The sequence below is a fragment of the Massilia sp. GER05 genome (assembly GCF_052056005.1).
Classification (GTDB): Bacteria; Pseudomonadota; Gammaproteobacteria; order Burkholderiales; family Burkholderiaceae_D; genus Telluria; species Telluria orientalis.
Genome location: NZ_CP178858.1, coordinates 3,093,956 through 3,151,138 on the forward strand (window position 1 = coordinate 3,093,956; position 57,183 = coordinate 3,151,138).

The 57,183-nt window shown below is 65.8% G+C and carries 50 protein-coding genes, 1 tRNA gene and 2 pseudogenes (1 of these 53 running past the window's edge); 46 read left to right on the forward strand and 7 right to left on the reverse strand.

Features of this window, described 5'->3' with window-relative positions:
* Both ACL58G_RS13905 and ACL58G_RS13910 read right to left on the reverse strand, forming a co-directional pair.
* On the reverse strand, window positions 1–932 hold the 5' portion of the coding sequence (locus tag ACL58G_RS13905; RefSeq protein WP_440967371.1) for a diguanylate cyclase. The gene continues 370 nt to the left of window position 1, outside the view; only the first 932 of its 1,302 coding nucleotides appear in the window; the start codon lies at window positions 930–932; its stop codon lies off the left edge, out of view.
* A 28-nt stretch (window positions 933–960) separates the two neighbouring features.
* Window positions 961–2,757: a hypothetical protein gene (locus ACL58G_RS13910; RefSeq protein ID WP_440967373.1), complete on the reverse strand. Its 1,797-nt coding sequence runs from the start codon at window positions 2,755–2,757 to the stop codon at window positions 961–963.
* Between the two features lie 255 nt (window positions 2,758–3,012).
* On the opposite strand from ACL58G_RS13910, the gene ACL58G_RS13915 reads away from it, so the two are divergent.
* From ACL58G_RS13915 to ACL58G_RS13930, 4 genes are all read left to right on the forward strand, one after another.
* A complete protein-coding gene (locus ACL58G_RS13915; RefSeq protein ID WP_440967374.1) occupies window positions 3,013–6,180 on the forward strand; it encodes a hypothetical protein in 3,168 nt (1,055 codons plus the stop codon).
* A 31-nt stretch (window positions 6,181–6,211) separates the two neighbouring features.
* Window positions 6,212–10,363, forward strand: coding sequence for a hypothetical protein (locus ACL58G_RS13920; RefSeq protein WP_440967376.1), 4,152 nt, complete (start codon window positions 6,212–6,214; stop codon window positions 10,361–10,363).
* A gap of 87 nt (window positions 10,364–10,450) precedes the next feature.
* Complete coding sequence (locus ACL58G_RS13925; RefSeq protein WP_440967378.1) at window positions 10,451–10,915, forward strand: toxin co-regulated pilus biosynthesis Q family protein; 465 nt, start codon at window positions 10,451–10,453, stop codon at window positions 10,913–10,915.
* 107 nt (window positions 10,916–11,022) lie between these two features.
* On the forward strand, window positions 11,023–11,556 hold the full coding sequence (locus tag ACL58G_RS13930; RefSeq protein WP_413344480.1) for an RNA polymerase sigma factor: 534 nt from the start codon (window positions 11,023–11,025) through the stop codon (window positions 11,554–11,556).
* On the opposite strand, the gene ACL58G_RS13935 is transcribed toward ACL58G_RS13930, so the two are convergent.
* A complete protein-coding gene (locus ACL58G_RS13935; protein WP_413384369.1) occupies window positions 11,557–12,228 on the reverse strand; it encodes a response regulator transcription factor in 672 nt (223 codons plus the stop codon).
* 337 nt (window positions 12,229–12,565) lie between these two features.
* Between ACL58G_RS13935 and ACL58G_RS13940 the strand changes: the two genes are divergently transcribed.
* The 7 genes from ACL58G_RS13940 to ACL58G_RS13970 all read left to right on the forward strand — a co-directional run bounded on the left by ACL58G_RS13940 (window position 12,566) and on the right by ACL58G_RS13970 (window position 18,881).
* Window positions 12,566–13,435 carry an STAS domain-containing protein gene (locus ACL58G_RS13940; RefSeq protein WP_413384371.1) on the forward strand — a complete coding sequence of 290 codons (870 nt, stop codon included), beginning with the start codon at window positions 12,566–12,568 and terminating at the stop codon, window positions 13,433–13,435.
* A 9-nt stretch (window positions 13,436–13,444) separates the two neighbouring features.
* On the forward strand, window positions 13,445–13,801 hold the full coding sequence (locus tag ACL58G_RS13945) for an STAS domain-containing protein (protein WP_036230674.1): 357 nt from the start codon (window positions 13,445–13,447) through the stop codon (window positions 13,799–13,801).
* Window positions 13,801–14,268 (forward strand): anti-sigma regulatory factor, encoded by a 468-nt coding sequence (locus ACL58G_RS13950; RefSeq protein ID WP_413384373.1) that lies wholly within the window; start codon window positions 13,801–13,803, stop codon window positions 14,266–14,268. The genes ACL58G_RS13945 and ACL58G_RS13950 overlap by 1 nt, the downstream gene beginning before the upstream one ends.
* Complete coding sequence (locus tag ACL58G_RS13955) at window positions 14,256–15,284, forward strand: SpoIIE family protein phosphatase (RefSeq protein WP_440967381.1); 1,029 nt, start codon at window positions 14,256–14,258, stop codon at window positions 15,282–15,284. Before ACL58G_RS13950 ends, ACL58G_RS13955 begins: the two co-directional genes overlap by 13 nt.
* On the forward strand, window positions 15,281–16,618 hold the full coding sequence (locus ACL58G_RS13960) for an ATP-binding protein (RefSeq protein WP_440967383.1): 1,338 nt from the start codon (window positions 15,281–15,283) through the stop codon (window positions 16,616–16,618). Before ACL58G_RS13955 ends, ACL58G_RS13960 begins: the two co-directional genes overlap by 4 nt.
* Window positions 16,619–16,628: 10 nt before the next feature.
* Entirely contained in the window at window positions 16,629–18,521 is a 1,893-nt protein-coding gene (locus ACL58G_RS13965; RefSeq protein WP_440967385.1) for a hybrid sensor histidine kinase/response regulator, read from the forward strand.
* Window positions 18,522–18,692: 171 nt separating this feature from the next.
* On the forward strand, window positions 18,693–18,881 hold the full coding sequence (locus tag ACL58G_RS13970) for a hypothetical protein (protein ID WP_440967387.1): 189 nt from the start codon (window positions 18,693–18,695) through the stop codon (window positions 18,879–18,881).
* 33 nt (window positions 18,882–18,914) lie between these two features.
* Here ACL58G_RS13970 and ACL58G_RS13975 read toward each other — a convergent pair whose 3' ends face one another.
* Window positions 18,915–20,333, reverse strand: a complete 1,419-nt coding sequence (locus tag ACL58G_RS13975) for a M16 family metallopeptidase (protein ID WP_440967389.1) — start codon at window positions 20,331–20,333, stop codon at window positions 18,915–18,917.
* A gap of 11 nt (window positions 20,334–20,344) precedes the next feature.
* Window positions 20,345–21,697 (reverse strand): M16 family metallopeptidase, encoded by a 1,353-nt coding sequence (locus ACL58G_RS13980; protein ID WP_440967391.1) that lies wholly within the window; start codon window positions 21,695–21,697, stop codon window positions 20,345–20,347.
* 304 nt (window positions 21,698–22,001) lie between these two features.
* Between ACL58G_RS13980 and ACL58G_RS13985 the strand changes: the two genes are divergently transcribed.
* The 33 genes and pseudogenes from ACL58G_RS13985 (at window position 22,002) to ACL58G_RS14145 (ending at window position 51,326) form a co-directional block, all read left to right on the forward strand.
* On the forward strand, window positions 22,002–22,775 hold the full coding sequence (locus ACL58G_RS13985; RefSeq protein ID WP_413384388.1) for a GIN domain-containing protein: 774 nt from the start codon (window positions 22,002–22,004) through the stop codon (window positions 22,773–22,775).
* Between the two features lie 62 nt (window positions 22,776–22,837).
* Window positions 22,838–23,452 carry a tetratricopeptide repeat protein gene (locus tag ACL58G_RS13990; protein WP_413337363.1) on the forward strand — a complete coding sequence of 205 codons (615 nt, stop codon included), beginning with the start codon at window positions 22,838–22,840 and terminating at the stop codon, window positions 23,450–23,452.
* Window positions 23,453–23,620: 168 nt separating this feature from the next.
* Window positions 23,621–23,950 (forward strand): KGG domain-containing protein, encoded by a 330-nt coding sequence (locus tag ACL58G_RS13995; protein ID WP_413384390.1) that lies wholly within the window; start codon window positions 23,621–23,623, stop codon window positions 23,948–23,950.
* 309 nt (window positions 23,951–24,259) lie between these two features.
* Window positions 24,260–25,246 carry an NAD(P)H-quinone oxidoreductase gene (locus ACL58G_RS14000; RefSeq protein ID WP_440967393.1) on the forward strand — a complete coding sequence of 329 codons (987 nt, stop codon included), beginning with the start codon at window positions 24,260–24,262 and terminating at the stop codon, window positions 25,244–25,246.
* Between the two features lie 112 nt (window positions 25,247–25,358).
* Complete coding sequence (gene tpiA / locus ACL58G_RS14005; RefSeq protein ID WP_440967395.1) at window positions 25,359–26,117, forward strand: triose-phosphate isomerase; 759 nt, start codon at window positions 25,359–25,361, stop codon at window positions 26,115–26,117.
* Window positions 26,118–26,294: 177 nt separating this feature from the next.
* On the forward strand, window positions 26,295–26,735 hold the full coding sequence (gene secG, locus ACL58G_RS14010) for a preprotein translocase subunit SecG (protein WP_440967397.1): 441 nt from the start codon (window positions 26,295–26,297) through the stop codon (window positions 26,733–26,735).
* A gap of 209 nt (window positions 26,736–26,944) precedes the next feature.
* Window positions 26,945–27,029, forward strand: a tRNA-Leu gene (locus ACL58G_RS14015).
* Between the two features lie 297 nt (window positions 27,030–27,326).
* Entirely contained in the window at window positions 27,327–27,686 is a 360-nt protein-coding gene (locus tag ACL58G_RS14020) for an NADH-quinone oxidoreductase subunit A (RefSeq protein ID WP_056137041.1), read from the forward strand.
* Between the two features lie 3 nt (window positions 27,687–27,689).
* Window positions 27,690–28,166: a NuoB/complex I 20 kDa subunit family protein gene (locus ACL58G_RS14025; protein WP_036230641.1), complete on the forward strand. Its 477-nt coding sequence runs from the start codon at window positions 27,690–27,692 to the stop codon at window positions 28,164–28,166.
* 18 nt (window positions 28,167–28,184) lie between these two features.
* Window positions 28,185–28,779 (forward strand): annotated as a pseudogene (locus ACL58G_RS14030) (NADH-quinone oxidoreductase subunit C).
* On the forward strand, window positions 28,779–30,032 hold the full coding sequence (locus tag ACL58G_RS14035; protein ID WP_413384400.1) for an NADH-quinone oxidoreductase subunit D: 1,254 nt from the start codon (window positions 28,779–28,781) through the stop codon (window positions 30,030–30,032). The pseudogene ACL58G_RS14030 and the gene ACL58G_RS14035 overlap by 1 nt, the downstream one beginning before the upstream one ends.
* 17 nt (window positions 30,033–30,049) lie before the next feature.
* A complete protein-coding gene (nuoE, locus tag ACL58G_RS14040) occupies window positions 30,050–30,526 on the forward strand; it encodes an NADH-quinone oxidoreductase subunit NuoE (RefSeq protein ID WP_036230634.1) in 477 nt (158 codons plus the stop codon).
* Window positions 30,523–31,818 (forward strand): NADH-quinone oxidoreductase subunit NuoF, encoded by a 1,296-nt coding sequence (gene nuoF, locus ACL58G_RS14045; protein WP_440967400.1) that lies wholly within the window; start codon window positions 30,523–30,525, stop codon window positions 31,816–31,818. Before nuoE ends, nuoF begins: the two co-directional genes overlap by 4 nt.
* Before the next feature lie 21 nt (window positions 31,819–31,839).
* On the forward strand, window positions 31,840–34,179 hold the full coding sequence (nuoG, locus tag ACL58G_RS14050) for an NADH-quinone oxidoreductase subunit NuoG (protein WP_413384405.1): 2,340 nt from the start codon (window positions 31,840–31,842) through the stop codon (window positions 34,177–34,179).
* A 21-nt stretch (window positions 34,180–34,200) separates the two neighbouring features.
* Window positions 34,201–35,283, forward strand: a complete 1,083-nt coding sequence (gene nuoH, locus ACL58G_RS14055) for an NADH-quinone oxidoreductase subunit NuoH (protein WP_440967402.1) — start codon at window positions 34,201–34,203, stop codon at window positions 35,281–35,283.
* A 13-nt stretch (window positions 35,284–35,296) separates the two neighbouring features.
* Window positions 35,297–35,785 (forward strand): NADH-quinone oxidoreductase subunit NuoI, encoded by a 489-nt coding sequence (nuoI, locus tag ACL58G_RS14060; RefSeq protein ID WP_029757430.1) that lies wholly within the window; start codon window positions 35,297–35,299, stop codon window positions 35,783–35,785.
* 26 nt (window positions 35,786–35,811) lie between these two features.
* Window positions 35,812–36,486, forward strand: coding sequence for an NADH-quinone oxidoreductase subunit J (locus tag ACL58G_RS14065; protein WP_413384407.1), 675 nt, complete (start codon window positions 35,812–35,814; stop codon window positions 36,484–36,486).
* A complete protein-coding gene (gene nuoK / locus ACL58G_RS14070; protein WP_029757428.1) occupies window positions 36,483–36,791 on the forward strand; it encodes an NADH-quinone oxidoreductase subunit NuoK in 309 nt (102 codons plus the stop codon). Before ACL58G_RS14065 ends, nuoK begins: the two co-directional genes overlap by 4 nt.
* Window positions 36,792–36,836: 45 nt before the next feature.
* Window positions 36,837–38,955 (forward strand): annotated as a pseudogene (gene nuoL, locus ACL58G_RS14075) (NADH-quinone oxidoreductase subunit L).
* A 16-nt stretch (window positions 38,956–38,971) separates the two neighbouring features.
* Entirely contained in the window at window positions 38,972–40,495 is a 1,524-nt protein-coding gene (locus ACL58G_RS14080; protein ID WP_440967405.1) for an NADH-quinone oxidoreductase subunit M, read from the forward strand.
* A 20-nt stretch (window positions 40,496–40,515) separates the two neighbouring features.
* Complete coding sequence (gene nuoN, locus ACL58G_RS14085) at window positions 40,516–42,042, forward strand: NADH-quinone oxidoreductase subunit NuoN (RefSeq protein ID WP_413384413.1); 1,527 nt, start codon at window positions 40,516–40,518, stop codon at window positions 42,040–42,042.
* A gap of 7 nt (window positions 42,043–42,049) precedes the next feature.
* Window positions 42,050–42,370: a DUF2818 family protein gene (locus ACL58G_RS14090; RefSeq protein WP_413337351.1), complete on the forward strand. Its 321-nt coding sequence runs from the start codon at window positions 42,050–42,052 to the stop codon at window positions 42,368–42,370.
* 52 nt (window positions 42,371–42,422) lie between these two features.
* The gene (locus tag ACL58G_RS14095) at window positions 42,423–42,980 is read left to right on the forward strand and encodes an NUDIX domain-containing protein (protein ID WP_440967408.1); all 558 of its coding nucleotides are present in this window, start codon (window positions 42,423–42,425) and stop codon (window positions 42,978–42,980) included.
* A gap of 10 nt (window positions 42,981–42,990) precedes the next feature.
* A complete protein-coding gene (locus tag ACL58G_RS14100; RefSeq protein WP_440968035.1) occupies window positions 42,991–43,683 on the forward strand; it encodes a hypothetical protein in 693 nt (230 codons plus the stop codon).
* A gap of 10 nt (window positions 43,684–43,693) precedes the next feature.
* Window positions 43,694–44,398, forward strand: coding sequence for a 2-C-methyl-D-erythritol 4-phosphate cytidylyltransferase (ispD, locus tag ACL58G_RS14105; RefSeq protein ID WP_413384417.1), 705 nt, complete (start codon window positions 43,694–43,696; stop codon window positions 44,396–44,398).
* Between the two features lie 15 nt (window positions 44,399–44,413).
* Window positions 44,414–44,926, forward strand: a complete 513-nt coding sequence (gene ispF / locus ACL58G_RS14110; RefSeq protein ID WP_413384419.1) for a 2-C-methyl-D-erythritol 2,4-cyclodiphosphate synthase — start codon at window positions 44,414–44,416, stop codon at window positions 44,924–44,926.
* 178 nt (window positions 44,927–45,104) lie between these two features.
* On the forward strand, window positions 45,105–46,316 hold the full coding sequence (locus ACL58G_RS14115) for an MFS transporter (protein ID WP_440967411.1): 1,212 nt from the start codon (window positions 45,105–45,107) through the stop codon (window positions 46,314–46,316).
* A gap of 3 nt (window positions 46,317–46,319) precedes the next feature.
* Complete coding sequence (locus ACL58G_RS14120) at window positions 46,320–46,628, forward strand: hypothetical protein (RefSeq protein WP_440967413.1); 309 nt, start codon at window positions 46,320–46,322, stop codon at window positions 46,626–46,628.
* A 69-nt stretch (window positions 46,629–46,697) separates the two neighbouring features.
* Window positions 46,698–47,252 carry an NADPH-dependent FMN reductase gene (locus ACL58G_RS14125; RefSeq protein WP_413384423.1) on the forward strand — a complete coding sequence of 185 codons (555 nt, stop codon included), beginning with the start codon at window positions 46,698–46,700 and terminating at the stop codon, window positions 47,250–47,252.
* The gene (locus ACL58G_RS14130) at window positions 47,242–47,676 is read left to right on the forward strand and encodes a VOC family protein (protein ID WP_440967414.1); all 435 of its coding nucleotides are present in this window, start codon (window positions 47,242–47,244) and stop codon (window positions 47,674–47,676) included. The genes ACL58G_RS14125 and ACL58G_RS14130 overlap by 11 nt, the downstream gene beginning before the upstream one ends.
* Window positions 47,673–48,578, forward strand: a complete 906-nt coding sequence (locus tag ACL58G_RS14135; RefSeq protein ID WP_413384427.1) for an ion transporter — start codon at window positions 47,673–47,675, stop codon at window positions 48,576–48,578. The genes ACL58G_RS14130 and ACL58G_RS14135 overlap by 4 nt, the downstream gene beginning before the upstream one ends.
* An 84-nt stretch (window positions 48,579–48,662) precedes the next feature.
* Complete coding sequence (locus ACL58G_RS14140; RefSeq protein ID WP_413384429.1) at window positions 48,663–50,576, forward strand: two-component system response regulator; 1,914 nt, start codon at window positions 48,663–48,665, stop codon at window positions 50,574–50,576.
* 186 nt (window positions 50,577–50,762) lie between these two features.
* Window positions 50,763–51,326 (forward strand): phasin family protein, encoded by a 564-nt coding sequence (locus tag ACL58G_RS14145; RefSeq protein WP_440967417.1) that lies wholly within the window; start codon window positions 50,763–50,765, stop codon window positions 51,324–51,326.
* 20 nt (window positions 51,327–51,346) lie between these two features.
* Here the strand turns inward: ACL58G_RS14145 and ACL58G_RS14150 are convergent, their stop codons facing one another.
* Window positions 51,347–52,570, reverse strand: a complete 1,224-nt coding sequence (locus ACL58G_RS14150; protein ID WP_440967419.1) for an acyltransferase family protein — start codon at window positions 52,568–52,570, stop codon at window positions 51,347–51,349.
* A 342-nt stretch (window positions 52,571–52,912) separates the two neighbouring features.
* Between ACL58G_RS14150 and ACL58G_RS14155 the strand changes: the two genes are divergently transcribed.
* Together ACL58G_RS14155 and ACL58G_RS14160 are read left to right on the forward strand one after the other, a co-directional pair.
* On the forward strand, window positions 52,913–55,042 hold the full coding sequence (locus ACL58G_RS14155) for a hypothetical protein (RefSeq protein WP_440967421.1): 2,130 nt from the start codon (window positions 52,913–52,915) through the stop codon (window positions 55,040–55,042).
* A 44-nt stretch (window positions 55,043–55,086) separates the two neighbouring features.
* The gene (locus ACL58G_RS14160; protein ID WP_440967423.1) at window positions 55,087–56,022 is read left to right on the forward strand and encodes an SMP-30/gluconolactonase/LRE family protein; all 936 of its coding nucleotides are present in this window, start codon (window positions 55,087–55,089) and stop codon (window positions 56,020–56,022) included.
* 41 nt (window positions 56,023–56,063) lie between these two features.
* Here the strand turns inward: ACL58G_RS14160 and ACL58G_RS14165 are convergent, their stop codons facing one another.
* Complete coding sequence (locus ACL58G_RS14165) at window positions 56,064–57,176, reverse strand: Gfo/Idh/MocA family protein (RefSeq protein WP_413337337.1); 1,113 nt, start codon at window positions 57,174–57,176, stop codon at window positions 56,064–56,066.
* Window positions 57,177–57,183: the final 7 nt, after the last annotated feature.

Sequence of the window (57,183 nt, forward strand, 5' to 3'; positions counted from 1 at the left end):
CCGTAGGTGTCGTTGATTTTCTTGAAGAAATCCAGGTCGACCATCGCGAGCGCCAGCGGGCTGCCGTCGCGCCTGCTGCGCGCCATTTCGCGCAGCAGTTGTTCCTTGATCGAGACGTGGTTGTACAGCCCGGTCATGCCGTCGCGCATGATCAGGCTGCGCAGCGCGCGTGAGCGCTCGACGCGCATCATGACCGCGAGCGCGAGGTCCGCGCGCGTGTCCGGCGGCGCCAGCAAGTCGTCGACGCCGGCCGCCACGGCGCGCCGGCGCGCCGCGGGATCGCGCTCGTCCGACAGCACGAGTACGGGCAGGTCGAGGAAGGCCGGGTCCTGGCGGATCAGCATGGCCAGGTCGACCCCGTTGCAGGCCGGCGTGTCGACGTCGATCACGATGGCGTCCGGGTGGTGCCGGCTGAGGGTGGCGATCAGCTCGAGCGGCTTGTGCAGCCGCAGGGCTTCCATCCCGGCCTGCGCCAGGGCCCCTTCGATCCCGTCGAGGCGGGCGGCATCGCTGGCGACCACCAGCACCCGGCAGGGCGGCTGCTCCAGGCGCTGGGCCAGCGTCTCGATGCGCGCCTTGAGATCGTCGACGTCGAACGGCCTGGCCAGGAATCCGTCCACGCCGGCGCGGGCGGCCGCGAGGCGCGCGTCGAACTTGTCCAGGGGGGCCAGCCACAGGATCGGCACCGGCGCCGCGCACTGCGCGCGGATGGCCCCGGCGCGGGCCGGGTCGCCGAAGCGGCTGCCGCGGCTGGCCGGATCCACGACGATGCAGCACAAGCCTCCCAGCGTGGCGAGCTGTTCGAGCTGTGTCGCGACCGTCACGTCGTAGCCCGACGCGCGCAGTTGCAGCGCGGTGTCGCGGGCGAGGAGGGCGTTGTCGCCGAGCAGGCAGATGCGCCTGGCCGGCTTCGGTGCTTCCAAAAACTGCATCGTGTCGATCCTCATGTCGATGGCGTTCTTACCTGGCGCCGAACATCCGGCGCAGACGGCCCGGGCCCGACTTCTTCGCGGGAGCCGTCAGCGCCGCCACCCGCGCATCCTGCTGGGCCTTGATCTTTTCCAGATGCGCCTTGACCTGGGCCGGCGTCTCCTTCGCGCGCGGCTCGGGGGCAAGCCGTTTCCCGTGCACGTCCACGCCCGCGCCGGCGTAGGCGGCATCGCGTGCGGCGCGCAGGGCATTCGGATCGATATGGGGCCCGGCATTGACGCGGGTGTCGCCCGACGCGCGCAGGCGCTGCTCGACGAATTCCGGCGTGAGCACGTGCTGCTCGAACGCGCGCACCTTCGGCCGCGCGTCGACCAGCAGGCGCTCGTAGTTGCCGGTCTTGACGGCGATCCGCGCTTCCGGCGTCAGCTTGTCCAGCAGAGGCTTGTACAACACCCCGGTCTCTTCCCAGGTCCCCTTTTCCTGCGGATTGAGCGCGTCCGAGCCGAACAGGAAGCGGTCGGGATGATCGTTGATCAGCTGCGCCCAGGCCTGGATCGATTCATGATCCGGCACTTCCTTGCCTTCGGCGTCGGTCTTCAGCACGATCTGGCGCGCCACGCGCGACCACGAAATGTCGATGTTGATGTGCTTCATTTCGGGGTTGGACAGGATCGAGCGCAGGTTGTTGGCGTGGTCGACCGGCTTCTGGACGAAGCGTCCGACGCCGCCGCAGTGCGCCCAGATAATGGTCGTGTCGCGCGTTTCGGGCGAGGCGAACAGCTGTTTCAGGTTGTCCAGGTGCTCGGGCTGGCCAAAGCCGTTGGCGCGCTGGTTGGCGGTCGAGTCGACGTCGCAGTGCAGGACCACCGGCATGCCGACCACGCCGGCGGTGGCCACCAGATTCTTGAACGATTGCACGTTGTCGGTCAGGTTGGCCTGGCGCGCGCCTTCGTACTGGCTCTGCACCAGTTCCTTGTGAATCGTCACCTCGCCCACGCCGGTGAACATGCCCGGGTGCGTGGCGAGCTTGAACAGCAGCGCCTGGGGGCTCAACGGCGAACCCAGGTGCAGGCCGGTGACCATCGGATCGAGGCGGTCGCGCTCGGCCTCGCTCAGCTTGGAAATGTTCATGAACAGCGCGGTGTCCGCGTCGACCTGCTGGTTCAGCATCAGGTGGGCGCTGCCCTTGATGGTCTGCTCGACCTCGGCCGTCAATTCATGCGGCTTGATGTTGGCAAACTGCGCCGGCACGTAGTACGACTCGGCCGGGATGTGGTTGTGATCGCCGTGATCGCCGCACGGCATGACGTCGGTCGGAATCGGCGACATCACCGAGCGGTGGATACCGACCTGGTCCATCATCTTGAGCATCTCGCGCGGCGTCATGCCCTGCTGGGTGTAGTTGGTGGGGTGGAAGTGCGAGTCCGACATCCAGTGGCCGGTCGTCAGCTTGCCGGCCAGCGCGGCGGGCAGGCGGGTCGGCACGTCGCCCTGCTTCATCTTCTCGAGCGTGGTGGTCATGGCGCCGACCAGTTCGCCGGTCTTGCGCGGCGAGCCGGCGTGCGCGCCTTCGGCCTGCTGCGGCAGGTCGGCCACCGTCACCGATGCGCTCAGGTCGTCGAAAATGCGGGTCGTCGCGACCCTGATCCGGTTGCCCGCACTGGCGGAGGATTTCGGCGCCGACGTGGCCGGGCCGCCCAGCGAACCCAGCGGCGAGCCGCTCTTGCTGCGCGACGCGCGCGGCGTTTGCGAGGTGGACGCGTGGCTCCCTGCCGGGTCCGATGTCGGTAGCGTCGAATGCGAGTGTGCTTCGTTAATGCGTGTCATATGGGTTCCTTGAATAAATGCCGCACAACGGCTGTGAGGCGCGGGGACAGCTTAATAAGGCGCTATCGCGCGCACGGCGCCGCCAGCGAAGCGGAGCCCCCCGCAGCGAAGCGCCGGCTGGGTTCGGGTGGCGCTTCGCTGGCGGACACGGCAGTTCGCCGCGAGCCTGCCGCCGGTGCGCGGCGCCAACCCATACTTGGCCAACCTCGGCAAGCCTGTCCGGGGCACGCGCTACCCACTTTCGTAGAGACGCTCATGCCATCCCCGACCCGACTTTCCGGCGCCAGCTCATCCGACATCCATGAGATCGCCGACCCGAACGCAACGCCGGCGCAGCCCGCGCGGCAGGAGCCGACCCGGCCCTCGCGCACCCGCCAGAACGACGGCTGGATCGCGGCCATCAAGCGCACGCTTGCCCCGCGCCCGATGACCACGTCGAGCTCGGTGCTCGGCAGTGTCACCAAGGCGCGCCCCATGACCGCGCGTGCCAAGCTCGGCCTCGCACCCGAGGAGGCGCACAAGCCGGACCCGCGGGCCACCACCCAGGCGGCCGCCCTGCGGCACGGGCGCAACGTCGCCCGGACCGTCGGCGGCGCGTCCCGGACCGGCCCGGCCCGGGTCGCGCCGGACGCGCCCATCGTCGAACCGGGCGGCACCGAGGCGCTGGCCGCGCGCCTGTTCAATCGCGCCGGCCTGGGCGACAGCCATGTGCTGCCGGCCCAGATCGCGGCCGACCTGCGCCTCTACCTGGCCGCGCCGGCGGATGCCGGTGCCGACGTGGCGGCCGAAGCGGTCGGGCGCCAGGAACTGGTGCTGCGGCGCCTGTCCCAGGCCTTCGGCAACGACGCGGCCGCCGCGCGCGGCGCGCTGGACGGCCTGGTCGCCGCCGCCAACCCGCTGGCCGTCGAGCATGGCGCGTTCGAGCTGGCGCGCCGGCTGTCCGTCACGGCGCTCGGCCATTCGACGCTGAACGCCCTGTGTTCGCTGGACCGCCCGCGCCCCGACGACGGTGCGCTCAACACGGCCATGCGCAACGACGCCCAGCGCCTGGCCTTCACGGCCGCCAACGCCCTGATCGATGCCTTGCCCGAGGGCGCGCCGCGTCCGGCCAGCCTGGCCGAGGTCAGCGAGCTCGCCGTCGCGGCGCTGGCACCGCACGACCGGCCGCACGGCACGCCGTCGCAGGCGCCGCCGGCGCCGATGAAGGGCAACGTCAGCCTTGCGGCCAAGGCCTTCCTGGCCGCGCAGCAGCTGGCGGCGAGCCCGCAAGCCGAGCCCGAACGCCATCTCAAGAACGCCTATTTCTCGTGGCGCTGCGGCTTCACCGAAGAGGGCCCGGGCACCCCGCTGGCGCGGGCCCAGGCGCGCATGTTCAAGCTGTCGCGCTATGCCCGGCGCGCCAGCAATCCCGGCATGCTGGCGGCCCTGCGGCGCACGTTCGGCTTCAACAAGTCGCCCATGTCGGCACTCTCGATGGGCACCGGCGGGGCCAGCCTGCGCCAGCCGGACGAGGACTTCCTCAAGGCCGACGTCATCCAGGACCTGGGCGAGGTGCTGAGGGAACGGGCGCAGGCGCGCGGCACGGCCCCGCTGGACGGACGTATCAGCGCTGCGCTCAAGGGCGCCGCGCTCGAGCAGTGGCACACGCGCATCGCGCAGAAGGGCTGGCGCGACAAGACCACCGTCACGCCCGCCATGCGCAAGCGCATCGCCGCGCGCGCCGCCGAGCTGGCCGGCGTCAGCGTGAGCGAGGTCAAATTGAGTCCCACTTATCGGGAGCTCAAGGGCACCCGTTCCGTGCTGCGTCCGCGCGGCGGCGCGCAGCTCGACGTGGCCACCCTGCGCCAGTGGATCGGGCAGTGCGAGCCGGGCGACACGGAAGAGGCCGCCTTGCGCGCCGGTGCCGATCGACTCGCCACGCTGGAACACGATGGGGAAGTGCCGCTCGACACCTCCACCCCGCAAACCGTGCTCCAGAACTTCAGGCGTGTGATCACCGAGCCGCGCATGACGTACGACGTGCGGCTGACCAACGGCGGCCAGTACGGCATCAACTTCAATGTGCAGGAAGTGCTCAACCTCCCGGGGATCAGGCACCTCCCGGTCCTGCCCTTCGTGCTGGCCGGTCCGGACGCCAGGCTGATGCGCGGCCGCATGGCGATGATCAACGGCGGCTCGTCGGCCAACCACGGGCAGCTGTTCATCGGCAGCGACCGGCGGCTCTCCGGTCACCTGGGCGCTTCCGCCACCGCCGGCGTCAACCTGCTGGGCAAGCGCCTGAGCGTCAGCGGCACGCTGCAGGCGCTGCCGTTCATGGTCGACACGTCCAGCCCGAAAGGGGTGATGGTGCGCTGCCGCTTCCAGCCGATCGGCCCGGCGCCGGCAGGCCATCCCGATCCGTGGCGCGCCAAGCTGCTGTCCGTGGTCGATGCCGCCACCGCGAGCGGCCCGAGCGGTGGCTTGCCGACCGACGTCAACGCCATGTGGGACGCGCTGTCGCATACCTTCTACAAGGACCCCGACGTGTCGCTCAACTGGCTCGACTCGAGCGGCACCTCGGTATCGAGTTCGGTCGGCGCGTCGGCGGGCGCGCGCTACCAGCACAACGACTACAAGGTGGGGCCGAATGCCCAGGTCAGCGCCAGCAAGACGTGGTCGACCCGCCTGCGCAGACAGGAAACACCGGGACCGTTGCGCGCCGAATATGCCGCCAGCTCGAGCTCGCGCCAGGTCGGCGTCGGTGCCACCCTGGTCGCCGGCGCCCCGCCGCTGGGCGATTTTTCCGGGGAGACCGGGCACGTCAAGTCGGTTGTGCTGCCGAGCGCGTCGATCATCGGCTTCAGCACCACCATCCTGCATTCGGAAATCGGCTCGGTATGGCGCATCGCCGAGGAGGACGGGCACATCGACCCGGCGCTGAGCTACCGCGACACGACCTTCACCAGCATGAAGGAGATGAAGCGCTACGTCGACAGCCGCCGGGCCGCCTGGGACCAGGTCTATCCCAACCAGCCGCCCGATGCGCCCGATCCGGCCGAGCCGATCGACAATTACCTGGCCCGCGTGGAGCACGACGCGACGGCGGGCAACCAGCTGTTTGCCGAGCGGGTGTGGCTGCGTCCGGATGCGGCGCGCCAGATCAACGTGCTGCGCGAACTGCGCGACGCGGTCGTGGCGCCGCACGCGCGGCCGGACCCGGACCAGGCGGCGCAGATCGCCGCGCGCAACGCGCAGATCAGCGCCCTGCTCGAATCGGACCAGAGCTGGGACAAACGCTTCTTCTATTCGCTGGAAATCACCGGCCAGTCGCGCGCCGTCGGACCGAACTTCATGGTCGCCGGCCAGCAAGTGTCGGAGGTCTCGCATCCGCACCAGTTGAGCGTGCTGCGTGCCGAACGTCCGGTGCCGCCGGCCGGACAGTAAGAACCGATCGCAAGAATATCAGGAGACCAGGATGACCAGGATTAAGTCACCAACCACGGCGAGCCTTGCCGCCCAGCCGGGCGGCCTGCCGTCGGCACAGACGATCGCGCCGCGCAACAAGATCAAGATCAGCAAGCTGGGCGGCACCATCGGCCTGAACGTGTTCGGGACGAAGGGCACGGAGAATACGTGGAAGTTCAACGGCGACAAGAAGAAAATCACTGCGAACTGGCGCAAGTACGACCTGCCGCCAGAACAGCTCGGCAAGACCGGCGCGAAGAGCCTGGACACGATGCTGGCGCGCGCCGAGCAGCGCAACCAGACGCGCCTGCCGGACGTGGCGCGCGAGGTCATGGCGCGCACGGATCCCGTTGCCGGCCAGATCGCCGCGCTGGAAGCGCGCCTGGGCGCGGCCAATGCGATCGCCGATACGGCGCCGTCCGATTCGCCCATCCACGCCACCGTCGCCCGGCTCAAGGGCGACCTGGCGGAGCTGCGCCAGCAGGCGAAAACGCCGCTGGCCCAGCGCAGCGCCGCGCAGCGCGACATCGCCGCCGACTCCCTCGACAACGTGCGCGCGGCGGCCGACCAGGCACTGGAAGCGTTCACGGCCGAGCCCGGTGAAGCGACGAAGACGGCCTACGAGACCGCGCGCACCGACCTGATCGGCGCGTCCGTGCAAAAGTTCTTTCACGGCTACCGGACCCTCAACGACCACGTGAGCGACCAGGGCCGCGCCAAGGGCATGGCCCTGATGATGCCCGTCCTGGCCCGCCAGCTGGAACTGCCCGCCAAGTACCTGGAAGGCGAGGCGGCGCTGGAGATCGCCCAGGCCAAGCTGGAGAGCCGCAGCCCGCCGGGGGCCGAGCTGGGCGAGGACCGCGCGGCCCTGCGCGACGCGCTGGTGGGGCGCCGCGTGCGCGACCTGACCGCGGGCCGCGCCTACGAGCTTCCCGGGACGAAGCCGCTGCCGGCGGAAGCGCGGCACTGGCAGGCCGAAGCCGGCAAGCTGGAAGACCTCGGCGCCAAGTTCGCGCTCGCCGGCCAGCTGCTCGCCGACACCACGCCGGCCCTGAAGGAGCGGGTCGGCACCATGCAGCAGACCTGCATGGACGACCTGGTCGCGCACCTGCCGGCGCTGGTCGGGATGACGCCGGCGCAGCGTACGGAAACGCGGGAGGTGCTCGGCGCGCTCGCCGGCAAGCTGCGCCAGACGGCGGGCGACACGCTGCACAAGGACGCGGAACTGGCGCCGATGCAGCTGATGCACATCGTCGACATGGCGGAAAAGGCGACCGGCGGTGATCCGGCCCGCTGCATCGACGTGTACCGGTCGCTGGCCAACGAGAGCGTGCACCAGGTCATCGGCGCCGCCGTCGCGCACCTGAGCGAAGGCACGCCGGCCACCCAGAAGGAGCAGGATCTCGTGGCGATCTGGCAAATGGGCGCGCACCAGCTGCCCGATGCCGTCAATTCGCTGCTGGCCGCCAACCCGGAGCACCGCGCCGCCAGGGTCGACTGGCGCGACGTGCAGACGTTCTTCCGCTGCACGCAAGAGCACCAGCGCCTGTCGGCCGAACCCAACGGCGACCCGGCGCACAAGGCGCGCATGCTGTCGGCGATGAAGAGCATGCGCACCGAACTGGCCACCGGCGAGAAGCCGGCCGTGGGCACGCCCGAGCGGCGCGACTGGGCCATGGTCAAGAGTGCCGTGTGGCACCACGACAACCTGCGGCACGTGGTGCAGACGTTCGAAGGCTTCAAGACGCAGATGGCGTTGCCGAGCACCGTGGTCAACCAGGTCCACCAGCAGTTCGACGCCAAGGGGCGCGGCGAGGTGACGCAAGAAGTCCGGACGCAGTTCAAGCAGGTGCTGCACGACTTCAAGGGGATCGCCGAGGCGGCGCTGGCCAGGCCCGACGCGACCCTCGCCCAGCAGGGCAATGCCAAGCTGCTGGTGGCGCTGTGCGACTACATGGAAAAGCACCGTGGTTCGGAAAAGCTCCTGACCGCGGCCAAGCGCAAGCTGACGGGGAAGGAAGGCACGTTCAATGCCGGCAGCGAGATCTGGTCCAATTCCCTGAAGGGCAAGGACAAGAAAGCCATCCTGGAGGCCGCCGGATCGCACATCTCGGTGGCGCGCGCCGATGCGCCGCTGCTGCGCAACCTGCAGCAGGGGCACAGCGCGCTGGAATTGCTGCAGGACGCGGTCAAGGCCGTCCTGCCCGAAGCGGAGCGGGGCGAACCCATGCACCGGCTGGCGTCGCTGGGCAACCTGGTCCGTCTGGCCAAGGGCGAGCCGCTGGCGGGGCCGGAGCAGATCCGCACGTTCCTGCACGACGCGATCGACCGCACGTCGCTGGGCGACCGCACCGACACCATCAACGGGAAGCAGTTCAAGCTGGCCATCCCGCTCATCCTGCCGATACCGTTCGCCAGCCTGAGCGCCACGTTCGGGACGTCGAAGAGCTCCGGCACCATCGTCAACGTGCAGGCCAATAACGACTGCGTGCAGTTGACCTTGGGGCGCATGAAGGAAAAAGCGGTCAGCACCAGCCTGGGCGCGTCGATGGCGCCGGAGATCCTGAGTGCGCACGCGGAAAAAGCGCTCAAGAAGACTTGCCTCGACGTACGCTTCCCCGGCTTGAGCTGGAAGAAGGAGGAGAAGCTGCGTACCGACCCCGCGGTGGTGCTGAAGTTCTCGATCGAGCCGGTCAAGGGCCTGCGCGACCTCGACGAAGCGCGTACGCAGCTCAAGAAGGCCGTCGACATCCTCGTCGACTGGGACCCGCAAAAGCCGGAGTACCAGCAATACGGCTCGGCGTACGAAGCGTTGTGCGACAAGCTCGATTCCCCCTTCACGATCGACGACGAGGTGCGCCAATACACGACCGTCAGCAATGAAACCGCGCTCACGCCGGGCCGCGTGGCGCTCAAGTACAACAAGGAGAAATTCGGCGCCACGCCGAAAAAGTCGAACGATCCGGTCCGCACCGGCGCCGGCGCGACCGTGAAGTTCGCGGTCAGCGAGGACAAGATGGCGTCGGTCAACCAGCAAAAGGCGCGCGAATTCTACGATACCGTCAAGAAGACGCTGACCACGGACGTCTTCTTCGGCATCAACACCCGCCATACCACCGCCGAGACGAAGAAGAAGACCGGCATCACCGACGGCAAGAAGCTGCTCTCCGTGCCGGTGCAGGCCGGGGCGACGGGCTCGCTCACGGCGAACGTCGGCGGCAGGGAATACAAGGACAAGAAGCCGGTCGGCACCGACAAGCTGAAGGCGTACAAGTCGGAATACGGCGATTACAGCCGCGACATGAACAAGGCGATGGATGTGCTGCTCGAAGCCTTGCCGTCGGTCAGCAACCGCGTCCAGGAAGTCGTCGACAAGGGGTTTCGCGACCAGCTCATGGCGAAGCTGGCCGGGCCCGCCGCCGCGAAACTGGCGGAACGCCGGCAGGACGTCGACCAGTTGCAGGCCGAGATCGCGGTGCTGCAGCGCCGCCTGGCCGGCAGCGATCCGCACGCCGAGATCCAGGAGGAGCCGTTGTCGGAAGCCGAGGCGGCGGCCCTGGCCGCCGAGCTGGCGGTCAAGCAGGACCTGCACGCGTCGCTGGTGGAAAAGCTGGCCGGCACCACGGTCGACGGGGTCAGGAAGGAGATGGTCGACAAGGAAGTCGCGAAGATGTGCGGGGAAGTGCTGATGAACTTCGTCCGCGCCCTCATGGAAAACAAGACCGACCGTTTCTCGGTGAAGCTGGAATCGAAGCAGCAGTGGGCCCACCGCGGCATCGAAGCGGCCATCGCCAATGCCGAGGCGGCGGGGCACCACGGGATGGCGGCGGTGATGCGCGCCGTCGATGCCGAGATGTTCGAGGGGGAGCGCGACCAGTCGGTCAAGTACCTGGTCGCGGCCGGGGACATGAACAACAAGGTCACGCAGTTCGACTGGAAGAATCCCCTCGTGTTCCGGCGCCGGGAAACCAAGGGCATGACCGAGGATCCGATCCCCGATACCCGCACCGCGACCTTGCAGCCCACCGCCGACCGCCTGGTCGAGGTGCGCGAAGTCGGCACCCCGTTGACGGACTTCCAGGCGGCCATCGTCAGGGAGAGCCTGGCGGAAGTGCGCGCGCAGGCCAGGGAGCGGGGCGCGAACGCCGGCGGTGCCGCGTGAAATAAGCGGCGCACGGGCGAACCGGATGCGGCGTGGCGCAACTCATCATGAGTCCGTCACCCCGTCACCACGACCAAGGAAACCATCATGCATCCGGTAATTCACTCATCGTACGCCCGCGGCACGCTGGCCGCTCTCGTCATCGGCGCCGTGCTGTGTCTGGCCGCCGGCGGCGCCCGCGCCGCGGGTCCCGCGCCGGCCGCCGGCGCGTTCTTTTCGACCACCCCGATCAGGCCGCAGACGTTGGACGACGACGACTGCGACGACACCGACGCCGACGCCGTGCCCGCGCGTCCCGCGGCCGTGCCCGTCTGGGACGTCACGCCGGCCGACAAGACGCTGAAGGCCGCGCTGACGCGCTGGGCCGAGGCGGCGGGCTGGCAGCTGGTGTGGGAGCTGCCGATCGATTACGCGGTGTCGGCGCGCACCGGGATCAAGGGCAAGTTCACCGACGCGGTGGAGGCGGTCGCCAGGAGCATGGCGACCGCCGACACGCCCATGAAGGCGATTTTCTACGACGGCAACCGCGTGCTGCGCATCGTCGCCAGGTAACGCGAAAGCTCAACAATTCTCAATGTCTCAGCAATGCTCAAGGATTGGCTTTTTGCGCGAATTCCACTGATATGTTTGATCCATCGCAACGTTACTGGAGATCAAACATGACGATGGAGTCGAATGGCGCCGCCGGCGTACCGCAGGCACTGGACATGGACCAACTGTTCCGCACGCATCACCGTCATCTGCTGCGCTTCGTCCAGCGCTACATGCGCAATCCCGAGGACGCGGAAGATGTCGTCCAGCAGACCTTCATCGAGGCGCTGCGCTGCGCGGACCGTTTTGCCGGGCTCTCCAAGCCGTCGACCTGGCTGTTCGGCATCGCCCTGAACCTGGCGCGGCACCAGGTGCGCCGCAACTGCGCCCAGGCCCACGACGCGCTCGACGAAGCGGCACTGGAACAGGTGGCCGATGCCCATGGCGACCCGGCCGTGCTGCTGGAATGGCGCCAGACGGCGGCGATGGTCGACGCGATGCTGAATGCGCTGCCCGCCCGGATCCGCACGACGTTCGAAGCGGTGCTCGACGGGGGCTCGACGTACGAAGAGGCGGCCTGTGAAATGGACATCCCGGTGGGCACCGTCCGCTCGCGCGTGTCGCGCGTCCGGGCCGCCGTGCGCGCCGGATGCGGCCGCTGATCATTCCGGCAGGTCGGGGGCGGAATCGTCCGGGACGGCGGCGGCGTGTTGCCCCGACAGTTCCAGCCGATACCCCTGGCCGTACGCGGTGCGGATGCTGACGCCGCGTTCGGCACCCAGCTGCAGCTTCTTGCGCAATTTGTACACGTGCTGCTCGATCGTGCGGCCGGCGACCTCGCTGTCGGAACTCCAGATCGACGTGCCGATGGTCTCGCGCGAGATGTACACGCCGGGCGACGAAAAAAACATCCACGCCAGGCCGAACTCGCGCGACGTCAACATGATCGGCGTGCCGAGGTAGGCGAATTTGCTGCTCTCGCGGTCGAGCGAAAAACCGGCCAGTTCGATGCGGCGGCGCGCGCCGCGCGGATTACTGCGGCGCACCAGCGCATGGGCCCGCGCCAGCAATTCGACCGGTTCGAACGGCCTGACCAGCAGGTCGTCGGCGCCCGCATTGAGCACCAGTGCGGTCATGTGGGCGTCGCGTACGGGCGACATGGCGAGAACCGGCGTATCGTTGCCGGAACGGCAGTTAAGCCAGGACACGATGGCGTCGTCCGGCGTGGGCGCGGCGTCCAGGTCGATGAAGATCAGGTCGAATTTTTGCCGCAGCAGGGCACGAAACAGGACGACTTCGGACGTGAAGTGCGTGCATTCGGCACCGGCTTGCATGAATGCGGCACGGACGACTTTCAGGACGGATGTGTTAGTTATCAAACATGCAATATTCATTCGCATCTTTAACTGAGCCCGATTGTTCGGTAGGGGCGACGCCGCTTGATGCGTGCCGGATGGCGAGGTCGACGTGAATGATGGGTATCATAATTGCAAACGGTTATTTTGTCCTGTTGAATAATCTCTGCCGGAGCCGGGCGATAGGGGAAATCCACGTTGTCAATCGTACCGTGTCATCCTGGAAATGGATGGTATAGTCGGTCATTTGACAGAATTGCCGGGGCCGCAAACTGGTCCAAACGGCACAACCTTTCACTCCAAAAAAGGAATACAGATGACGACCCAGGACTACGCGAACCGCATCAGCCAGCTCATCCAGGATCATCAGGCCGACATCGGCTCGGAGTGGATCGAGCAGCTGGAAGCGCTGACGGTGCGGTCGAGCGTCGTCTCGAAAGACCAGCTGCGCAAGCATTGCCAGCAATTCCTGGCCGCGTTCGCCCAGGCCACGCGCGGCGGCGAACTGCAGAACATGGACCACCGTTCGTGGGACGACGTGCGCGACATCCTGAGCGAGATCTCGTCGATCCGCGCCAGGAACGGCTCGACCCCGAGCGAGACGGCGACCTTCGTGTTCTCGCTGAAGCAGCCGCTGTTCACGCGCCTGAACCAGGGCTTCGCGGGCGACCCGGCCGCGCTCGCATCGGCCTCGTGGACCATCAGCTCGCTGCTCGACAAGATGGGCCTGTACACCATCGAAGTGTTCCAGCGCGCGCGCGACCAGATCATCGTGCGCCAGCAGCAGGAATTGCTGGAATTGTCGACACCGGTCGTCAAACTGTGGGAAGGCATCCTCGCGCTGCCGCTGATCGGCACGCTCGATTCGGCGCGCACCCAGGTGGTGATGGAGAACATCCTGCAGAAGATCGTCGATACGGGCGCCTCGATCGCCATCATCGACATCACCGGCGTGCCGACCGTCGACACGCTCGTCGCGCAGCACCTCATGAAAACGATCGCTGCCGCGCGCCTGATGGGCGCCGACTGCATCATCAGCGGCATCCGTCCGCAGATCGCGCAGACCATCGTGCACCTGGGCGTGAATCTGGAAGACGTCGTGACCAAGGCCACGCTGGCGGACGCGTTCCTCGTCGCGCTCGAGCGCACCGGCACGTCCGTCATCAAGCGTACCGCCCACGCCTGAGGACCGCGCATGGAACGCATTCCGATTCTCCGCATGGGCGACCTGTTGCTGGTGACGATCCAGGTCGACATGCACGACCGCCTGGCGATGACTCTGCAGGACGACCTCACCGAACGCATCGTGCGCGACCGCGCCAAGGGCGTCCTGATCGACATCTCGGCGCTCGACCTGGTGGACTCGTTCATCGGCCGCATGATCAGCAACACCGCCGCGATGGCGCGCGTGCTCGATGCGCAGACCGTGGTGGTCGGCATGCAGCCGGCCGTCGCGATCACGCTGGTCGAACTGGGCCTCACGCTGCACGGCGTGAAGACGGCACTCAACGTCGAAAAGGGCATGGCCCTGTTGGGAAAGACTAATTTTTGATGAGCGCAGCTCTCAATAACGCGGTGGTCTTCGAGTCCGAACTGCTCGAGCGGCACCGTCAGGACCGCACCGAACGCACCGCGTTGCCGCTGCGTTCGGACGAGGACGTCGTCGCGCTGCGCAAGCACGTGCGCGAGCGGGCCGTCGCGATCGGGCTGTCGCTCGTCGACCAGACCAAGCTCGTGACGGCGGCCAGCGAGCTGGCGCGCAACACGATCAAGTATGGCGGCGGCGGCATGGTCTACCTCGATGCGCTGACGGACGGTTTCCGCAAGGGCGTCGGCCTGATCTTCATCGATAACGGACCGGGCATTCCCGACCTCGAGATGGCGCTGCGCGACGGCTACACGACGGGCGGCGGCCTGGGGCTTGGCCTCGGCGGTTCGAAACGCCTCGTCGACGAATTCGGCATCGATTCCCGCGCGGGAGAGGGCACTGCGGTGTCGGTCGTCAAATGGAAACGCTGATCAGTTCGCTGTCCCCGCAGCTCAACTTCGCCATCGCCCACGCCAGCGACGTCTCGGCCGCGCGCCGCGCCGGGCAGAAGCTGGCGGATACGCTCGGCTTCGACGACGTCAAGGCCGGCCGCCTCGCGATCATCATCACGGAAGCGGCCACCAACATCCTCAAGCACGCGGGCGAAGGGACGATCAGCATCATGCGCACGCAGTCCGGCGCCGCGATGCCGGGCGTGGACGTCGTCGCCGTCGACAACGGGCCAGGCATCGCCGACATCGACTTCGCGCTGCGCGACGGCGTCTCGACGGCCGGCACGGCGGGCACGGGCCTCGGTGCGCTGCGCCGCCAGGCCGACGAATTCGACGCGTGGACCCAGCTTGGCCGCGGCAGCGCCTTCTTCATGCGCATCTGGCAGGGCGCCGCGCCACCCGAACCATGCGGCATCGAAGTGGGCGCGCTGTGCATGCCGCTCGCCGGCGAGGACGAGAGCGGCGACGGCTGGGGCGTCACCTGCGATCTCGATGGCGCGACCCTGGTCGGCGTGGACGGACTCGGTCACGGGCCGGAAGCGGCAAAGGCCGCCGCCGGCGCCATCCAGGCGCTGCAAAAGCGTCCGGCCGCTCTGCCTTCCGAAGTGCTGCACACGGCGCACGAACTGCTGCGCATCACGCGCGGTGCCGCGATGTCCGTGGCAAGGATCGACTACAGCGGCGGCGACATCCGTTGCGCCGGCATCGGCAACGTGGCCGCCGTCGTGTTCGACGGCGCGGCGCGCCGCGCGCTCGTCTCGCACAACGGCATCGTGGGGCACAACATGCGCAAGGTGCAGGAATTCACCGCGCCGTTCCCGCCCGGCGCGCTGTGCGTGCTGGCCTCGGACGGCATCCAGACCCAGTGGGACCTCGGCGCCTATCCGGGCCTCCACATGCACGCACCCGCGCTCGTGGCGGCCGTGCTGATGCGCGACTTCATCCGCCGCCGCGACGACGCGATGGTGCTGGTCGCGCGCCGGAGAACGTCGTGAACGTGCAGCGCATCCTGGCCGTGGGCCTCGACGCCGAGCAGGACGTCGTGCTCGTGCGCCAGCGCGCGCGCCAGGTCTCGCACCTGCTCGGGTTTTCGCAGCAGGACCAGGTACGCATCGCCACCGCCGTCTCGGAAGTGGCGCGCGGCGCCTGCCAGGCCGGATTTGGCGGCCGCGCCGCGTTCCTGATCCGCGAGGCGGGCCGGCGCCAGTCGCTCGAGGTGACGATCAGCGGCGGCAAGGGCGCGCAAGGCAGCTTGCCGGACGATGCCGTCGTCACCGCGCACCGCCTGATGGACGAGTGCCACGTCGCGCGGGACGAGCAGGGCGCCGGCGTGATCACGATGCGCAAGGCGCTGCCGCCGCAGCTGTGGATCGACAATGCGCGCCTGGCCGAGGTCGCGGCGCAGCTGGCCAAGGACAGCCCCGTCGCGAACACGTACAACGAACTGGAGCTGCAGAACCGCGAACTGGTCGCCACGCTGGCGGAACTGCGCGAGCGCCAGGAAGACCTGCTGTCGCTGACGCGCGAACTGGAAGACACGAACCGCGGCATCGTCGCGCTGTACGCCGAGATCGAGGACAAGGCCGAGCGTTTGCGCCGCGCCGACGAGATGAAGTCGCGCTTCCTGTCGAACACGAGCCACGAACTGCGTACGCCGCTGTCGTCGATCCGCGCGCTGGCCAAGCTTCTGCTGGACCGCATGGACGGCGACCTGACGCCGGAACAGGAGCGCCAGGTGCGCTTCATCGAGGCCGCCGCGGCCGACCTGTCGGAACTCGTCAACGACCTGCTCGACCTGGCCAAGATCGAGGCGGGCCGCGTCGAGGTGGCGGTGGCGCCCATCGTCGTGGACAACCTGTTCCGCGCGCTCAAGGGCATGCTCCGTCCGCTCGTCGACGAGGCGCGGGTCGACCTGATCTTCGAACCGTGCGACTATGTCGAGGCATTCGATTCGGACGAGGGCAAGATCTCGCAGGTCCTGCGCAACTTCATTTCGAACGCCCTGAAATTCACCGAGCAGGGCGCGGTGCGCGTGTCGGCCTTCCATGACCCCGGGGCCGACACGATCACGTTCGCGGTAGCCGATACCGGGATCGGCATCAGCCCGGACAACCTGCAGCTGATCTTCGAAGAGTTCAGCCAGATCGAACACCCGCTGCAGCGGCGCAGCAAGGGCACGGGGCTCGGCCTGCCCCTGTGCCGCAAGCTGGCGGACCTACTCGGCGGCCGCGTGGACGTGGTCAGCCAGCCCGGCGTCGGCTCCACCTTCAGCCTCGTGCTGCCGCGCCTCTTCCCGGCCCAAACTGTGCAGCGCAACGCTGGAACCTGAGGAACGCAACATGACTACCCCGACCTTGATCCTCAACGTCGACGACAACGACGGCGCCCGCTACGCCAAGACGCGCATCCTGCAGAGCGCCGGCTTCGACGTCGTCGAGGCGAGCAACGGCACCGATGCGCTCAATGTCGTAAAGCGCGGCGGCGTCGCGCTCGTGCTGCTCGACGTGAAGCTCCCGGACATCAACGGCATCGAGGTGTGCCGCCGCATCAAGGCCGACCCGGACAGCGCGATGGTCCTCGTGCTGCAGACGTCGGCCGCGCTGACGGGCCGCGCCGACAAGATCCGCGGCCTGGAGGGCGGCGCCGACAACTATCTCGCCGCGCCGATCGAGGCCGACGAACTGGTCGCCAACGTCAACGCGCTGCTGCGCATGCGCCAGACCCAGAGCGCGTTGCGCGACAGCGAGGAACGCTTCCGCCAGCTCACCGACAACATCGAGGACGTGTTCTGGATGTTCTCCGTGCCGGCGCGCGCGCTCGAATACGTGAGCCCCGCGTACGCGACGATCTGGGGCCGCCCCGTCGACACGCTGGAGCGCGAGCCGGACAGCTGGCTCGCGGCCGTGCATCCGGACGACCGCGCCTACGTCATGTCGCTGTGGGATGCGCTGCAGGTCGCGCCGCACTACGAAGCCGAATTTCGCGTGATGATGCCGGACGGCTCGCCGCGTTGGGTGCGCGACCGCCTGTTCCCCGTGCGCGACCGGCGCGACGAGGTGTATCGCGTGGCGCGCGTGACGAGCGACATCACGCGCCGCAAGGAGATGGAAGCGCTGCTGCGCGCGGCCGACGCCAACAAGAACGAATTCCTCGCGACGCTCGCGCACGAGCTGCGCAATCCGCTGTCGCCGATCCGCAATGCGGCGGCGCTGCTGGGCGCGTCCGGCAACGGCGCCAACGAGCACCAGGCGCGCGCGCGCGACGTCATCACGCGCCAGGTCGACCATCTCGCCCACCTCGTCGACGACCTGCTCGACGTGGCGCGCATCTCGGAGGGCAAGATCGTCCTGCGCCAGGAAGAGGTCGAGCTGAAAGGCGTGATCGCCCAGGCGGTCGAAACGGCCGGTCCCCTGATCGCGGCGCGCGAGCACAAGCTGGACGTCGTCCAGCCGGACCGCCAGATCTGGCTGCGGGGCGACCCGGTGCGCCTCGCGCAATCGATGGGCAACCTGCTGCACAATGCGGCCAAGTTCACGCCCAAGGGCGGCCGGATCAGGGTCGAGGTGATGCTCGCGGGCGACGTCGTGCGCATCGCCGTGCGGGACAACGGCATCGGCATCGCCGAGGACAACCTGTCGCGCATCTTCGGCATGTTCGCGCAGGCGGCCGTCCCGCCGGACCGCGCACCGGAAGGCCTCGGCATCGGCCTGTCGCTCGTCTCGCGCCTGCTCGAGATGCACGGCGGCCGGCTGTCCGCCACGAGCCCCGGCATCGGCCTCGGCTCCACGTTCACCGTCGAGCTGCCGGTGCTGCGCACGGCGGAGCAGGGCGCGCAGGCGGCGGAGGCGCCGTCCAGCGCACCGGCGCCGGCGTCGGGCGGCCGCAAGATCCTGCTCGTCGACGACAACGTCGACGCGATGGAGATGATGGCCTTCCTGCTGGCCGAGATGGGCTACGAGGCGCACACGACGGCGGATGCCGGCAACCTCGTGCAGATGGCGCTGGAGTTGCGGCCGGACGTGATCGTGCTCGACATCGGCCTGCCGGGCGTGGACGGCTATGAACTGGCGCGCATGCTCAAGCGGCATCCGCAGCTGGCCTCGACCCGCCTCGTCGCGCATACCGGCTACGGTTCGCCGGAAGACCGGCGCAAGGCGCAGGAGGCGGGCTTCGATGCGCACCTCGTCAAGCCTGCCGAGCTGGAAGACCTCGAAAAAGCGTTGCAAGGCTGATTTGCGTTCCGCGTGAGCACAGGGTGCCCACCCTACGGATGCGCGGTAGTTCAACGTGCGTCAGCGGTAGGGTGGGCTCCCCGAGCCCACGCGTTCAACGTGCGTCAGCGCACGTACATCCGCACGTCATCGGCCTAATCTGGCGCCATCCACTTACCGATGGAGGCCATCATGCCCAAGGGAGCCAGCCCGAAACGCGAGCGCGAATACAAGAAGCTCGAGACGGAATTCAAGAAGGAACACAGCTATCCCGGCCGCGAGGAAGAGGTCGCGTCGCGCATCGTGAACAAGCAGCGCGCGGAGCACGGCGAAACGAAGCAGTCGTCGAGCGGCGGTTCGAAGCAATCGGCCAAGAAGTAAAGTCCCCGGACTTGCGCCCGGGGACTGGTGCGGTTACTTGTCGGTGACCGTAAAGTCCCCGAACGCCTTCAACTGCTCGCCGACGGCCTTCGAATCGCCCACCACGACGATGGACTGGTTCTCCGGCGCGAAGTACTTCTTCGCCACGTCGCGCACCTGTTCCGGCGTGACCTTTTCGATCAGCGGCACGTACTGGCCCAGGAACTCGGCCGGCAGGCCCACGAGCCAGTTGCTGGACAGCGTGTTCGCGACGGCGCGCTGCATCTGGTTGCTCAGCAGGTAGCCGCCCGCCACATAGCGCTTGTGCATCTTCATCTCGTCCGCCGGGACGAGGTCGGCGCCGATGCGCTTGTACTCGTTGAAGTACTCGGTCAGCGCAGCGCCCGTGACTTCGTTGCGCACGTCCGCGCCGCCGACGATGCCGCCGCCTTCGCGCAGCAGGCGCGCGCCGGCCGAGGCGCCGTAGGTGTAACCCTTCTCCTCGCGCAGGTTGATGTTCACGCGGCTCGAAAAGCCGCCGCCCAGGATCGTGCTCGCCAGGCGCAGCGGAATCTGGTCGGAAGCCGTCGCGGCGATGCCGGGGCTACCGAGGCGCAGCGTCGACTGCACGCTGCCGCCCCGTTCCAGCAGCAGGCGTACGGGTTTTGCCGTGGCCGGAGCCTTCGGCACCTCCGCTGCCGCCGGGCCGCTTGCCTTCCAGTCGCCGAACGCCTTCTGCGCGAGTTTCAAGGCATCCGCTTCCTTGATGCGGCCCGTGATCACGAGCAGCGCGCGCTCCGGACGGAAGCGTTTCGCGTGCTCGGCGCGCAGCAGGTCCTGCGTGGTCGATTCGATCGCTTCCGCCGTCGGCGTCATGTGGCCGTACGGGTGGTCGCCGTAGATCGCGCGGCTGATCGCGCGTTCGGCGCGGAAGCGCGGCTGCGTCTCCGAGACGCGCAGGCTTTGCAGCGCGTTGGCCTTGGCCAGCGCCACTTCATTCTCGGGGAAGGATGGCGTGCGCGCGACTTCGGCCAGCAACTGCATCATCGGTCCGGCCTGAGACGCGAGCGCGCTGGCCTGGACCGCGATGCCGTCCGCGCCGGCGCCGGCGGCCACGGAGCCGCCCATGCCCTGGGCCGCTTCCGCGATCGCGCGCGAGTCGCGTTTCGCCGTGCCTTCGTTCAGCAGGCCGGCCAGCAGTTCGGCGAAGCCCGGGTGTTTCGCATCGTCGGCGGCGAAGCCCGCGTCGCGCACGGCCAGCACCATGTCCACGCGCGGGATGCCGGTGCGCGGCACGATCCACACCTGCAGGCCATTCGACAAGGTCTTCTTGCCGATGTGCGGCACGGGCAGCGGTTTGTCTTTTGCGTAGGCCGGCATCGCGGCCGGCATTGTTTCTTTCGGCACGTCCGCGGCCTGGGCCGAGTGGGCGAACAAGGCACCCACGATCATCGTCAGCATCAGTTGTTTCATCGGGGCGCTCCTCATTTCTTGACTGCCGGTTTGCGGTCGATGACGGTGCGGTTCGCCTTCGTCAGGTACGTGGCGGCCACGCGCTGCAGGTCGGCGGACGTCACGCCCTCGATCCAGCCGGGCACCTTGTTGACGACGTTGGCGTCGCCCCACAGCGTCTGCAGCTTGGCGAGCGTGTCGGCGCGCGACAGGATGTTTTCCAGGTCGTTGTTCCAGTCCGCGAGCATGCGGGTCTTCACGCGCTTTAGCGTGGCGGCGTCGACGCCGTCCTTGACCACTTTCGCGATCTGCGCGTCCATCGCGGCCAGCATCGCGTCGGCGCTGCTGTTCGGCTTGTACAGGCCGAACACGGTGAACAGGGTGGGGCCGCCGTATTCGAACGGACCGGTGAGGCCGAAGCCGCCCTGGACGTTCAGCGCGATCTCGCGGCCCTTGACGAGATTCAGGTAGAACAGCGACGCGTCGCCGCCCGCCAGCAGTTCGGACAGCACGGCCATCGGCGCCTGGTCCGCGCTGCCCTGCGGCGGCACTTTCCAGCCGACGGCGACGGCCGGCACCTGCGCCAGCGCGTCGCTTTGCTCGATGCGTTTTTCCTGTGTGTTCAGGCCTTCCGTGAAGTCGGAGCCTTTCGGCACGGGGCGGGCCGCGATGCCGCCGAAGTACTTCTGCGCGAGCGCGAAGGCCTGCGTGGGCGTGACGTCGCCGGCGATCGCCAGCACGGCGTTGTTCGGGCCGTAGTAGTCGCGGTGGAAAGCGCGCACGTCGTCGAGGCTCGCGCCTTCGAGGTCTTCGAAGCTGCCGTAGCCGTCGTGGTTGTTCTCCCATTTCTGGAACGCGAGCTGGCTGATGTCGAGCCAGAAGAAGCCGCCGTACGGCTTGTTCTTGACGTTCACGCGGATCTCTTCCTTGACCACGTCCTGCTGGTTCTTCAGGGTGGCCGGGTTGAAGTCGAGGGTCTTCATGCGGTCCGCCTCGAGCCACAGGATCGGCTCGAGCGACGACACGGGCGCCGTCTCGATGTAGTTCGTGAAGTCGGGACGCGTGGAGCCGTTGTTGTTGCCGCCGCCGCCCGTGATGGCGCGGTCGAACACGCCCTTCGGCGCATTCGGCGTGCCCTGGAACATCAGGTGCTCGAACAGGTGGGCGAAGCCCGTGCGGTTGCGCGGCTCCAGGCGCATGCCGACGTGGTACACGACGGACACGCCGACGGTCGGCGAACTATGGTCTTCGGAGACGACGACCGTCAGGCCGTTGTCGAGCTTCTTGACGTTGACCGGCAGGGTCCACTGGTCGCTGGTCGCAGCAAGCGAGGTCAGCGAGAGTGACAACCCGGCCAGCAGGGCGGACAGGTAGCGCAGGCGCATTGATCACCTTTTATGAAGTTATGGGGCAGGGCATCGAATTTATCTTAACGCAACAAATGCGGGGCCGGGATGAAATGTTGATACATACATCGATGACAAACGGTGACAAACGGTGACATTTGAAGGCGGCCCGGCGCGCGATAATGACCGGCTCGCCCATGCATGCCAGCCCGCCCCCGGTGTCGCTCAGGTGGTGATTTTTGCAGTTCGTCGCAATTCGCTGGGCCGGGCGGGGCCGTCCGTTTATCCTGTTTTCCATAAACACCAACCCTTGCAAAACAAAAACAGGAATTCGGAGAATCGGATGAACAGGATTTTCTCGCTCGCCCCCGTCGGTGCCGCCCTGTGTGTCGCGCAGTTGTTCGTCCTTGGGCTCGCACATGCCGCCCCGGACCTCGCGACCGAAACGCGGCCCGTCGATGCCCGCGTCGTGCGGGTCAAGGTCGACGGCGCCGTCGACCTGAAGATCCGCCAGGGTGCCACGCCGGCCCTGACGCTCAAGGGCGAATCGCGCTACCTGGAGCGCACGATGACGTCGCAGAACGGCGATACGCTGAACATCGATACGGACATCCGCGGCCACGTACGCACCGGCTCGCTTCATGCGGAACTGGTGCTGCCGGCCCTACGGTCGGTGACGTCCGAAAGCCTCGGGACGACGGACATTTCCGGCTTTTCCGGCGACGAGCTGGAACTGACCCTGGACGGCGCCGGCTCGATGAAGATCGCGGGCAGCTACCGCCTCGTGCGGGCCAGCCTGGGCGGCATCGGCAGCATGGAGATGCAGGGCCTGAACGGGGAGGGCGTCGAACTGAACCTGCAGGGTGCGGGCTACATCTCGCTGGCAGGACGCGCGAAATGGCTGAAGGCCGACCTGGGCGGCCTGGGCAACCTCGACGCGCAGCAGTGTAACGCGGACTCCGTCGACATCGACCTGTCCGGCCTCGGCAACGCGCGCGTGACGGCGCGCCAGAACGCGAACCTGAATTTGTCCGGCATGGGTTCCGTCACGGTGTACGGCAAGCCCCAGAACCGCAAGGTCGCGGTCGACGGGCTGGGGAAAGTGAGCTGGAAGTAAAAGAAGATTTATCTCGAAACAAAAGAACAAAGAGGCGAGGCCTCACGAATCCGAACGAGACGATGAGAAAACTGACCGTTGCGATCCTGTTTGCGCTGGGCCTGCACGGTAGTGCGATGGCGGGCCTCGCGGAGGGCGCCAATGCCTACAATGCCCGCAACTATGCGCTGGCCCTGAAGGAAATCACGCCGCTTGCCAAGGCTGGCAACGCGGACGCGGAGCATTTGCTGGGCCTGATGTACTACATGGGCCGCGGCGTGCCGCGCGACTACAAGCAGGCGTTCGCCTGGCACTACAAGGCGGCCGTGCAGGGCAAGGCCGACGCGCAATACGTGATCGGCGCCATGTACTACACGGGCAATGCCGTGCCCCAGGACCAGAAACTGGCCGTGCAGTGGTTCCGCAAGGCCGCCGAGCAGGGCCATCCGGATGCCCAGCACGCGCTCGCCCTGATGTACCGCTACCACGTGGCGGGCATGCCGCAAGACCTCGTCATCGCCTACATGCTGTGCAACCTGGCGGCCGCCAACGGCCACCGCAATGCCATCGAGCAGCGCGCTTCGCTCGTCAAGCAAATGAGCCAGGAACAGATCGACGAAGCGCAATCGATGTCGCGCAACTGGAAACCGGGCACGCCGCTGCCGACGCAATCGCACACGGGCAACGGCGGTTCCTGAACTTTCTGTTGCCTTCAAATGTAAGGACGATGCCGACCCGGGTATGAGGCATCGTCCTACGCGCGCATGGCCAAACCTTGGTGTTCCGCTCGCCTTCTCGGGGCTACGATGAGGACCTCTGAAGCAGTTTTCATGAGCTTTACGACAACTCAACCATTGGAGGCAATCATGGCAAACCAAGGCAATAATCAGGGCGGCAACAAGGGCAACAACCAGAGCGGCGACACCAGCAACCGCGGTTTCGCATCGATGGACCCGCAGAAGCAGCGTGAAATCGCCTCGGAAGGCGGCAAGGCTGCGCACGCCTCGGGCAACGCCCACGAGTTCACGTCGGAAGAGGCACGCCGTGCCGGCTCGATGAGCCACAAGAACGACGGCGGCAGCCAGCAGAGCCAGGGCGGTGGCGGCAGCCAGCAAAGCGGCAACAGCACCCGCGGCGGCACGCCGGAGCAGCACGCCAAGGCCGGCTCGCAGAGCCACAAGAACGACAAGAAGTGATGTGACCCGGACGCGGCGGGCAGGCCGCGTGCACTGGCGTCGCCGGTGAGTTCGCATGCTGCCCGGCCGTTCTGTATCGCACCCATGACGTTCCCGACACCGCCAGCCTTTCGAGGCTGGCGGTGTCGTTTCGTGCGTCCGGCAGGCTACTACACGATCTGTGAGCTATGCAGTAAATTTACTACATTTTATCATTAAATGAGCATTTTCTTGCTCATTGTTAGCGATAGCAGCCATTTTCTGGCGCGGCATGCTTGGGTGATCAGGGCCAATGGGGTACCATTGCTCATCATTTAACTAGGGTATGCCATGCGTGCTATAGAAATTGTCCAACCAGGCGGACCGGAGGTGCTCAAGCTGTGCGAGCGCCCGGTGCCGCAATTGAAACCGGGCGAAATCCTCATCCGCGTCCACGCGGCCGGCGTCAACCGGCCCGACGTGTTCCAGCGGCTGGGCCAGTATCCCGTCCCGCCCGGCGCCTCCGACCTGCCGGGCCTCGAAGTGGCCGGCGAGATCGTCGACGGCGACCTCGGCGACAGCGGATTCAGGAAAGGCGACCTCGTTTGCGCCCTCGTGCAGGGCGGCGGCTATGCCGAGTACTGCGCGGCGCCGCTCGCGCAATGCCTGCCGGTGCCGCAAGGCTTGACGGCGCTCGAGGCGGCCGCGCTGCCGGAGACGTTCTTCACCGTGTGGAGCAACGTGTTCCAGCGCGCCGCGCTGGGCGAAGGCGAGACGCTGCTCGTCCAGGGCGGCAGCTCCGGTATCGGTACCACGGCGATCCAGCTGGCGAAGGCGCTGGGCCACCGCGTGTTCGCGACGGCCGGCAGCGCCGACAAATGCCGCGCGTGCGAGGACCTGGGCGCCGAGCGCGCGATCAACTACAAGACCGAGGACTTCGCGCCCATCGTCAAGGAACTGACGGGCGGGAAGGGTGTCGACGTCGTGCTCGACATGGTCGGCGGCGACTACGTGGCGCGCGAGGTGTCATGCCTCGCGGACGACGGCCGCATCGTCATCATCGCCCTGCTGGGCGGGGCGAAGGCGAACGTCGACCTGGGCCAGGTGCTGCGCCGCCGCCTGACGATCACGGGTTCCACCTTGCGTCCGCGCCCGGTGGCGTTCAAGGCGCAGATCGCGCGCGAGTTGCGCGAGCGCGTGTGGCCGCTGCTGGCGGCTGGTCGAATAAAACCCGTCATCTACAAGACGTTCCCGCTCGAAGAAGCCGCCGCCGCGCACACGCTGATGGAAAGCAGCGCGCACGTGGGCAAGATCATGCTGCGTGTCGCCGGGCACTGAACAAGACAATGAAAAATACAATGAATAAGCGACTGAACAACCGTGCCAGGCCCGGTTTGACCGGTTTTTCAACGCCCGTTACAATAACGGGTTATTTGACCGTGAGGTTGTAATGCGTGCCAAGCTCATCGTAGGCAACTGGAAGATGAATGGCAGCCGCGCGGCCAATGAAGCTTTGCTGAAGGGGATCGTCGCCGGCCTCGACAATGCGCGCCGCGGTTCGTTCGCCCTGTGCGCGGTTTGCGTGCCCACGCCGTTCCTGCAGCAGTGCGAAGACGTGCTGACCGGTACGCCGCTCGCGTGGGGTGCGCAGGACGTGTCGATGCACGCGTCCGGCGCGTACACTGGCGAAGTGTGCGCGAAGATGCTGACCGAATTCGGTTGCCGCTACGTGATCGTCGGCCATTCCGAGCGCCGCGCCTACCACCGCGAAGACAGCGCGCTGGTGGCAAAAAAGGCGCAGGCGGTACTGGCCGAAGGGATGACCCCGATCGTGTGCGTCGGCGAAACGCTGGAGCAGCGCGAGGCGGGCGAGACGGCGCAGGTGGTCGCCGCCCAGCTCGACGCGGTGCTGGAAGCGCTCGACGCGGCATCGGTGGCGAAGATCGTCGTGGCCTATGAGCCCGTGTGGGCCATCGGCACCGGCAGGAACGCGACGCCGGCGATGGCGCAGGAAGTGCATGCGCAATTGCGCGCGCAACTGAAGGCGCGCAACGCGGAAGCGGCGGAAGTCGTACCGATTCTGTATGGCGGCAGCATGAAGCCGGAGAATGCGAAGGAACTGCTGGCCCAGCCGGATATCGATGGCGGGCTGATCGGAGGCGCGGCCTTGAGGGCGGAAGATTTTCTTGCCATCATACACGCCGCCTGAATAGTGCCGGGTTGGAAATTCCATCCGGGCGATGAAGCAAAAGCGTCGTTCCCGCGCAGGCGGGAACCCAAGTTTCGGGCGCTGCCACGATGCTTGGAAAATTGGGTCCCTGCCTTCGCAGGGACGACGTGGTGCAAAGTTTTTGCAAACGTAGTCAACCTTGGAATGGAATAAACAATGAACGTGTTGTTCAATCTGATCGTCGTCGTACAGGTCATCTCCGCGCTGGCCATCATCGGTCTCGTGCTCGTCCAGCACGGCAAGGGTGCGGACATGGGCGCCGCCTTCGGTTCCGGCGCGTCCGGCAGCCTGTTCGGCGCCAGCGGTTCGTCGAACTTCCTGTCGAAATCGACGGCCGTCGCCGCCGCGATCTTCTTCGCGTCGACGCTGGGTCTCGCGTACTTCGGCACCAACCGTCCGCACGCGAGTGTCGGCGGCGGCGTGATGGAACGCGTGACGGTCCCGGCCGCCAAGGTTCCCGCCGGCGCAGGCGATGCCGTCCCGACGACCGTACCGGCTCCGGCGCCTGCCGCACCTGCACCGTCGGCCACGCAGGACGTGCCGGCGCCTGCGCCGGCAGCCGCACCGGCTGCTCCGGCACCCGCGCCTGCCAAGTAATTTTGCGGCGCGGCCACTTCCTGCAAGCGCGAGCAGGGTGGTGTAACATTCTGCGGGCTTCGGTCCGCCAGCGCCGGCGACCGGACTCTCGACGCGGCCCGCCGTAAACACAAGTTTTATAAAGTTGAGAAAAAGAGTATTTTTTCTTGGTTTAGCGCAATTTGAGCATTGAAAAATGCTGCTAAGTCAGAGTAGAATACTGGTCTCCAGCCGACGTGGTGAAATTGGTAGACACGCTATCTTGAGGGGGTAGTGGCGCAAGCTGTGCGAGTTCGAGTCTCGCCGTCGGCACCAAGATACAAGAAGCCAGCTAGGGCGCATGAGCTTCCGCTCGTTAGCACTAGCTGGCTTTTTTACGAGGATCTGTCGGAGGCTTTGAAGAACCGTCCCCTGCGGCGGCGCTTCTGGCCCGAGAAGCCCGGTCGTACGAACGTGCGGCGAGCCTCGAAGGTCGGGATCGGCAACGCGGAACAGGTGATTGAGAGTCTCCAGTCGTACGATCCTGGTGTAGGCCAATAGCCAGGATTGCGCGATGCGGTACTGCAGCCCCTGCAGTGTTTTTTCAACCGATCGTTCAACTAAGGCTTCATCGTGAACCTCGAGAACTACTTCCCCGTCTTACTCTTCATCGTGATCGGCACCGTCGTCGGCGTCGCATCGCAGGTGCTGGGCCGTGTCGTCGGTCCGCACCGCCCCGACCCCGCCAAGCTCTCTCCGTATGAATGCGGCTTCGAAGCCTTCGAAGACGCGCGCATGAAGTTCGACGTCCGGTACTACCTGGTCGCGATCCTGTTTATTTTGTTTGATCTGGAAACGGCATTCTTCTTCCCTTGGGGCGTTTCGATGCGCGACCTGGGCCTGCCTGGATTCCTGACGATGATGGTGTTCATCGTCGAATTCATCGTCGGCTTCTGGTACATCTGGAAGAAAGGTGCCCTTGATTGGGAATAAGCCATGGCTATTGAAGGCGTTTTAAACGAAGGTTTTGTCACTACCACAGCCGACAAACTGATCAACTGGGCGCGTACCGGGTCGATGTGGCCCATGACGTTCGGCCTGGCATGCTGTGCGGTCGAGATGATGCACGCGGGTGCCGCGCGCTATGACCTCGACCGTTTCGGCGTTGTGTTCCGCCCGTCGCCGCGCCAGTCCGACGTGATGATCGTGGCCGGTACCCTGTGCAACAAGATGGCACCTGCGCTGCGCAAGGTGTACGACCAGATGGCCGAGCCGCGCTGGGTCATCTCGATGGGTTCGTGCGCCAACGGCGGCGGCTACTACCACTACTCGTACTCCGTCGTGCGCGGCTGCGACCGCATCGTGCCGGTCGACGTCTACGTCCCGGGCTGCCCGCCGACCGCCGAGGCCCTGTTGTACGGCATCATCCAGCTCCAGAATAAGATCCAGCGCACCAATACCATCGCGCGATAATCCAAGCCGGTTTCAACCATGACGACAAAAATCGAAGCCCTCGAACTCGCCCTGAAGAATGCTCTGGGCGAGGGCGCTGCCATTACCGTGGCGCTGGGCGAAGTAACGGTAGTAGTGAAGGCCTCCGAGTATCTGGCCTCCATGCGAAAGCTGCGCGACGATCCCGCGCTGCGTTTCCAGGAACTCGTCGACCTGTGCGGCGTCGACTACTCGTCCTACGGCGAAGGCACGTGGGACGGTTTGCGTTTCGCCGTCGTGTCGCACCTGCTGTCGATCGAGCACAACTGGCGTGTGCGCGTCCGCGTGTTCTGCCCGGACGACGACATGCCGCTGGTCGACTCCGTCACGAGCGTTCTGGCGCAACGCCAACTGGTTCGAGCGTGAAGCGTTCGACCTGTTCGGCATCCTGTTCGAGGGCCACGGCGACCTGCGCCGCATCCTCACCGACTACGGCTTCATCGGCCACCCGTTCCGCAAGGACTTCCCGATCTCGGGCTATGTCGAGATGCGCTACGACCCCGAGCAGAAACGCGTCATCTACCAACCCGTGACGATCGAGCCGCGCGAAAACATTCCGCGCGTGATCCGCGAAGAAACCTACGGGATGAAATAATGGCTGAGCTTAAGAATTACACCCTGAACTTTGGTCCGCAGCACCCGGCAGCGCACGGCGTGCTGCGTCTCGTGCTGGAACTGGACGGCGAGGTCATCCAGCGTGCCGACCCCCACATCGGCCTGCTGCACCGCGGCACCGAGAAGCTGGCCGAGACCCGCACCTACCTGCAGTCCGTGCCGTACATGGACCGCCTCGACTACGTCTCGATGATGTGCAACGAGCACGGCTACGTGCTGGCCATCGAGAAGCTGCTGGGCATCGAAGTGCCGATCCGTGCGCAGTACATCCGCACGATGTTCGACGAGATCACCCGCATCCTGAACCACCTGATGTGGCTGGGCGCGCACGCGCTGGACATCGGTGCGATGGGTCCGTTCCTGTACGCGTTCCGCGACCGCGAAGACCTGTTCGACGTCTATGAAGCCGTGTCGGGCGCGCGCATGCACGCGGCCTACTACCGCCCGGGCGGCGTGTACCGCGACCTGCCGGACGTGATGCCGCGCCACCGCGAATCGCCGCTGCGCAGCAAGAAGGCCATCGACGAACTGAACGAGACCCGCCAGGGCTCCGTACTGGACTTCATCGACTCGTTCACGAAGCGCTTCGACGGCTATGTCGACGAATACGAGACCCTGCTGACCGACAACCGTATCTGGAAACAGCGTACCGTCGGCATCGGCGTCGTGACGCCGGAAGACGCGATGGGCATGGGCTTCTCGGGCCCGATGCTGCGCGGCTCGGGCATCGCCTGGGACCTGCGCAAGGTGCAGCCGTACGCCGCGTACGACAAGGTCGAATTCGACGTCCCGGTCGGCACCAACGGCGACTCGTACGACCGTTACCTCGTGCGCATCGAGGAACTGCGCCAGTCGAACCGCATCATCAAGCAATGCATCGCCTGGCTGCGCGCCAACCCGGGCCCGGTCATGACGAACAACCACAAGGTCGCCCCGCCGTCGCGCGTGGACATGAAGACCAACATGGAATCGCTGATCCACCACTTCAAGCTGTTCACCGAAGGCTTCCACGTCCCGCCGGGCGAGGCCTACGCAGCGGTCGAACATCCGAAGGGCGAGTTCGGCATTTATATCGTCTCGGACGGCGCCAACAAGCCGTACCGCCTGAAGATCCGCACCCCGGACTATGTCCACCTGCAATCGCTCGATGAAATGGCGCGCGGTCACATGATCGCCGACGCCGTCACCATCATCGGTACGCAGGACATCGTGTTCGGCTCGATCGACCGATAAGAAGGGTAGAAAAGATTATGTTATCTGAGCAGTGCTTGAAAAAAATCGACCGCGAGTTGGCCAAGTATCCGGCCGACCAGCGCCAGTCGGCCGTGATGGCCGCGCTGGCCCACGCGCAGGTCGAAAAGGGCTGGCTGTCGCCGGAAACGATGCAGGAAGTGGCCGACTACATCGGCATGCCCGCCATCGCCGTCCAGGAAGTGGCCACCTTCTACAACATGTACAACATCAAGCCGGTCGGCAAGCACAAGATCACCGTGTGCACCAACCTGCCGTGCGCGTTGTCGGGCGGCGAGCGTGCCGCCCAGCGTATCAAGGATGCCCTCGGCATCAATTTCCGCGACACGACCGAAGACGGCCAGTTCACCCTGCTGGAAGGCGAGTGCATGGGCGCCTGCGGCGACGCGCCGGTCATGCTGGTGAATAACCACCGCATGTGCTCGTTTATGTCGGACGAGAAGATCGACGCCCTGCTGGAGGAACTGAACAAATGACCAGCCTGCACGACCGCCACATCAATCCGCTGATCCTGAAGGATCTGAACGGCGACAACTGGCACCTGGAAGACTACGTCAAGCGCGGCGGCTATTCCGCGCTGCGCCGTATCCTGGAAGAGAAGATCACGCCCGAGCAGATCATCGCCGACCTGAAGGCGTCCGGCCTGCGCGGCCGCGGCGGCGCGGGTTTCCCGACCGGCCTGAAGTGGAGCTTCATGCCGCGCCAGTTCCCGGGCCAGAAATACCTCGTCTGCAACACCGACGAAGGCGAACCGGGCACGTTCAAGGACCGCGACATCATCCGCTACAACCCGCACGCGCTGATCGAAGGCATGGCCATCGGCGCGTACGCGATGGGCATCACCGTGGGCTACAACTACATCCACGGCGAGATCTTCCAGGAATACCTGCGCTTCGAAGAGGCGCTGGAAGAGGCGCGCGCCGCCGGCTTCCTGGGCGACAAGATCATGGGTTCGGAGTTCTCGTTCCAGCTGCACGCGCACCACGGCTACGGCGCCTACATCTGCGGCGAAGAAACCGCGCTGCTGGAATCGCTGGAAGGCAAGAAGGGCCAGCCGCGCTTCAAGCCGCCGTTCCCGGCCTCGTTCGGCCTGTACGGCAAGCCGACCACGATCAACAACACGGAAACGTTCGCAGCCGTCCCGTTCATCCTGAACATGGGCGCCGCCGAGTACATGGGGCTGGGCAAGCCAAACAACGGCGGCACGAAGATCTTCTCGATCTCCGGTGACGTCGAGCGTCCGGGCAACTACGAAGTCCCGCTGGGCACGCCGTTCGCCAAGCTGATGGAGCTGGCCGGCGGCATGCGTGGTGGCAAGAAGATCAAGGCCGTCATCCCGGGCGGTTCGTCGGCACCGGTCGTGCGCGGCGACGTCATGATGCAGACCGACCTGGACTACGACTCGATCGCCAAGGCCGGTTCGATGTTGGGTTCGGGTGCGGTGATCGTCATGGACGAGACCCGCTGCATGGTCAAGTCGCTGCTGCGCCTGTCCTACTTCTACTACGAGGAATCGTGCGGCCAGTGCACGCCGTGCCGTGAAGGTACGGGCTGGATGTACCGCATGGTCCACCGCATCGAACATGGCCAGGGTCGTCCGGAAGACATGGACATGCTGAACTCGATCGCCGACAACATCCAGGGCCGCACCATTTGCGCACTGGGCGATGCCGCCGCGATGCCGGTTCGCGCCATGATCAAGAACTTCCGCGAAGAATTTGAATATCACGTCGAGCACAAGCACTGCCTGGTGCCGACTTACCTCTAAACCAGGTCAGGTAACGATCAAATGGTTGAAATCGAATTAGACGGCAAGAAAGTCGAAGTCCCACCGGGTTCGATGGTGATGGACGCCGCAAACAAACTGGGAAGCTACATCCCGCACTTCTGCTACCACAAGAAGCTGTCCATCGCGGCGAACTGCCGCATGTGCCTCGTGGAAGTGGAAAAAGCGCCGAAGCCGCTGCCTGCCTGCGCCACCCCGGTGTCCCCGGGCATGATCGTGCGCACGCACAGCGACAAGGCCGTGCAGGCGCAGAAATCCGTCATGGAATTCCTGCTGATTAACCACCCGCTGGATTGCCCGATCTGCGACCAGGGCGGCGAATGCCAGCTGCAGGATCTCGCGGTCGGCTACGGCAAGGGCGAATCGCGCTACCAGGAAGAAAAACGCGTCGTGGCGCCGAAGGAAGCCGGCCCGCTGATCTCGATGGAAGAGATGAGCCGCTGCATCCAGTGCACCCGCTGCGTGCGCTTCGGCCAGGAAGTGGCCGGCGTGATGGAATTCGGCATGCTGGGCCGCGGCGAGCACTCGGAAATCACGACGTTCGTCGGCAAGTCGGTCGACTCGGAAGTGTCGGGCAACATGATCGACCTGTGCCCGGTCGGCGCACTCACGTCGAAGCCGTTCCGCTACTCCGCACGTCCGTGGGAACTGCAGCGCCGCCGTTCGGTGTCGCCGCACGATTCGCTCGGTTCGAACCTGATCGTCCAGGTCAAGGGCGGCAAGGTCATGCGCGTGCTGCCGCTGGAAAACGAGAACATCAACGAGTGCTGGCTGTCGGATAAAGACCGCTTCTCGTACGAAGCCCTCGACAACGCGTCGCGCCTCACGCAGCCGATGATCAAGCAGGACGGCAAGTGGATCGAGACCGACTGGCAGACGGCGCTGGAATACGTCGCCCACGGCCTGCGCAACATCCGCCACGAGCACGGCGCCGATTCCATCGCTGCCATCGGCACCGCGCACTCGACGGTCGAAGAGCTGTTCCTGCTGCAGAAAGCCATGCGTGGCTTCGGCATCGAGAACGTCGACTTCCGCCTGCGCCAGACCGACTTCGCGCTGGACGGCAAGGTCGTCCCGCACCTGGGCATGCCGATCGCCGAACTGTCGACGCTGTCGCGCGTGCTGGTCGTCGGCTCGTTCCTGCGCAAGGACCACCCGCTGGCCGCGACGCGCCTACGCGCCGCCGTCAAGTCGGGCGCTAAACTGTCGATCGTCCACGGCTCGGCCGACGACAACCTGATCCCGACCGCGAACCGCATCATCGCCGCACCGAGTGACTGGCTCGCCGCGCTGACGGAAATCGCCGTCGCCGTCGCCGCCGCGAAGGGTGTCCAGGCACCGGCCGGCTTCGAGGGCGTCACCGCCGGCGACGCTGCGAAAGCCGTTGCCGCGACGCTGGTCGTCGAGAATGCCGCCGACCTGCCGGGCGCCGTCCTGCTGGGCAATGCCGCGATGTACCACCCGCAGGCATCGAAGCTGCACGCCGTCGCGGAATGGATCGCCGCCGAGACGGGCGCGAAATTCGGTTACTTCGTCGACGCTGCCAATACCGTTGGCGGCTACCTGGTCAACGCCACGTCGAAGAACGCCCGGGTTTCTGGTGGCCTGTTCGCACAGCCGAAGAAAGCGTACGTGCTGCTGAACGCGGAACCGGAACTGGATGCCGCCAACCCGGCGCAAGCCCTCAAGGCCCTGAAGGGCGCCGAGATGGTCGTCGCGATGTCCGCGTTCAAGCACGGCACCGAGTACGCCGACGTGCTGCTGCCGATCTCGCCGTTCAGCGAGACCGCCGGTACGTTCGTCAACTGCGAAGGCCGCGCACAGAGCTTCAACGGCACCGTCAAGCCGCTGGGCGAAACCCGTCCGGCCTGGAAAGTGCTGCGCGTGCTGGGCAACCTGCTGGGCCTGCAAGGCTTCGATTACGAGAACTCGGAATCGATCCGCGACGAAGCGCTCGGTAAGGGCAACACTGACCTGTCCGCGAAGCTGAACAACGTGACGAAGATCGCCCCGACCGGCGCCTTCTTCGGCAACGGTGAGCAACTGGAACGCCTGGCCGACGTGCCGATCCACTTCGCCGACGCCGTCGCGCGCCGTTCCGAACCGCTGCTGCGCACGGCCGACGGCCAGGCGCCGCTGGCCACCATCTCGGCGGCACTGGCTGAAAAGCTGGGCGTGAACGCCGGCGACCAGGTCACGGTATCGCAAGGGCAGGGCAGTGTCGTGCTGACGGCCAATATCGACGCGCGCCTGCCGGCGAACGTCGTGCGTGTCGCGGCCGCCCACGAATCGACTTCGGTACTGGGCGACATGTTCGGTCCGATCAACGTAGCTAAAGCATAAAAGCAGGGGAGCCCAAGCAAAATGTCGGTACCTGACATGATCAACAACCTGAACAGCAGCGGCGCGAGCCTGCTCGGCACGACGGCATGGCCGCTCGTGTGGACGCTGCTGAAAATCGTCGTCGTCCTGCTGCCGCTGATGGGCCTCGTGGCCTATCTCGTGCTGTGGGAGCGCAAGCTGATCGGCTGGATCCACATCCGTATCGGCCCGAACCGCGTCGGCCCCGCCGGCCTGCTGCAGCCGATCTCGGACGCCCTGAAGCTGCTGCTGAAGGAAATCGTGATCCCGGCGAAAGCCACGACGAGCCTGTTCGTCATCGGCCCGCTGATGACCATCATGCCGGCGCTGGCCGCATGGTCGGTCATTCCGTTCGGCCCGCAAGCGGCCCTCGCCAACGTGAACGCCGGCCTGCTGCTGCTGCTGGCGATCACGTCGATGGAGGTGTACGGCATCATCATCGCCGGCTGGTCCGCCAACTCGAAGTACTCGTTCATGGGCGCGATGCGCGCATCGGCGCAGATGATCTCGTACGAAATCCCGATGGGCTTCGTGATGGTCGTCGTGCTGATGGTGTCGGGTTCGCTGAACTTCTCGGACATCGTCGCCAGCCAGGAGCGCGGCATGTTCGCCGCCCACGGCGCGAACTTCCTGTCGTGGAACTGGTTGCCGCTGCTGCCGCTGTTCGTCATCTACATCACGTCCGGCCTGGCCGAGTGCAACCGCCACCCGTTCGACGTGGTGGAAGGCGAATCGGAAATCGTGGCCGGCCACATGGTCGAATACTCGGGCATGTCGTACGCGATGTTCATGCTGGCCGAATACGCCAACATGATCCTCGTCGGCACGCTGGCATCGATCATGTTCCTGGGCGGCTGGTCCGCACCGTTCTCGTTCCTGGAATTCGGCGCCATCGGCGGTTTCTTCTGGCTGTTCGCGAAGATGTTCCTGATCGTCTCGCTGTTCATCTGGGTCCGCGGCACGTTCCCGCGCTACCGCTATGACCAGATCATGCGTCTCGGCTGGAAAGTGTTCATTCCGCTGACCCTGATCTGGCTGGTGCTGGTGGCTGGCTGGATGCAGACGCCGTGGAACATCTGGAAGTAAGGAAGCACACAAAATGACACGAGTTAAAGAGATCCTCGGCAGCCTGATGCTGTCCGAGCTGATTAAAGGTCTGGCCCTGACCGGCAAGTACGCGTTCTCGCGCAAGATCACGGTTCAGTACCCGGAAGAAAAGACCCCCATCTCGCCGCGGTTCCGCGGCCTGCATGCGCTGCGCCGCTACCCGAACGGGGAAGAGCGCTGCATCGCGTGCAAGCTGTGCGAAGCCGTGTGCCCGGCGATGGCCATCACGATCGAATCGGCGCAGCGCGAAGACGGCACCCGCCGCACGACGCGCTACGACATCGACCTGACCAAGTGCATCTTCTGCGGTTTCTGCGAAGAGTCCTGCCCGGTCGATTCGATCGTCGAGACGCAAGTGCTGGAATACCACGGCGAAAAACGCGGCGACCTGTACTACACCAAGGAAATGCTGCTGGCCGTGGGCGATCGCTACGAGAACGACATCGCCGCCGCACGCGAAGCCGATGCCAAGTATCGATAAATAACAAGAGGGCTCCTGCGTAAGTCATGGATTTCACAACTGTTCTGTTCTACGTGTTCTCGGCCGTGATGGTGCTGGCCGGGTTGCGCGTCATTACCGCCAAGAACCCGGTCCACGCCGCGCTGTTCCTGGTGCTCGCGTTCTTCAACGCTGCCGGTATCTGGATGCTGCTCAAGGCCGAGTTCCTGGCCATCGTGCTGGTACTGGTCTACGTCGGCGCCGTCATGGTGCTGTTCCTGTTCGTCGTGATGATGCTCGACATCAACATCGACCGCATGCGCGAAGGCTTCTGGGGCTACCTCCCGGTGGCGTCGGGCGTCGGCGCGCTGATCGTGCTGGAAATGGCCGCCGTGCTGTGGCGCGGCTTCCTGGGCCAGGGCGATGCGCCGGCCGAGTCGGCCGTGGGCCACATCGGCGGCACGCATGAACTGGGCCGCCTGATCTACACCCAGTACATCTACGGTTTCGAGATCGCCGGCCTGATCCTGCTGGTCGCCATCATCGCCGCCGTGGCGCTGACCCTGCGCAAGCGCAAGGACACCAAAGCCATCGACCCGGGCCTCGCCGTCCGCGTCAAGCGTAATGACCGTCTGAAGATCGTCAAGATGCAGACGGTCGACCAGAAGGCGATCGACGCCGCGGCCAAGGCTGCAGCAGATGCGGCCGCCGCCACCGCCACTGTCAACAAGGAGGCGCAATGACGTTGTCGCTCGCTCACTACCTGATCCTGGGCGCGATCCTGTTCGCGATCTCCGTGATCGGCATTTTCCTGAACCGGAAGAACATCATCATCCTGCTGATGGCCATCGAACTGATGCTGCTGGCGGTGAACCTGAACTTTGTGGCGTTCTCGCATTATCTGGGCGACGCGGCAGGGCAGATCTTCGTGTTCTTCATCCTGACTGTCGCGGCCGCCGAATCGGCGATCGGCCTGGCGATCCTGGTGGTCCTGTTCCGTAACCTGGACACGATCAACGTGGAAGACCTCGACAGCCTGAAGGGCTAAGCGGTTTGTCTGTCAACCTCCTGATAAATACACAAAAGGTTCAACATGGCGGGGCAAATTATTAACCCTAATCTCTTGCTGGCGGTGCCACTGGCGCCGCTCGCGGGCTCGGCGATCGCCGGCCTGCTCGGCACCAAGTTCTTCGGCAACGTGGTCGGCCGCGTGGTGTCGCACTCCGCGACCATCCTGGGCGTGTTCATCGCGATGGTCATCTCGATCATGACGCTGAACCAGGTCATCGACGGCGCCACGTTCAACGGCGACCTCTACACCTGGATGACGATCGGCACCATGAAGATGTCGGTCGGCTTCAAGATCGACGCGCTGTCCGCGATGATGATGTGCGTCGTCACGTCCGTGTCGCTGATGGTCCACATCTACACGATCGGCTACATGGCGGAAGACGACGGCTACAACCGCTTCTTCTCGTACATCTCGCTGTTCACGTTCTCGATGCTGATGCTGGTCATGTCCAACAACTTCCTGCAGCTGTTCTTCGGCTGGGAAGCGGTGGGCCTGGTCTCGTACCTGCTGATCGGCTTCTGGTACACGCGTCCGACCGCGATCTTCGCGAACATGAAGGCGTTCCTCGTGAACCGCGTCGGCGACTTCGGCTTCATCCTCGGCATCGGCCTGCTGCTGGCCGCGACCGGCACGATGAACTACGACGAGACGTTCGCCAAGGCGGGCGCGCTGTCGGCCATGTTCGTGCCTGGCACGACCTGGCCGCTGCTGACGGCATCGTGCATCTGCCTGTTCATCGGCGCGATGGGTAAATCGGCGCAGTTCCCGCTGCACGTTCTGGCTGCCGGACTCGATGGAAGGCCCGACCCCGATCTCGGCACTGATCCACGCCGCGACGATGGTTACCGCCGGCATCTTCATGGTGACCCGCATGTCGCCGCTGTTCGAGCTGTCGGATACGGCACTGTCGTTCATCGTCGTCATCGGCTCGATCACCGCGCTGTTCATGGGCTTCCTGGGCATCATCCAGAACGACATCAAGCGCGTCGTCGCGTACTCCACGCTGTCGCAGCTGGGCTACATGACCGTCGCACTGGGCGTGTCGGCCTATAACGTCGCCGTGTTCCACCTGATGACCCACGCGTTCTTCAAGGCGCTGCTGTTCCTCGGTGCCGGTTCCGTCATCATCGGCATGCACCACGACCAGGACATGCGCAACATGGGCGGCCTGCGCAAGTACATGCCGATCACCTGGATCACGTCGCTGCTGGGTTCGCTGGCACTGATCGGTACGCCGTTCTTCGCCGGTTTCTATTCGAAGGATTCGATCATCGAAGCGGTGCACGCGTCGCACCTGTGGGGCTCGGGCTTCGCCTACTTCGCCGTCATCGCCGGCGTGTTCGTGACCGCGTTCTACTCGTTCCGCATGTATTTCCTGGTCTTCCACGGCGAGGAGCGTTTCGGCAAGGCCCATGCGCATGACGACCACCACGCGCACCACGACGACCACGCTCACAATGGCGAAGGCAAGGACCCGACCGCGCTGCACGAGGCCACTGCCCACCACGAAGAGGACGAGGACGACCACGGCCACCACGGCCTGGCCCCGGGCCAGAAGCCGCACGAGTCGCCGCTGGTCGTGACGCTGCCGCTGATCCTGCTGGCGATCCCGTCCGTCATCATCGGCTTCTTCGCGATCGGCCCGATGCTGTTCGGCGACTTCTTCAAGAACGTCATCTATATCAACGCCGAGCGTCACCCGGCGATGGAAGAACTGGCGCACGAGTTCCACGGCGCCGCCGCGATGGGCGTGCATGCGTTCACGTCGCTGCCGTTCATGCTGGCCCTGGCCGGCGTCGTCGCCGCTTACTACTGCTACATGATCAATCCGCGCGTGCCGGCGGCCTTCTACAAGGCGCTGCGTCCGATCCACACGCTGCTGGACAACAAGTACTACATGGACAAGTTCAACGAAGTCGTGTTCGCCGGCGGCGCACGCCTGCTGGGCAAGGGCCTGTGGCAGGTGGGCGACCGCGCGCTGATCGACGGCCTCGTCGTCAACGGTTCCGCGAAGCTCGTGGGCTGGTTCTCGACCATCGTCCGTACGTTCCAGACTGGTTACATCTACCACTATGCGTTCGTGATGATCCTGGGCGTGCTGGGTACGCTGCTGTACTTCTTCCCGTTCTGGCACGCTTAAAAGAGAGAAAAACAAGATGCAGTCTATTTCGACCTTTCCTCCTTACCTGAGCCTGTCCGTCTGGCTGCCGATCCTGTGCGGCGTCATCGTGCTGGCCGTCGGTCGCGACAGCCGCGCGGGCTTTACCCGCCTGCTGGCGCTGGCCGGTTCGATCATCAGCTTTTTGCCGACGATCCCGCTGTTCACGCAATTCAGCAACACGGCCCACGGCCCGCAGTTCGTGGAAAAAGCCGCCTGGATCTCGCGCTTCAACATCCAGTACTACCTGGGCATCGACGGCCTGAGCCTGTGGTTCGTGCCGCTGACCGCCTTCATCACGATCATCGTGGTGATCTCGGCCTGGGAAGTGATCCAGGAACGCGTGGCCCAGTACATGGGTTCGTTCCTGCTGCTGTCGGGCCTGATGATCGGCGTGTTCGTCGCGCTGGACGGCCTGCTGTTCTACTTCTTCTTCGAAGCCACGCTGATCCCGATGTTCATCATCATCGGTGTGTTCGGCGGCCCGAACCGTGTGTATGCGTCGTTTAAGTTCTTCCTGTACACGTTCATGGGCTCGCTGCTGACGCTGATCGCGATCATCTACCTGTACAACAAGTCGAACGGCAGCTTCGACATCCTGGCATGGCACAACCTGCAGCTGACGATGAAGGAACAGGTCCTGATCTTCGTGGCGTTCCTGATGGCGTTCGCCGTCAAGGTGCCGATGTGGCCGGTGCACACCTGGCTGCCGGACGCCCACGTGGAAGCGCCGACCGGCGGTTCCGTCGTGCTGGCCGCGATCATGCTGAAGCTCGGCGGCTACGGTTTCCTCCGATTCTCGCTGCCGATCGCGCCTGACGCATCGCACTACCTGGCCCCGCTGATCATCGTGCTGTCCCTGATCGCCGTGATCTACATCGGCCTGGTCGCGATGGTGCAGGTCGACATGAAGAAACTGGTCGCGTACTCGTCGATCGCCCACATGGGCTTCGTCACGCTCGGCTTCTTCATCTTCAACGAGATCGGCGTGCAGGGCGGTATCGTGCAGATGATCTCGCACGGCTTCGTGTCGGGCGCCATGTTCCTGTGCATCGGCGTGCTGTACGACCGCCTGCACTCGCGCCAGATCGCCGACTACGGCGGCGTCGTCAACGTGATGCCGAAGTTCGCCGCGTTCTCCGTGCTGTTCGCGATGGCCAACTGCGGCCTGCCGGCGACGTCGGGCTTCGTGGGCGAGTTCATGGTCATCCTGGGCGCCGTCAAGTTCAACTTCTGGACCGGCCTGCTGGCCGCCACCGCCCTGATCCTGGGCGCGGCGTACTCGCTGTGGATGGTCAAGCGCGTCGTGTTCGGCAAGATCGGCAACAAGCACGTGGCCGAACTGACCGACCTGAACGGCCGCGAGTTCTTCATGCTGGGCGTGCTCGCGATCCTGACCATCTACATGGGCCTGTATCCGGCGCCGTTCACCGACGCGATGCAGGTGTCGGTCGCGGACCTGCTGCAGCACGTGTCGGTCAGCAAGCTGCCGACGGCAGTCGCTGCCGTCGCCGCGCACTGAATTGAGGCACAAACAACGATATGAATCCGATGATTAACACCCAAGCCGTGCTGGCCGCCAACAACCTGGGGCCGGTCTCTGCAGAAATCTTCCTGGTCATCGCGTCCTGCGCCATCCTTCTGATCGACATGTTTCAGAAGGAAGGCAAGCGCACGCTGACCTACGCACTGTCGCTGCTCACGCTGGTGGGCTGCGCGGTGATCACCTACGCCGACTTCAAGGCCGGCACGACGACCTACACGTTCTACAACATGTTCGTGTCGGACCCGATGGCGAACCTGCTCAAGCTGTTCACCTACCTGGCCGTGGGCGTGACCCTCGTCTACTCGCGCCAGTACACCGCCGACCGCGGCATGATGTCGGGCAACATGGGCGGCGAGTTCTACGTGCTCGCGCTGTTTACGCTGCTGGGCCAGATGATCATGATCTCTGGTAACAACATGCTGCCGATCTACCTGGGCCTGGAACTGATGTCGCTGTCGCTGTACGCGCTGGTAGCGATGCGCCGCGACCACGCGATCTCGACCGAAGCCTCGATGAAGTACTTCATCCTGGGTTCGCTGGCGTCGGGCTTCATGCTTTACGGTATCTCGATGATCTACGGCGCCACCGGTTCGCTGGACATCACGACGATCGCCAAGCTGGTGTCGAGCAACGCCGCCAACCACACGATCCTCGTGTTCGGCCTCGTGTTCGTCGTGGCCGGCATGGCCTTCAAGCTGGGCGCCGTGCCGTTCCACATGTGGGTCCCGGACGTCTACCAGGGCTCGCCGACCGCCGTCACGCTGCTGCTGGGCGCCGCACCCAAGCTGGCATCGTTCGCGATGATGATCCGCATCCTGGTCGAAGGCCTGCTGCCGCTGGCGATCGACTGGCAGCAGATGCTGCTGGCGCTGGCCGTGCTGTCGCTGCTGGTGGGTAACCTGACCGCGATCGCGCAGACCAACCTGAAGCGCATGCTGGCCTACTCGACCATCGCGCAGCTGGGCTTCGTCCTGCTGGGCATGATGGCCGGCGTCGTCGGCACCCGCGATGCCACGAACGCCGCGAACATCGCCAACGCCTACAGCGCCTCGATGTACTACACGATCACCTACGTGCTGACCACGCTGGGCACCTTCGGCATCATCATGATGCTGGCGCGCTCGGGCCACGAAGCGGAAGAACTGGCCGACTTCAAGGGCCTGGCCAAGCGCAGCCCGTGGTACGCGCTCGTCATGACCGCCCTGATGTTCTCGCTGGCCGGCGTGCCGCCGATGATGGGCTTCATGGCCAAGTGGGCCGTGCTGGACGTCGTCGTCGGTTCGGGCCAGCTGTGGCTCGCGATCATCGCCGTGGCCGCGTCGCTGGTGGGTGCGTTCTACTACCTGCGCGTCGTGAAAGTCATGTGGTTCGACGAGGTGGCCGATGCGTCGCCGATCTCGACCCCGCTGGACATGCGCGTCGTGCTGTCGCTGAATGGCATCCTCGTCGTGATCCTGGGCATCCTGCCGGGCCCGCTGCTGGCGGCCTGCCTGTCGGCGATGTCCCTCACGCTGAAGTCGTAAGGCCACGGTGGACGCCTCCCTGGCCAGCTGGTTGGTGATCGCGGTCGCACTCGCGTTCGCCAACCTGCCGTTCCTCAACGAGAGCGTGCTCGGCTTCATTCCCGTGAAGCCGGCACTCAACAAGGCGCACGCGAAATACTTCGTCGTGCGCCTGCTCGAGCTGGTTGTTCTATACTTCGTCGTCGGCGCGCTGGCCCACGCCCTCGAATCCCGCATCGGTACCGCGTTCCCCCAGACCTGGGAGTTCTATGCGATCACCGCCTGCCTGTTCGTCGTGCTGGCCTTCCCAGGTTTCGTTTTAAGATATCTGCGCAAGCGCCGCGGCTGAGCACCAGCGTCCATGGCGCCGGTGCAAGAGTAACGATGTACCGGAGCCTTCCATGGACGACCACCTCAAAGAAACCAAAGTCGATGGCGCGATCGCCTACGACGGCAACTTCCTCAAAGTCTCGCGCGACCGCGTGAAACTCCCCGACGGCAAGATCACGCAACGCGAATACATCCGCCATCCCGGCGCCGTCGTGATCCTCGCGCTGTTCGACGACGGCCGCGTGCTGCTCGAACGCCAGTTCCGCTATCCGAACGACCAGGTCTTCATCGAATTCCCGGCCGGGAAGATCGACCCGGGCGAAGAGTCGCTCGCGTGCGCCAAGCGCGAGCTGGAAGAAGAGACGGGCTACACGGCCACCGACTGGCATTTCGTCTGCACGATCCACAACGCGATCGCGTATTCGGACGAGCACCTCGACCTGTTCCTCGCGCGCGGCCTGACGGCGGGCGACGCGAAGCTGGACGACGGCGAATTCCTCGAAACCTTCACGGCGACCATTCCCGAGATGCTGGAGATGGTGCAACGGGGCGACATCACGGATGTGAAAACCGTGATCGGCACGTTCTGGCTGGAGAAGATCGCCGCCGGCACCTGGACGCCGGCTTAGTTTGAAGCCTGTGCGCCCGGCCGCGCTCGGCTTGATGCTGCTCGCCTGGAGCGGCTTCGCCTCCGCGCGCACGCCGTTCGAGGCGAGCTGCGAAGCCGCGGCCCGGGATGCCGGCGCGACGTTCGCCACGCGCGAGAGCGGCTGGCGCGTCGACAACACGGTGTCCTACCGCGACCTGACGCGCATGAAACGGCCCGGCGTACGCAACGGCTACGTGCTGGGCCTCACGCGCACGGAGTCGCGCGTGGCGATCCAGGTCGACGGCACCCTGCTCACGGCGCCGGACGGCACGGCCGAATGCGTGATGCCGCGCGTCGCGGTGACCTTGTACTACCAGCCCATCGTCGTGTACGTCAGCCGTGAATTCGAACCGGACTCGTGTACGTATGACGAGATACTTGCGCACGAAATGCGCCATCTCAAGTCTTACCTGGACTATCTGCCGAAAGTGGAAGAGCGGGTGCGCGCACGCCTCGGCGGGCGTTTTGCCGGCAAACCGTTGTATGCGCGGACCGGCGAGTCGCGGACGCTGCTCCAGCGCGAAATCGACCGCAACTGGATGCCGTACATTAAGGCCGAGATGGGACGTGTCGAACGATTGCAGGCCGCGATCGACAGTCCCGCGGAGTACGCGCGTCTGAGCAAAGTTTGCCAAGGTGAGGTACAGTCTCTTATTGGATCGACAAGACGTTCCCGATCGTAGATTGAACAACATGACTCAAGCACCACGTTACTTCGCCCTGATTCCCGCCGCCGGTGTCGGCGCCCGGATGGGGGCCACGAGCCCCAAGCAGTACCTGAAAATCGGCGGCAAGCCCATGCTCAGGCACACGCTCGACGCATTCCTGTCCAGCGAGCTCATCGCACACACGTTCGTCGTCGTGAGCCCGGACGACCCCTGTATCGACGCCGTCGCGCCCAACCACGGCGTGACGGTCCTGCGCTGCGGCGGCGCCAGCCGCATGGAATCCGTGCGCAACGGCCTGGCCGTGCTCGCCAACACCCTGTCGCCCGCCGACTGGGTGCTCGTGCACGACGCCGCGCGTCCCGGCCTGACTGCCGAACTGATCGAAAAACTGATCACGGGCACGGGCGACCACCCGGCCGGCGGCCTGCTGGCGCTGCCGGTCGTCGACACGGTCAAGCGCTGCATCGACGGCGAAGCGGCCGGCACCGTGCCCCGCAACGGCTTGTGGCTCGCGCAGACCCCGCAGATGTTTCGCTACGAATTGCTGCGCGACGCGCTGGCGGCGGCTAAAGATCCGGATTCGATTACCGATGATGCTAGTGCGGTTGAAGCCCTCGGTTTGAGCCCCAAGTTGGTGGAAGGGCATCCCCGCAATCTCAAAGTGACATTGCCGGACGATATCCGGATCGCCGAGATGTACCTGGCAGTGTCCCAACCTGAATTCGTATAGCGTGTAAAGAACATCATGGCTCTCGCATCGTACAACCCGACCCCGCCGTTCCGCATCGGTACCGGCTATGACTGCCACGCCCTCGTCGAAGGGCGCAAACTGATCGTCGGCGGCGTCACCATCCCGCACCGGCTGGGCCTGCTCGGCCACTCGGACGCCGACGTGCTGCTGCATGCCATCATCGACGCCATGCTGGGCGCCGCCGGCCTCGGCGACATCGGCAAGCATTTCCCGGACACCGACCCGATGTTCGCCGGCGCCGACTCGCGCGTGCTGCTGCGCGAAGCGGCCAACCGCGTGCTGGGCACCGGCTACACCATCGGCAACGTGGACGCGACCATCATCGCGCAGCAGCCGAAGATGGCGCCGCACATCCCGCAGATGGTGTCGCGCATCGCCGAGGACATCGGCGCGTCGCCGCAGCAGGTGAACATCAAGGCCAAGACCAATGAAAAACTCGGTTTCCTCGGCCGCGAAGAAGGCATGGCGGCGCAGGCGACCGTGCTCCTGTTGAAGGCCGCTACCTGACGTTGGGTGGGCGATCGATGCCGGGGGCATCGATCGCGTGCCCACGCGGGGGGACGCGGTCCGCATGCCTTCGCGTGGGCACGTTCGTATGTGAGGCCCCCGGCCTCACATACCCCACCCTACGCAATTGGCGTTTCCGTTGTAACATCGTTGGTCTGACGATAACAACGGGGACGACATGACCACCACCACGCCACGTGCGGCCTGGACGCTGATCCTGGCGGCCAGCGCCATCCTGATGATCACGATGGCCGCGCGTCTCACGACGGGCCTGTTCCTGTCGCCGCTGAACACGGCGACGGGCCTCGGCATCGCGTCGATCAGCTTTGCCATGGCCGTCGGCCAGTTCATGTGGGGCGCGTCGCAACCCGTCTTCGGCGCCGTCGCCGACAAATACGGCGCCATGCCCGTCATCGTGCTGGGCGCCGTGCTGCTGGCCGGCGGCCTTGCCGCCACGCCGTTCGTGTCCACGCAATGGGGCCTGCTCGTCACCCTCGGCATCCTGTCCGCGAGCGGGGCGGGCGCGGGCAGCTTCTCGATCCTCATCGGCGCCACCGCGCAGCGCCTGCCGGCCGAGCGGCGTGCGTTCGCGTCCGGTTTCATCAACGCGGGCGGCTCGTTCGGCCAGTTCGTGTTCGCGCCGCTCGTCCAGTTCCTCATCGCGACCACCGGATGGATCACGGCGATGCTGGCGCTGGCCGCGACGAGCCTCCTCACCATCCCGCTCGCGTGGCCGCTGCGCGGCAAGCCGCCGGCGCAATCCGTCGTCGGCCATGGCGATCTCACTCTCGGCCGGCAGGTGCGCGATGCCATGCGCGACCGCAGTTATCTCTGCCTGCACGCCGGCTTTTTCACGTGCGGCTTCCACATCGCCTTCCTCGTCACCCATCTGCCGGGCGAGGTCGCGCTGTGCGGCTTGCCGGCGGGCGTCTCGGCGACGGCGCTGGGCCTCATCGGCCTCTTCAACATCGCGGGCTCGCTCGCGGCGGGCGCGCTGGCCCAGCGCTACCGCATGAAATGGCTGCTCGCGTTCACGTACGGCAGCCGCGCCGTCATCATCGCGGCTTACCTGCTGGCGCCGAAATCCGCGTGGACGTTCTACGTGTTCGCCGCCGCCCTCGGCTTCACATGGCTCGCGACGGTGCCGCCCACGGCGGGCCTCGTCGGCAAGCTGTTCGGCATGCGCTACCTCGCCACCCTGTTCGGCCTGACGCTGCTGTCGCACCAGATCGGCGGCTTTTTCGGCGCCTGGCTGGGCGGCCTCGCATTCGTGCACTTCGGCGACTACTCGTGGATGTGGTACGCGGACATCGCGCTGGCGCTGGCCGCCGCCGTCGTCAACCTGCCGATCCGCGAGGCGAAGCCGGCCCCCGCGGCCGTGGCGGCATAACGCATGGCGCGCGATCCCTGGGCCTACCGCGACGTGGCGGTCGAATCCGTGCCGGACCCGCGCACTGGCCGGCTGCGCATCAAGCCGATGGCGGGGCAGGCGTACGCGACGTCGATGCGCGTGCAGTGCGCAAGGACGCTGTCGGACCCCGGGCGCTATCCGGCCGGCACCCGGTTCCTCATCCGTGCCAGGCTGACCGACCGCGCGGGCGGGCCGCCGTTCCTGTATGCGTGGCATGGCGATCCGGTGCGCGTGCTGACGGCGCGCGAGGTGCGCTCGTTCCTGGACGAATACCGGCGCCGGCGTATCTGATCCGCACGGTCCGCCGAAAGTCGTTACACTCTGGGCATCATCCGACCCATCAAGACCGAAAGGACCGTCATGGCAACAAGGAAGATTGCAGTGCTCGTCGGCAGCCTGCGCCAGGAATCGTTTACGCGCAAGCTGGCCAAGAGCCTGATGCTGGCCGCACCGCCCACGCTCGAACTGGAGATCGTCGAAATCGGCGACATGCCGCTGTACAACCAGGATGACGAGACCGACACGCCGCCCGCCACCTGGACCGAGTTCCGCGGCCGCATCCGCGACGCCGACGGCGTCCTGTTCTGCACGCCGGAATACAACCGGTCGCTGCCCGCCGTCCTGAAGAATGCCATCGACGTCGGCTCGCGCCCGTACGGCCAGGCCGCGTGGACGGGCAAGCCGTGCGCGGTCGTGTCCAACTCGCCGGGCGCGCTGGGCGGCTTCGGCGCCAACCACGCCTTGCGCCAGTGCCTCGTCTTCCTCAACATGCCATGCATGCAGTCGCCGGAAGCGTACCTCGGCGGCGTCGGGAGCAAGTTCGACGGCGACACGCTGACGGACGAGGGCCTGAAAACCTTCCTGCAGCAGTTCATGGAGTGTTTTGCGACGTGGGTGGAGCGCCATGCCGACTGATGCCGTAAAAAGTCCGATCGCGATCCGCGAAATCGATCACATCGTGCTGCGCGTGGCGGATCTCGCGCGCATGCTGGCCTTCTACGGCGACGTGCTGGGCTGCCGCGAAGTGCGGCGCCAGGACGAGATCGGCCTCGTGCAGCTGCGCGCCGGCAGTTCGATGGTCGACCTGATCCCGATCTCCGGCAAGCTGGGCGCGGCGGGCGGCGCGGCACCCGGCAGGGAGGGGCGCAACGTCGATCACTTCTGCTTCCGCGTCGAGCCGTTCGACGAAGACGCGATCCGCGCCCACCTGGCCGCGCACGGCATCGAGGCGGGGCCGGCCGCGTCGCGCTTCGGCGCCGAGGGAGAAGGCCCGTCCATCTACCTGTCGGACCCGGAGGGCAACATGATCGAGCTGAAGGGGCCGCCCACCGCGCCATGAGGCAGGAAGACGATAGCGCGCCACCGTATGTGTCGCAGGCGCCGGTCGCCTACGGCAAGCCGCCGCCCGGGTGGCGGCGGCACATGTACGACGTCATCTTCGAGGCCGACACCCCGGCCGGGCGGCGCTTCGACATCGCCCTTGTGTGCGCCATCCTCCTCAGCATCCTCGTCGTCGTGCTGGACAGCGTGCCGCGGCTGCACCGCGATCACGCCGACCTGCTGAACGCGTTCGAATGGGGCTTCACGGCGCTGTTCACGGTGGAATACGTGGCGCGCCTCGTGTGCGTGCAGCGGCCGTGGCGCTATGCCGGCGGCTTCTACGGCGTGATCGACCTGCTGGCCGTGCTGCCGTCGTATTTCTCGTTGCTGATGCCGGGCACGGAGCTGCTCCTCGACATCCGCATCCTGCGCCTGCTGCGCGTGTTCCGCATCTTCAAGCTGACCCTGTACATCGAGGAATACACGCGCCTGGGCGAAGCGCTCGCCGCCAGCCGGCGCAAGATCCTCGTGTTCCTGTCCGTCGTGCTGATGGCGATCCTGATCCTCGGCACCGTCATGTACGTCGTCGAGGGACCGAAGAACGGCTACACGAGCATCCCCGTCGCGATGTACTGGGCGACCGTCACCATGACGACCGTCGGGTATGGCGACATCACGCCGCACACCAACCTGGGCAAGGCGATCGCCTCGTTCATGATGCTGATGGGGTGGGGCATCCTCGCCGTGCCGACCGGGATCGTGACGGCCGAGATGACGCTGCGCCGCGGCGATCGGCGGACCGGGCCGTTGCGCGCGGCCCTGCATTGTCCAGCGTGCGGCAGCGGCGGCCACGACGCCACCGCCCGGTTCTGCAAGGATTGCGGGACGGCGCTGCCGGCGCACCACGCTGGCGCAAAATGAGGGTTGCTCTAATGTTAGAATCAGATAGAATCGTCATTACAGTGCAAGTCCCCGCGAATCGATGGACCAGTGGACGGAACCGATATGACGACTTCTGTCGCGCCCCAGGACGTGGGCACCCCGACCGTCCTGATTGTCGACGATACGCCGGCCAACGTGGGCATCCTCGTCGAGTATCTCGAGGGGCGCCAGGTGCGGGTGGCGGTCGCGCAGGAAGGCGAGGAGGGCCTGGCCCGCGCGGAATTCGTGCAGCCGGACCTGATCCTGCTCGACGTGATGATGCCCGGCATGGACGGTTTCGAGACGTGCCGGCGCCTCAAGGCGTCCCCGCGTACGCGCGACATCCCCGTGATCTTCATGACGGCGCTGTCCGAGACCCACGACAAGGTCGCCGGCTTCGCGGCGGGCGGCGTCGACTACGTCACCAAACCATTCCAGATCGATGAAGTGTGGGCGCGCGTCACGACCCACCTGGCACTGCGCAGCGCGCAGAAGCGCCTGGCCGAACAGAACGCGCAGCTGCGGCGCGCCGAAGCCGAGCTGCTGGCCGCCAATGATCTCCTCGAACAGCGCGTGGCCGAGCGCACCGCGGAGCTGGTCCGGACCAACGCCAGGCTGGAACAGAAGATCGCCGACTACAACCAGGCGGAGCGGCGCATCGACTACATGGCGCACCACGATGCCCTGACGGGGCTGCCCAACCGCCTGCTGCTGGAAGACCGGGTCAACCAGGCGATCGCCCAGGCGCGGCGCCACCAGGACGAGATGGTCGCGCAGCTGCACATCGACCTGGACCACTTCAAGACCATCAACGATTCCCTCGGCGAGCGGATCGGCGACCGCCTGCTGCAGGCCGTCGCCTCGCGCCTGCAGCAATGCACGCGCGAGGGCGACAGCCTCGGCTGCCTGGGCGGGAACGCGTTCGGCATCTGCCTCGCGGCCCTGCGGTGCAGCAACGATGCCGCGCTCGTGGCGGGCAAGATCCTCGAGACCCTGAGCCGCCCATTCCACGTCGAAGACCACGAACTGCACGTCAGCGCCAGCATCGGGCTGGGCCTGTATCCGTCCGACGGCAGCGACGCATCCGCGCTGCTGCGCGCGGCCAATGCCGCCATGTACCAGGCCAAGCAGAAGGGCCGCAACACGTACCAGTTCTTCACGCCGGCCCTGCACGAAGCGGCGAAGCGGCGCATGGCGGCGACCAGCCAGCTGCGCCAGGCGCTCGCCCACGACGAGTTTTCCGTGTACTACCAGCCGCAGGTCGACATGGAGAGCGGCCGGATCTTCTCGGCCGAAGCGCTGCTGCGCTGGACGCCGCCCGGCAAGGCGGCCCGCTCCTGCGCGGAATTCATCGCCATCGCCGAAGAAACCGGCATCATCGTGCCGATCGGCGAATGGGTGCTGCGCCAGGCCTGCGCGCAACTGAGGCGCTGGCGCGACGGCGGCCATCCGGACATGCGGATCGCCGTCAACCTCTCGGCGCGCCAGTTCACCCAGGCCAACCTGACGGAGTTCGTGGCCCAGGTGCTGCGCGACACGGGCGTCCCCGCCGACGCGCTCGAACTCGAGCTGACGGAAAGCCTGACGATGCAGCCCAGCGACGACAACCTCGACGTGATGCGCCGCCTGAGCGCCATGGGCGTGCAACTGTCCATCGACGACTTCGGCACCGGCTATTCCAGCCTCGCCTACCTGCAGAACTTCCCCATCCACGCGCTCAAGATCGACCGCTCGTTCGTCATCGGGATCAACGAGCAGGCGCACGACGCCGCGATCGTCACGGCGATCATCGCAATGGCGCACAGCCTGCACCTGAACCTGATCGCCGAAGGCGTCGACAGCCCCGAGCACGTCTCCTTCCTGACGGCGCACGGCTGCCTGGCCGCGCAGGGCTATTACTACAGCCAGGCGGTGCCGGCGGACGCGATGACGCGGTTGCTCGACCAGAGAAACCTGACGCCGAACGGGGGCGCCAGGATGGGTGCGATTGCGCGCTAGTCTGTCTCATGAGTACAGGAACTTGGACCGATGCAAAGATCGGACCGACATTCGCTACTTCAGGCCGACAAGCCCGGCACGATTAGCCCAGATCAAAGGTAATCAGCCTCGCGCCCTTAGTCTGTGAGCTTCGCGCCGCGGCGCCTGCTGCGGCTCGTTCAACCCAAAACTTTGCGAGGCAAAACCATGTATCCATTTCCACAAACGATCGCCCCGGCGGTGCGCACCCACATCGACGCCCAGACCGCGTTCCTGAATGACATGTCGAAGTCGCTGTTCAGCTCATTCCAGCAAATGTGCGACCTGAACATCCAGCTCATGCAGACGATGCTGGAAGAAACGACCCTGGCCAGCAAGCACGTGTTGAGCGCCGACCGTCAGTCCGAGCTGCTGAGCGCGGCCACGGCGCGCACGCAGCCCACGACGGAAAAGCTGCGCGCCTACCAGCAGCACATCGCGCGCCTGGCGGCCGACTCCCAGGTCGAGCTGGCTCGCGTCACGGAGCAGCACGTGCAGAACACCACCCGCACCGCGCGCGCCCTGGCGGACGAGGTGGCGCGCGACGCCACCGAGCAGACGGAGCGTGGCCTGCGCGCCCAGCAGGAAACCGTGCGCCAGTTCAGCGATCCATTCATGCGGCCGGGCAACGGTGCCGCCCAGCCGCACGCATCGGGCAGCACGGGCCAGACGCAGCAAATGCCGCCGAGCCAGCAGCAGGGCAGCAAGGACCAGCGCGCCGCCGCGCACTGACCCGGCGCAGTTCCCGGACCTTACACGCTGCGCCCGGCCACCGGGTGCGGCGCGGCGATGTCGTGTGCAGCCTGGGCCGCGGTCCGGATGCGCGGCCCGAGCCCGAACAGCGGACGGAGCAACGGCACCCGGCGCACGATCTCGAAGCCGGCGAAGCTGAGCACCGTCACGAGCACGACGAGCAGCACGGCTTCCAGGCCCGGCGCAAGGTGCAGCGGTTTCGACGCATGGGCCAGGACGACGATCAGCGTCTGGTGCAGGATGTAGACGGGGAACACGGCCTCGGTCAGGTAACGCCGGGCGGGGCCGTCGCGGTCCAGGTGGCGCCGGGCAAAGCCGCAGGCCGCCAGGATCGCGCTCCACGCCAGCAGCGCGTAATTGGCGCGCATCGGCTTGGCGAGCAGTTCCCAGCGCGTGCCGTCGATGCCGCCGGCGTTGTCCAGCGCGATCCACAGCATGAGGAGGGCCCAGCCGGCGAGGGCCAGCGCGAGACACGTCCAGCGCAGCGCCGCGACACGGGACCAGAAGTCGGGAACGCGCGCCATCAGGGCGCCAAGCAGGAAGACCGGCAGATACGTCGCATGGTTGGTCCAGTCGTCCACGAGCGCGTGGGTGACGGGAAAACGGTTCAGCATCAGGATGCGCACCAGCGCCAGCACGGCCGCCGGCAGCACGATGATCTTCCAGCCCTCGAGCACGCGGCCGAGCAGGGCGGCGAGACGGTCGAAGCGCGGACCCAGGGCCAGCACGACGAGCGCGAGGACGGCCGTATAGGCCCACAGGTAGGCGACGAACCACAGGTGGTTCCAGGTCGGCAGGATCAGGCAGCCGTCCTGGCAGAAGCCGTGATAGCCGCGCACGTACAGCCGCATGAAGTCGGCGTAGCTGCCCGCATAGCCGAGCTTCTCGACGACTTCGAGATACGGCTGCGGCGGCACGATGACGAGCATGCCGAACACCAGGGGGATCAACAGGCGCCAGCTGCGCTTGCGCAGGAAGGCGAGGGGCCGCAGCTTCGCCAGCATGACGCTGGACGCGACGCCGGACACGAGGAACAGCAGCGCCAGCCGCCACGGCGACGACAGCATCATGAAAGGCTCGAGCGTGGTGCCGGCGTGCGGGCTCTTCACGTGCCAGCCCCACGTCACGTAATACATGCCGACGTGATACAGGATCAGCAGGAAGAAGGCGATGATGCGTACCCAGTCGAGGAAGTGATGGCGCGGTAGATGGCGAGTGTTCATGGCGGATCGTCGTCGGTTGGTCGATGAAATTAACGACGTCAGACTAGATCGGCGCAGGTCGCGATGCGAGCGGATTGTGGCGAGGCGGGAGCCGGGTGGGGCGGGCCGGGCGGATGAAAAAAAAAGCCCGCTTGCGGCGGGCTTGAATCTATTTTCTTGGAGGAAGATAGAGGAGACGGTTCGGAGTATGCGGGGACACAAGAAATAAATCCAATTTGATTTTCAGATATCGATCATACAAATTTGGAATAATATGGCCGAGATAATTGGTGATGTTTGAGCGCATACGTACGTTCTAGAATGGAATGCTGTATTGCAAGCATTTAATTCCTGCTCCCGCTCATGACAACCACTCTCCTCGGCCGCGCCCTGTCCATCCTGTTCCTGGCGATGCCGCTGGCGCAAGCCGGCAACATCAACGATCTCGTCGACCAGAGCTGGATCGAAATCGACAGCCCGCATTTCCGGGTCGTCACCGACCAGCCGGAAGACGTTGCGCGCCACATGATCGTCGACCTGGAAAACTTGCGATACATCTCGAACCGCGTGCGCGGTGCGCAATCGCTGGACGGGCCGCCGCTGACGATCGTCGCGATGGGCCGGAGCAGCTTCGCGACGCTGGGGCTGCCCCGGAACATGGCCGGGGTGTTCCAGTTGTCGCGCCTTGGTTACGCGGCCGTCGCCAGGATCGAGGATTACGTCACGTCGGCGGCGGCAAGCGACGTGTCGCGCGCGATCATCCTGCATGAATACCACCATTTCCTCCTGCACTATTCGCCCGAAACGACGGCGTATCCGCGCTGGTACGACGAAGGGATGTCGGAGTACTGGTCGTCGCTGGTCATCCAGGACGGCATGGCATGGTTCGGCCATCCGGTGGAAGGCAGCCATCGCGAGGACTGGCTGGCCGACCGGACGGGCCGGATCAATCTCGATACCAAATGGCTGTTCAACACGAACAAACTTTCCTACGACAACAGCACGCGGGCCGGCAAGATCGACATGGCCCGCTTTTATGCCTGCGCGAAGTACGCGATCCACTACTTCAATTCGAGCCCCGAATTGCGCAGGCAACTCGCGCACTACCTGCGCCTGCATAACATGGGGCTGTCCGAAGACCAGGCCGTGCGCATCGCTTTCAAGAAGTCGTACGAGGAACTCGATGTCGACATGCGGCGCTACGTGGAGCGCCGCATGATGGCCCGCGGATTCTCGACCGGAAAGGATGGGCTCGACCTGCCGCAAGTCCAGGTGAAGGTCACGAAGCTCGACCGTCCCGCGACCTACGCCGTCCTGGCCGACGTGGTGCCCCGCTTCGCGAAGCGCGACGCCAACATGGTGCGGGAACTGGTCGAGACGAATCTCAAGCTCCATCCGGACGATCCGAAGGCGACCATCCTTGCCGTCAATCGCCGCGTCGTCGACGACGGCATGGCGCGTCTGGATGCGTTGCTGAAACGCTACCCGAACGATGCAAGCCTGCTCGCCACGCGCGCCGAAGGCCTGGACATGGCGGCGGCCGCGATGCACGACACCGGCGTGCCCGGCTGGGAAGCGCCGCTGAAGGAGGCGCGCGACCTGGCCCGGCGCGCGATCACGGCGGACCCGTCCAATCCGCTGGCCTACTTTACCCTGGGCCATGTGTACAAGCTTGCACCCGACATCGGACCGGTTCAGGAAGGTATCGCCGGCCTGGACACCCTCGTCATCTACGAGCCGACGCCCGGCAGTCTGCGCGCGCTGGCGCACCTCTACCTGCGCAACAAGCAGTTGCCGGAAGCGGTCAAGAGCATCCGCAGCGCCGTCGCGTTCGATGCGGCGGGCAAGAACCCGCTCGACGCGTTGTTGATGGAAAACCTGGAACTCGTCGCCGACATGGCCTCCAGTGCGACGCCGGACGGCAAGGGATTGCGCTACGCGAGCGGCGCCGTCTACGAAGGCCCGGTCGCCGGCGGCAAACCGGACGGGAAGGGCAAGTGGCTGCGTCCGGATGGCAGTTATTACGAAGGCGACTTCGTGCGGGGCCAGCCGTCGGGACACGGCAAGCTGGCGAGCGAGCGGGGCGTCGCGTACGAGGGAGCGTTTGCGGCGGGCATGGCCCATGGCACCGGGCGCATCAGTTTCCCGGCCGGCGGCAAGATGGTCTCGTACGAAGGCGGCGTCGAGGATGCCGTACCATCCGGCCGCGGGGTCCTCGTGACGAAGGAAGGGCGGCTGGAAGCCACGTTCGTGAAGGGCGAGGCGCACGGCGACGGCGTGTTCGTGCCTGCCCACGCCGCGCCCATGCGCGGCACATGGCACTACGGCGCGTACCAGTGGCCGGTGGCCGACAAGCTCGTGTTCGTCGGCGGCATCGATGGCGAAGGGCGGCGCCACGGCCTGGGCTGGTGCCGGGCGGATGCCTCGCCGCAGATCGACCTGTGCCGCTACAAGGAGGATCGCAAGATTGCGTTGGACACGGAAGGCGATTGAAGCGCTACAATCAATTTCTCCGACCATCGAACGAAAGGCTTTCCATGCAAGCGCGCACCGTCCTCGCCCTCCCTGGCCTCCTGCTGGCCCTGTCGTATGCGGCAAGCAGCCACGCCGCGTCCGCCTGCGGCACGGCACCGACCGGCGAACTGCGCGCGGAACGCGTCGCGAGCGTCAAGCCGTCGCGCACCGGGGCCGGCCTGTACGAAGGCCCCGTGTGGATCAAGGACGCGCTGTATTTTTCCGATTTCGGCCTCGGACCCGGCTTCCCGTCGCGCATCCGCAAGCTGGCGGCGGACGGCACGGTGACGACGGTGGTGGAGGACAGCGGCAGCAACGGCCTCGCCGTCGATGCCCACGGCGACCTCGTCGCGGCCACGCACAAGTACAAGGCGCTGTCCCGCTATGCCATCGCGGACGGCAAGCGCACGACACTGGCCGCGGAATATAACGGCCAGGTGTTCGACTCGCCGAACGACATCGCCATCGCGAAAGATGGCACGATCTATTTCACGGACCCGGATTACCAGAAGGCGGCGGCGCCTGGCGGGCAGCCCGTCACGGGCGTCTATCGCGTGGGCACGGACGGCAGGATCACGCTCGTGGACGGCAGCCGGCCGAATCCGAACGGCGTCTCGCTGTCGCCCGCCGGCGACGTGCTGTACGTGAACGCGGGCGACGGCTTCCTGCGCGCCTACCCGATCGTGAACGGCGTGCCGGGACAGGGGAAAGACATCGTCAATGGGCTCGACATCCCGGACGGCATGGCCGTCGATTGCCACGGCAATATCTACGTGACCGAGCACCCGGCCAGGCGGGTGCGCGTGTTCTCGCCGCAGGGGAAACAGCTGGCGACGATCCGCACGGATGCCAACGTGACGAATGCCGCGTTCGGCGGCGCCGACGGCAAGACCCTGTTCCTGACGGGCGCCGGCGCCGTGTGGCAGATCCGGTTGGACGTCACCGGATCGCCGTACTGACAGACGCGGTGCGCGTGCAGTCGCACGCGCACGTGATGGCGTCAGGCCTTCAGCACGATGCGCTTCTGCTCGCGCGCCGACTGGTAGATCGCCTCGATGATGCGCAGGTCGCGCAGGCCTTCCTCGCCGCCGACGATCGGCTCGCGGTTCTGCAGCACGCATTGCGCCATGTGGTCCAGCTGGCCGGCCCATTGGGTGGCGCCGGGACCCGGCGGCGGCGTGACTTCCTTGTCGCGGCCATTGCCGCCGACCCACATCCGGTTGCCCTGGTAGCCGGTCGCCGGTTCCATCTCGATGCGGCCTTTATCTCCCACCAGCAGGATGTGGTTCTGGTTGGCGCTGTACATCGACTGGCATGAGCCGATCACGCCGGACGGGAATTCCAGTTGGAAGCCGATCATGTCTTCGACCTCGCGGAAGCGCGGGTCCTTGCGGTCCGTCGTTTCCTGGGCATAGACGGCGGTCGGTTCCTCGCCCGTCATGTAGCGCGCCGCGTTGAGGGCGTAGATGCCGATGTCCATCATCGAGCCGCCGCCCGCCAGCGCCTTTTTCAGGCGCCATGCATTCGGATCGCGGAAGTTGAAGCCGTGTTCCGAGCGGAAATAGCGCAGCTTTCCGATCTCGCCGGCGCGCGCGATGCGGCGCGCTTCCAGGTTGTACGGTTCGAAGTGGCAGCGGTAGCCGATCATCAGCTTCTTGCCCGCCTGGCGGCACGCCGCGATCATCGCTTCGCATTCGGCCGACGACACGGCCATCGGCTTTTCGCACAGCACGTGCTTGCCGGCCTTGGCCGCGCGGATCGTGTACTCGGCATGCATCGAGACGGGCAGGCAGACGTAGACGATGTCGATGTCCGGGTTGTTGCGGATCTCGTCGTAGTTCTGGTAGTTGTAGAGGTTCTTTTCCGGAACGCCGTATTCCTGCGCCACGCGCTTCGCCTTGGCGGCATCGCCGCTGACCAGCGCGACGAGCTTGCTGTTCTTGCAGTTCTTGAATTGCGGGATGATGATGCCCAGGCCATAGGAGCCCAGCCCGACGATCGCATAGCCGAGCTTGCGATCGGGCGGGGCCGCCCATGCCATGTCACCCACCGCGCCCGCCGCCAGCGCGCCGCCGGCGGCAAGGACCAGACCTCGCCGATTCCTGTCGATCATCACGTCT

Bases quoted from the DNA above. Each gene is read 5' to 3' on its own strand.
- ACL58G_RS13910 (WP_440967373.1), bottom strand. From the start codon at position 2,757: ATGACACGCATTAACGAAGCACACTCGCATTCGACGCTACCGACATCG.
- ACL58G_RS13915 (WP_440967374.1), top strand. From the start codon at position 3,013: ATGCCATCCCCGACCCGACTTTCCGGCGCCAGCTCATCCGACATCCAT.
- ACL58G_RS13920 (WP_440967376.1), top strand. From the start codon at position 6,212: ATGACCAGGATTAAGTCACCAACCACGGCGAGCCTTGCCGCCCAGCCG.
- ACL58G_RS13925 (WP_440967378.1), top strand. From the start codon at position 10,451: ATGCATCCGGTAATTCACTCATCGTACGCCCGCGGCACGCTGGCCGCT.
- ACL58G_RS13930 (WP_413344480.1), top strand. From the start codon at position 11,023: ATGACGATGGAGTCGAATGGCGCCGCCGGCGTACCGCAGGCACTGGAC.
- ACL58G_RS13935 (WP_413384369.1), bottom strand. From the start codon at position 12,228: ATGCAAGCCGGTGCCGAATGCACGCACTTCACGTCCGAAGTCGTCCTG.
- ACL58G_RS13940 (WP_413384371.1), top strand. From the start codon at position 12,566: ATGACGACCCAGGACTACGCGAACCGCATCAGCCAGCTCATCCAGGAT.
- ACL58G_RS13945 (WP_036230674.1), top strand. From the start codon at position 13,445: ATGGAACGCATTCCGATTCTCCGCATGGGCGACCTGTTGCTGGTGACG.
- ACL58G_RS13950 (WP_413384373.1), top strand. From the start codon at position 13,801: ATGAGCGCAGCTCTCAATAACGCGGTGGTCTTCGAGTCCGAACTGCTC.
- ACL58G_RS13955 (WP_440967381.1), top strand. From the start codon at position 14,256: ATGGAAACGCTGATCAGTTCGCTGTCCCCGCAGCTCAACTTCGCCATC.
- ACL58G_RS13965 (WP_440967385.1), top strand. From the start codon at position 16,629: ATGACTACCCCGACCTTGATCCTCAACGTCGACGACAACGACGGCGCC.
- ACL58G_RS13970 (WP_440967387.1), top strand. From the start codon at position 18,693: ATGCCCAAGGGAGCCAGCCCGAAACGCGAGCGCGAATACAAGAAGCTC.
- ACL58G_RS13975 (WP_440967389.1), bottom strand. From the start codon at position 20,333: ATGAAACAACTGATGCTGACGATGATCGTGGGTGCCTTGTTCGCCCAC.
- ACL58G_RS13980 (WP_440967391.1), bottom strand. From the start codon at position 21,697: ATGCGCCTGCGCTACCTGTCCGCCCTGCTGGCCGGGTTGTCACTCTCG.
- ACL58G_RS13985 (WP_413384388.1), top strand. From the start codon at position 22,002: ATGAACAGGATTTTCTCGCTCGCCCCCGTCGGTGCCGCCCTGTGTGTC.
- ACL58G_RS13990 (WP_413337363.1), top strand. From the start codon at position 22,838: ATGAGAAAACTGACCGTTGCGATCCTGTTTGCGCTGGGCCTGCACGGT.
- ACL58G_RS13995 (WP_413384390.1), top strand. From the start codon at position 23,621: ATGGCAAACCAAGGCAATAATCAGGGCGGCAACAAGGGCAACAACCAG.
- ACL58G_RS14000 (WP_440967393.1), top strand. From the start codon at position 24,260: ATGCGTGCTATAGAAATTGTCCAACCAGGCGGACCGGAGGTGCTCAAG.
- tpiA (WP_440967395.1), top strand. From the start codon at position 25,359: ATGCGTGCCAAGCTCATCGTAGGCAACTGGAAGATGAATGGCAGCCGC.
- secG (WP_440967397.1), top strand. From the start codon at position 26,295: ATGAACGTGTTGTTCAATCTGATCGTCGTCGTACAGGTCATCTCCGCG.
- ACL58G_RS14025 (WP_036230641.1), top strand. From the start codon at position 27,690: ATGGCTATTGAAGGCGTTTTAAACGAAGGTTTTGTCACTACCACAGCC.
- ACL58G_RS14035 (WP_413384400.1), top strand. From the start codon at position 28,779: ATGGCTGAGCTTAAGAATTACACCCTGAACTTTGGTCCGCAGCACCCG.
- nuoE (WP_036230634.1), top strand. From the start codon at position 30,050: ATGTTATCTGAGCAGTGCTTGAAAAAAATCGACCGCGAGTTGGCCAAG.
- nuoF (WP_440967400.1), top strand. From the start codon at position 30,523: ATGACCAGCCTGCACGACCGCCACATCAATCCGCTGATCCTGAAGGAT.
- nuoG (WP_413384405.1), top strand. From the start codon at position 31,840: ATGGTTGAAATCGAATTAGACGGCAAGAAAGTCGAAGTCCCACCGGGT.
- nuoH (WP_440967402.1), top strand. From the start codon at position 34,201: ATGTCGGTACCTGACATGATCAACAACCTGAACAGCAGCGGCGCGAGC.
- nuoI (WP_029757430.1), top strand. From the start codon at position 35,297: ATGACACGAGTTAAAGAGATCCTCGGCAGCCTGATGCTGTCCGAGCTG.
- ACL58G_RS14065 (WP_413384407.1), top strand. From the start codon at position 35,812: ATGGATTTCACAACTGTTCTGTTCTACGTGTTCTCGGCCGTGATGGTG.
- nuoK (WP_029757428.1), top strand. From the start codon at position 36,483: ATGACGTTGTCGCTCGCTCACTACCTGATCCTGGGCGCGATCCTGTTC.
- ACL58G_RS14080 (WP_440967405.1), top strand. From the start codon at position 38,972: ATGCAGTCTATTTCGACCTTTCCTCCTTACCTGAGCCTGTCCGTCTGG.
- nuoN (WP_413384413.1), top strand. From the start codon at position 40,516: ATGAATCCGATGATTAACACCCAAGCCGTGCTGGCCGCCAACAACCTG.
- ACL58G_RS14095 (WP_440967408.1), top strand. From the start codon at position 42,423: ATGGACGACCACCTCAAAGAAACCAAAGTCGATGGCGCGATCGCCTAC.
- ispD (WP_413384417.1), top strand. From the start codon at position 43,694: ATGACTCAAGCACCACGTTACTTCGCCCTGATTCCCGCCGCCGGTGTC.
- ispF (WP_413384419.1), top strand. From the start codon at position 44,414: ATGGCTCTCGCATCGTACAACCCGACCCCGCCGTTCCGCATCGGTACC.
- ACL58G_RS14115 (WP_440967411.1), top strand. From the start codon at position 45,105: ATGACCACCACCACGCCACGTGCGGCCTGGACGCTGATCCTGGCGGCC.
- ACL58G_RS14120 (WP_440967413.1), top strand. From the start codon at position 46,320: ATGGCGCGCGATCCCTGGGCCTACCGCGACGTGGCGGTCGAATCCGTG.
- ACL58G_RS14125 (WP_413384423.1), top strand. From the start codon at position 46,698: ATGGCAACAAGGAAGATTGCAGTGCTCGTCGGCAGCCTGCGCCAGGAA.
- ACL58G_RS14130 (WP_440967414.1), top strand. From the start codon at position 47,242: ATGCCGACTGATGCCGTAAAAAGTCCGATCGCGATCCGCGAAATCGAT.
- ACL58G_RS14135 (WP_413384427.1), top strand. From the start codon at position 47,673: ATGAGGCAGGAAGACGATAGCGCGCCACCGTATGTGTCGCAGGCGCCG.
- ACL58G_RS14140 (WP_413384429.1), top strand. From the start codon at position 48,663: ATGACGACTTCTGTCGCGCCCCAGGACGTGGGCACCCCGACCGTCCTG.
- ACL58G_RS14145 (WP_440967417.1), top strand. From the start codon at position 50,763: ATGTATCCATTTCCACAAACGATCGCCCCGGCGGTGCGCACCCACATC.
- ACL58G_RS14150 (WP_440967419.1), bottom strand. From the start codon at position 52,570: ATGAACACTCGCCATCTACCGCGCCATCACTTCCTCGACTGGGTACGC.
- ACL58G_RS14155 (WP_440967421.1), top strand. From the start codon at position 52,913: ATGACAACCACTCTCCTCGGCCGCGCCCTGTCCATCCTGTTCCTGGCG.
- ACL58G_RS14160 (WP_440967423.1), top strand. From the start codon at position 55,087: ATGCAAGCGCGCACCGTCCTCGCCCTCCCTGGCCTCCTGCTGGCCCTG.
- ACL58G_RS14165 (WP_413337337.1), bottom strand. From the start codon at position 57,176: ATGATCGACAGGAATCGGCGAGGTCTGGTCCTTGCCGCCGGCGGCGCG.